The sequence below is a fragment of the Streptococcus pseudoporcinus LQ 940-04 genome (assembly GCF_000188035.1).
GTDB lineage: Bacteria > Bacillota > Bacilli > Lactobacillales > Streptococcaceae > Streptococcus > Streptococcus pseudoporcinus.
Genome location: NZ_AEUY02000005.1, coordinates 346029 through 403699, shown reverse-complemented (window position 1 = coordinate 403699; position 57671 = coordinate 346029). Strand labels below are relative to the sequence as shown.

54 protein-coding genes (2 of these 54 cut by a window edge) are annotated in these 57671 nt (G+C 38.2%); 41 read left to right on the top strand and 13 right to left on the bottom strand.

The annotated features are described in order from the left end of the window. The 6 genes from STRPS_RS03280 to STRPS_RS03255 form a co-directional block, all read left to right on the top strand. Positions 1-366, top strand: partial view of a RelA/SpoT family protein gene (locus tag STRPS_RS03280; RefSeq protein WP_007895307.1) — the end only. Its footprint begins 1854 nt before the window's first position; only the last 366 of its 2220 coding nucleotides appear in the window; the start codon falls outside the window, past its left edge; it ends in the stop codon at positions 364-366. Between the two features lie 12 nt (positions 367-378). Beyond that, the gene (gene dtd, locus STRPS_RS03275) at positions 379-822 is read left to right on the top strand and encodes a D-aminoacyl-tRNA deacylase (protein WP_007895423.1); all 444 of its coding nucleotides are present in this window, start codon (positions 379-381) and stop codon (positions 820-822) included. 21 nt (positions 823-843) lie between these two features. Then, a complete protein-coding gene (locus STRPS_RS03270) occupies positions 844-1692 on the top strand; it encodes a PucR family transcriptional regulator (RefSeq protein ID WP_007895356.1) in 849 nt (282 codons plus the stop codon). A gap of 140 nt (positions 1693-1832) precedes the next feature. Continuing rightward, positions 1833-2966, top strand: coding sequence for an ABC transporter ATP-binding protein (locus STRPS_RS03265; protein WP_007895565.1), 1134 nt, complete (start codon positions 1833-1835; stop codon positions 2964-2966). A gap of 90 nt (positions 2967-3056) precedes the next feature. Further along, complete coding sequence (locus STRPS_RS03260) at positions 3057-4664, top strand: glycoside hydrolase family 13 protein (RefSeq protein ID WP_007895341.1); 1608 nt, start codon at positions 3057-3059, stop codon at positions 4662-4664. Positions 4665-4911: 247 nt separating this feature from the next. Then, positions 4912-8802: a pullulanase gene (locus tag STRPS_RS03255; RefSeq protein ID WP_007895326.1), complete on the top strand. Its 3891-nt coding sequence runs from the start codon at positions 4912-4914 to the stop codon at positions 8800-8802. A 59-nt stretch (positions 8803-8861) separates the two neighbouring features. On the opposite strand, the gene STRPS_RS03250 is transcribed toward STRPS_RS03255, so the two are convergent. Together STRPS_RS03250 and STRPS_RS03245 are read right to left on the bottom strand one after the other, a co-directional pair. Then, positions 8862-9428 (bottom strand): sugar O-acetyltransferase, encoded by a 567-nt coding sequence (locus STRPS_RS03250; protein ID WP_007895471.1) that lies wholly within the window; start codon positions 9426-9428, stop codon positions 8862-8864. 13 nt (positions 9429-9441) lie between these two features. Beyond that, positions 9442-10440, bottom strand: a complete 999-nt coding sequence (locus tag STRPS_RS03245; protein WP_007895369.1) for a LacI family DNA-binding transcriptional regulator — start codon at positions 10438-10440, stop codon at positions 9442-9444. 151 nt (positions 10441-10591) lie between these two features. Here STRPS_RS03245 and STRPS_RS03240 point away from each other — a divergent pair, with 151 nt between their 5' ends. From STRPS_RS03240 to STRPS_RS03200, 9 genes are all read left to right on the top strand, one after another. Beyond that, the gene (locus STRPS_RS03240; protein WP_007895556.1) at positions 10592-11755 is read left to right on the top strand and encodes a galactokinase; all 1164 of its coding nucleotides are present in this window, start codon (positions 10592-10594) and stop codon (positions 11753-11755) included. A 12-nt stretch (positions 11756-11767) separates the two neighbouring features. Further along, the gene (gene galT / locus STRPS_RS03235; protein WP_007895478.1) at positions 11768-13246 is read left to right on the top strand and encodes a UDP-glucose--hexose-1-phosphate uridylyltransferase; all 1479 of its coding nucleotides are present in this window, start codon (positions 11768-11770) and stop codon (positions 13244-13246) included. After that, the gene (gene galE, locus STRPS_RS03230) at positions 13246-14244 is read left to right on the top strand and encodes a UDP-glucose 4-epimerase GalE (RefSeq protein WP_007895303.1); all 999 of its coding nucleotides are present in this window, start codon (positions 13246-13248) and stop codon (positions 14242-14244) included. Before galT ends, galE begins: the two co-directional genes overlap by 1 nt. A gap of 65 nt (positions 14245-14309) precedes the next feature. Further along, entirely contained in the window at positions 14310-14669 is a 360-nt protein-coding gene (locus STRPS_RS03225) for a thioredoxin domain-containing protein (RefSeq protein WP_007895552.1), read from the top strand. Positions 14670-14739: 70 nt separating this feature from the next. Further along, positions 14740-15123 carry a preprotein translocase subunit YajC gene (gene yajC / locus STRPS_RS03220; RefSeq protein ID WP_007895322.1) on the top strand — a complete coding sequence of 128 codons (384 nt, stop codon included), beginning with the start codon at positions 14740-14742 and terminating at the stop codon, positions 15121-15123. Positions 15124-15302: 179 nt separating this feature from the next. After that, entirely contained in the window at positions 15303-16052 is a 750-nt protein-coding gene (locus STRPS_RS03215) for an isoprenyl transferase (RefSeq protein ID WP_007895465.1), read from the top strand. Between the two features lie 13 nt (positions 16053-16065). Next, positions 16066-16860, top strand: a complete 795-nt coding sequence (locus STRPS_RS03210; protein ID WP_007895625.1) for a phosphatidate cytidylyltransferase — start codon at positions 16066-16068, stop codon at positions 16858-16860. A 36-nt stretch (positions 16861-16896) separates the two neighbouring features. Continuing rightward, a complete protein-coding gene (gene rseP, locus STRPS_RS03205) occupies positions 16897-18156 on the top strand; it encodes an RIP metalloprotease RseP (protein WP_007895428.1) in 1260 nt (419 codons plus the stop codon). A 23-nt stretch (positions 18157-18179) separates the two neighbouring features. Beyond that, entirely contained in the window at positions 18180-20033 is a 1854-nt protein-coding gene (locus tag STRPS_RS03200) for a proline--tRNA ligase (RefSeq protein WP_007895581.1), read from the top strand. A 67-nt stretch (positions 20034-20100) separates the two neighbouring features. Here the strand turns inward: STRPS_RS03200 and STRPS_RS03195 are convergent, their stop codons facing one another. Genes STRPS_RS03195 through STRPS_RS03180 form a run of 4 tightly spaced genes read right to left on the bottom strand, consistent with a single transcriptional unit; the run spans position 20101 to position 23458 of the window. Next, positions 20101-20763 (bottom strand): ABC transporter permease, encoded by a 663-nt coding sequence (locus tag STRPS_RS03195; RefSeq protein ID WP_007895470.1) that lies wholly within the window; start codon positions 20761-20763, stop codon positions 20101-20103. After that, entirely contained in the window at positions 20756-21682 is a 927-nt protein-coding gene (locus STRPS_RS03190; RefSeq protein WP_007895378.1) for an osmoprotectant ABC transporter substrate-binding protein, read from the bottom strand. The genes STRPS_RS03195 and STRPS_RS03190 overlap by 8 nt, the downstream gene beginning before the upstream one ends. Then, positions 21679-22317 carry an ABC transporter permease gene (locus STRPS_RS03185; protein WP_007895438.1) on the bottom strand — a complete coding sequence of 213 codons (639 nt, stop codon included), beginning with the start codon at positions 22315-22317 and terminating at the stop codon, positions 21679-21681. The genes STRPS_RS03190 and STRPS_RS03185 overlap by 4 nt, the downstream gene beginning before the upstream one ends. Beyond that, the gene (locus STRPS_RS03180; protein ID WP_007895355.1) at positions 22310-23458 is read right to left on the bottom strand and encodes a betaine/proline/choline family ABC transporter ATP-binding protein; all 1149 of its coding nucleotides are present in this window, start codon (positions 23456-23458) and stop codon (positions 22310-22312) included. The genes STRPS_RS03185 and STRPS_RS03180 overlap by 8 nt, the downstream gene beginning before the upstream one ends. Positions 23459-23731: 273 nt before the next feature. Between STRPS_RS03180 and STRPS_RS03175 the strand changes: the two genes are divergently transcribed. The 3 genes from STRPS_RS03175 (at position 23732) to STRPS_RS03165 (ending at position 29410) form a co-directional block, all read left to right on the top strand. Continuing rightward, the gene (locus STRPS_RS03175) at positions 23732-28132 is read left to right on the top strand and encodes a PolC-type DNA polymerase III (RefSeq protein ID WP_007895421.1); all 4401 of its coding nucleotides are present in this window, start codon (positions 23732-23734) and stop codon (positions 28130-28132) included. A 95-nt stretch (positions 28133-28227) separates the two neighbouring features. After that, positions 28228-28653, top strand: a complete 426-nt coding sequence (locus tag STRPS_RS03170; protein WP_007895407.1) for a MarR family winged helix-turn-helix transcriptional regulator — start codon at positions 28228-28230, stop codon at positions 28651-28653. 205 nt (positions 28654-28858) lie between these two features. Then, on the top strand, positions 28859-29410 hold the full coding sequence (locus STRPS_RS03165; protein ID WP_176602255.1) for an NADPH-dependent FMN reductase: 552 nt from the start codon (positions 28859-28861) through the stop codon (positions 29408-29410). 183 nt (positions 29411-29593) lie between these two features. Here STRPS_RS03165 and def read toward each other — a convergent pair whose 3' ends face one another. Next, positions 29594-30208, bottom strand: a complete 615-nt coding sequence (gene def, locus STRPS_RS03160; protein WP_007892058.1) for a peptide deformylase — start codon at positions 30206-30208, stop codon at positions 29594-29596. 64 nt (positions 30209-30272) lie between these two features. Continuing rightward, positions 30273-30929 carry a phosphatase PAP2 family protein gene (locus STRPS_RS03155; protein ID WP_007892055.1) on the bottom strand — a complete coding sequence of 219 codons (657 nt, stop codon included), beginning with the start codon at positions 30927-30929 and terminating at the stop codon, positions 30273-30275. A gap of 211 nt (positions 30930-31140) precedes the next feature. Between STRPS_RS03155 and STRPS_RS03150 the strand changes: the two genes are divergently transcribed. Further along, on the top strand, positions 31141-31473 hold the full coding sequence (locus STRPS_RS03150) for a hypothetical protein (RefSeq protein ID WP_007892062.1): 333 nt from the start codon (positions 31141-31143) through the stop codon (positions 31471-31473). Between the two features lie 255 nt (positions 31474-31728). On the opposite strand, the gene STRPS_RS03145 is transcribed toward STRPS_RS03150, so the two are convergent. Further along, positions 31729-32394 (bottom strand): Crp/Fnr family transcriptional regulator, encoded by a 666-nt coding sequence (locus STRPS_RS03145; protein ID WP_007892047.1) that lies wholly within the window; start codon positions 32392-32394, stop codon positions 31729-31731. Between the two features lie 93 nt (positions 32395-32487). Between STRPS_RS03145 and STRPS_RS03140 the strand changes: the two genes are divergently transcribed. The 22 genes from STRPS_RS03140 to STRPS_RS03030 all read left to right on the top strand — a co-directional run bounded on the left by STRPS_RS03140 (position 32488) and on the right by STRPS_RS03030 (position 53847). Beyond that, a complete protein-coding gene (locus STRPS_RS03140) occupies positions 32488-33651 on the top strand; it encodes an MFS transporter (protein WP_007892075.1) in 1164 nt (387 codons plus the stop codon). Positions 33652-33765: 114 nt separating this feature from the next. Then, the gene (gene rpsO / locus STRPS_RS03135; RefSeq protein ID WP_003083869.1) at positions 33766-34035 is read left to right on the top strand and encodes a 30S ribosomal protein S15; all 270 of its coding nucleotides are present in this window, start codon (positions 33766-33768) and stop codon (positions 34033-34035) included. A 469-nt stretch (positions 34036-34504) separates the two neighbouring features. After that, the gene (locus STRPS_RS03130) at positions 34505-36556 is read left to right on the top strand and encodes a BglG family transcription antiterminator (RefSeq protein WP_007892051.1); all 2052 of its coding nucleotides are present in this window, start codon (positions 34505-34507) and stop codon (positions 36554-36556) included. Position 36557: 1 nt separating this feature from the next. Next, positions 36558-36842: a PTS sugar transporter subunit IIB gene (locus tag STRPS_RS03125; protein WP_007892065.1), complete on the top strand. Its 285-nt coding sequence runs from the start codon at positions 36558-36560 to the stop codon at positions 36840-36842. A gap of 18 nt (positions 36843-36860) precedes the next feature. Then, on the top strand, positions 36861-38240 hold the full coding sequence (locus STRPS_RS03120) for a PTS ascorbate transporter subunit IIC (protein ID WP_007892044.1): 1380 nt from the start codon (positions 36861-36863) through the stop codon (positions 38238-38240). Between the two features lie 11 nt (positions 38241-38251). Then, positions 38252-38971 carry a transaldolase gene (locus STRPS_RS03115; RefSeq protein WP_007892071.1) on the top strand — a complete coding sequence of 240 codons (720 nt, stop codon included), beginning with the start codon at positions 38252-38254 and terminating at the stop codon, positions 38969-38971. 286 nt (positions 38972-39257) lie between these two features. Then, positions 39258-41453 carry a polyribonucleotide nucleotidyltransferase gene (gene pnp / locus STRPS_RS03110; protein WP_037598991.1) on the top strand — a complete coding sequence of 732 codons (2196 nt, stop codon included), beginning with the start codon at positions 39258-39260 and terminating at the stop codon, positions 41451-41453. Positions 41454-41465: 12 nt separating this feature from the next. Continuing rightward, positions 41466-42206, top strand: a complete 741-nt coding sequence (locus tag STRPS_RS03105) for an SseB family protein (protein WP_007892052.1) — start codon at positions 41466-41468, stop codon at positions 42204-42206. A 10-nt stretch (positions 42207-42216) separates the two neighbouring features. Further along, on the top strand, positions 42217-42801 hold the full coding sequence (gene cysE / locus STRPS_RS03100) for a serine O-acetyltransferase (RefSeq protein ID WP_007892067.1): 585 nt from the start codon (positions 42217-42219) through the stop codon (positions 42799-42801). A gap of 26 nt (positions 42802-42827) precedes the next feature. Continuing rightward, positions 42828-44171, top strand: a complete 1344-nt coding sequence (gene cysS / locus STRPS_RS03095) for a cysteine--tRNA ligase (RefSeq protein WP_007892043.1) — start codon at positions 42828-42830, stop codon at positions 44169-44171. Then, positions 44164-44559, top strand: a complete 396-nt coding sequence (locus tag STRPS_RS03090; RefSeq protein ID WP_007892066.1) for a Mini-ribonuclease 3 — start codon at positions 44164-44166, stop codon at positions 44557-44559. The genes cysS and STRPS_RS03090 overlap by 8 nt, the downstream gene beginning before the upstream one ends. A 165-nt stretch (positions 44560-44724) precedes the next feature. Beyond that, the gene (locus STRPS_RS03085; protein ID WP_007892069.1) at positions 44725-45150 is read left to right on the top strand and encodes a hypothetical protein; all 426 of its coding nucleotides are present in this window, start codon (positions 44725-44727) and stop codon (positions 45148-45150) included. Between the two features lie 109 nt (positions 45151-45259). Beyond that, a complete protein-coding gene (rlmB, locus tag STRPS_RS03080) occupies positions 45260-46006 on the top strand; it encodes a 23S rRNA (guanosine(2251)-2'-O)-methyltransferase RlmB (RefSeq protein ID WP_007892073.1) in 747 nt (248 codons plus the stop codon). An 8-nt stretch (positions 46007-46014) separates the two neighbouring features. Beyond that, positions 46015-46530 carry an NYN domain-containing protein gene (locus STRPS_RS03075; RefSeq protein ID WP_007892061.1) on the top strand — a complete coding sequence of 172 codons (516 nt, stop codon included), beginning with the start codon at positions 46015-46017 and terminating at the stop codon, positions 46528-46530. Between the two features lie 207 nt (positions 46531-46737). After that, on the top strand, positions 46738-47598 hold the full coding sequence (locus tag STRPS_RS03070) for a DegV family protein (protein ID WP_007892056.1): 861 nt from the start codon (positions 46738-46740) through the stop codon (positions 47596-47598). A gap of 224 nt (positions 47599-47822) precedes the next feature. Continuing rightward, positions 47823-48269, top strand: a complete 447-nt coding sequence (gene rplM, locus STRPS_RS03065) for a 50S ribosomal protein L13 (protein WP_007892072.1) — start codon at positions 47823-47825, stop codon at positions 48267-48269. Between the two features lie 20 nt (positions 48270-48289). Further along, on the top strand, positions 48290-48682 hold the full coding sequence (gene rpsI / locus STRPS_RS03060) for a 30S ribosomal protein S9 (RefSeq protein WP_007892074.1): 393 nt from the start codon (positions 48290-48292) through the stop codon (positions 48680-48682). A 1043-nt stretch (positions 48683-49725) separates the two neighbouring features. After that, positions 49726-50238 carry a DUF2127 domain-containing protein gene (locus STRPS_RS03050; RefSeq protein ID WP_007892049.1) on the top strand — a complete coding sequence of 171 codons (513 nt, stop codon included), beginning with the start codon at positions 49726-49728 and terminating at the stop codon, positions 50236-50238. Between the two features lie 52 nt (positions 50239-50290). After that, a complete protein-coding gene (locus STRPS_RS03045) occupies positions 50291-50707 on the top strand; it encodes a GNAT family N-acetyltransferase (RefSeq protein ID WP_007896513.1) in 417 nt (138 codons plus the stop codon). A 32-nt stretch (positions 50708-50739) separates the two neighbouring features. Then, entirely contained in the window at positions 50740-51462 is a 723-nt protein-coding gene (locus tag STRPS_RS03040) for an alpha/beta fold hydrolase (RefSeq protein WP_007892063.1), read from the top strand. 442 nt (positions 51463-51904) lie between these two features. Then, complete coding sequence (locus tag STRPS_RS03035) at positions 51905-53146, top strand: peptidoglycan bridge formation glycyltransferase FemA/FemB family protein (protein ID WP_007892064.1); 1242 nt, start codon at positions 51905-51907, stop codon at positions 53144-53146. Positions 53147-53271: 125 nt separating this feature from the next. Further along, on the top strand, positions 53272-53847 hold the full coding sequence (locus STRPS_RS03030) for a gamma-glutamyl-gamma-aminobutyrate hydrolase family protein (protein WP_007892057.1): 576 nt from the start codon (positions 53272-53274) through the stop codon (positions 53845-53847). A gap of 448 nt (positions 53848-54295) precedes the next feature. Here the strand turns inward: STRPS_RS03030 and STRPS_RS03025 are convergent, their stop codons facing one another. The 4 genes from STRPS_RS03025 to STRPS_RS03010 all read right to left on the bottom strand — a co-directional run. Continuing rightward, positions 54296-55126: an energy-coupling factor transporter transmembrane component T family protein gene (locus STRPS_RS03025; protein WP_007892060.1), complete on the bottom strand. Its 831-nt coding sequence runs from the start codon at positions 55124-55126 to the stop codon at positions 54296-54298. Beyond that, positions 55098-56795: an ABC transporter ATP-binding protein gene (locus STRPS_RS03020; protein WP_007892068.1), complete on the bottom strand. Its 1698-nt coding sequence runs from the start codon at positions 56793-56795 to the stop codon at positions 55098-55100. Before STRPS_RS03020 ends, STRPS_RS03025 begins: the two co-directional genes overlap by 29 nt. 15 nt (positions 56796-56810) lie before the next feature. Continuing rightward, the gene (locus STRPS_RS03015) at positions 56811-57356 is read right to left on the bottom strand and encodes an ECF-type riboflavin transporter substrate-binding protein (RefSeq protein ID WP_007892054.1); all 546 of its coding nucleotides are present in this window, start codon (positions 57354-57356) and stop codon (positions 56811-56813) included. 61 nt (positions 57357-57417) lie between these two features. Then, positions 57418-57671: the 3' end of an SAM hydrolase/SAM-dependent halogenase family protein gene (locus STRPS_RS03010; RefSeq protein ID WP_007892046.1), read on the bottom strand. Its footprint extends 592 nt past the window's final position; only the last 254 of its 846 coding nucleotides appear in the window; its start codon lies beyond the right edge, outside the window; its stop codon occupies positions 57418-57420.

The following is a 57671-nucleotide window of genomic DNA, read 5'->3' as shown; positions in this document are numbered from 1 at the left end:
GGATACATTACCAAGGGGCGAGGTATTGCTATTCACAGAGCGGATTGTAATAATATTAAGAGCCAAGAAGGTTATGAGCAACGCTTGATTGAAGTTGAGTGGGATATGGAGAATTTTAGCAAAGATTACCAAGCTGAAATTGATATCTATGGCTTAAATCGTAGTGGTCTCTTGAATGATGTCCTACAAATCTTGTCAAATTCAACCAAAAGTATTTCGGCTGTCAATGCCCAACCAACCAAAGATATGAAATTTGCCAATATTCATGTTAGCTTTGGCATTCCAAATCTCACCCAATTAACGACGGTGGTGGAGAAAATTAAGACTGTTCCTGATGTATACAATGTTAAACGAACAAATGGTTAAAGGGGGAATGTGATGCGTCTTATTATTCAACGAGTGAGTCAGGCTTCAGTTTCTATTGATGGGCAAATAGCTGGCGCTATTAAAGAAGGCTTACTCTTATTAGTGGGTTTTGGTCCAGATGACGACCAAGATGATTTAGACTATGCTGTGCGTAAAATTACACAAATGCGTATTTTTTCAGATAGAGAAGGTAGAATGAACTTATCCTTGCTTGATGTTAAGGGCTCTATCTTGTCTATCTCACAATTTACCTTGTTTGCCAACACCAAAAAGGGAAATCGGCCTGCATTTACTGGGGCTGCTAGCCCCGACTTAGCTAAAGATTTATATGAGCGTTTCAATCGGCTCTTGGCAGATTATTGTCCAGTAGAGAAAGGGATTTTCGGGGCAGATATGCAGGTATCCTTGAACAACAATGGCCCTGTGACCATTACCTTGGATACCAAACAGAGATAAAAGGAAAACGAGAAGGAAACAATGGAATTAAAAGAGTATTTTCCAGAGGGACAAGTGAACCATTTGCCTTTTATGGGTGAAAATTGGCTAACAATAGCTGAGGGAGATCACTATATCCATTTACCAAAGAAAAGCTTAACAGCTAGGGAATTGTTTTTGTTGGAAAAATGTGACCTCATCGATGACATAGCTCAGTCGTCCTCGTCACCCTGGCAAGATTATTTACTTCTTAAAAAAGGCCCCTCACCGGAGGCTTTGGGTCAGTTTCAGTTTATCTTTTTAGAGCATAAAGTAGCCTTGCCAGAGGATTTACTAGAGCTTTTTAAGTCACTTATTCCCTCTTTAGTTACTGTCGTGTTTATAACTAAATCACGAACAGCTTTACTGGTTGACCAGTCCCAAGACAGTGATTTTTTAAGCCTATTTACCGATATCTTACCGACCATCGAAAGTGATTTTGGTATTGCCTTATCAGTATGTATAGGCAACAACTGGCTAGATCATAATAGCCAAGGAGTGAGAGGATACTTTACTGAAGAGAACCTTTTATTAACATCTTACCAAGAACAAAAAGGCGAGAAGCAACTCTTTTCATTTTCTGAATTGCTACTATGGGGGCTGCTAACACAAGTAAAGCTTCCAATCTTAGAAAAGTATTTTTACCACCATCTAGTTCAAAATAAAGAGATATCTGACCTAGTGCTTACCCTTTGGCAATGTCAAGGCAACCTTGTACAGACAGCCCAAAAACTTTATATTCATCGAAATTCACTCCAATATAAACTGGAAAAAACCAAACGACAGACAGGGCTCAATCTCAAAAATCTTGATGATTTAACCTTTGCTTATCTTTTCATCCATAAACAATAGTATTGTGCAAAGTGCCCAAAGACATTTGGGTACTTTGTCTCTTTTTTGAAAACCTTTTCTTTGCTAGAATAGAAGTATCAAAAAGACAGTGCTTCCCCTAGTTCCTTAAAAGAAAGCTCAGTCTAAACAAGGAGTAAGATATGGTAGAATTAAACTTAAATCACATTTATAAAAAATATCCGAACACAACACATTATGCAGTTGAAGATTTTGACTTGGATATCAAAGATAAAGAATTTATCGTTTTTGTAGGCCCGTCAGGTTGTGGCAAGTCAACAACCCTTCGCATGATTGCAGGATTGGAGGATATTTCTGAAGGGGAATTGAAAATTGATGGGGAAGTGGTCAACGACAAGTCACCAAAAGATCGTGATATTGCCATGGTTTTCCAAAACTATGCCCTTTACCCACACATGACTGTTTATGATAATATGGCGTTTGGTCTTAAGTTACGTAAATATAAGAAAGCGGACATAGATCAACGGGTTAAAGAAGCTGCGCAAATCCTAGGCTTAACAGAATTCTTAGATCGTAAACCTGCTGACTTATCTGGTGGACAGCGTCAACGTGTTGCCATGGGGCGTGCTATTGTTCGTGATGCTAAGGTTTTCTTGATGGATGAACCTTTATCAAACTTAGATGCTAAATTACGTGTATCCATGCGTGCTGAAATTGCTAAAATTCATCGTCGCATTGGTTCTACAACAATCTATGTTACTCATGATCAAACAGAAGCGATGACATTGGCTGATCGGATTGTCATTATGAGTGCGACTAAAAATCCAGAAGGTAACGGGACAATTGGTAAAATTGAACAGGTCGGTTCACCGCAAGAACTCTATAACTTACCAGCAAATAAATTTGTTGCTGGCTTTATCGGTAGTCCGGCCATGAATTTCTTTGATGTCACTTTTGATGGTCAACGTATCGTCAGTCCAGATGGTCTTAATATCGCTATTACTGAAGGACAGGCAAAAATGCTCAAAGAAGCAGGCTATGAAGGCAAACAAGTGACATTTGGTATCCGTCCAGAAGACATCTCAGCTAACTTAATTGTCGAAGAAACATTCCCGAATGCTAATGTTGAAGCAGAGGTTTTAGTTTCTGAGTTATTAGGTTCTGAAACAATGCTTTACGTCAAACTTGGCAATACGGAATTTGCATCTCGCGTTGATGCGCGTGACTTCCATAACCCAGGTGAAAAGGTAAGCTTAACTTTTAATGTTTCTAAAGGGCACTTCTTTGACATTGATACTGAAAAAGCTATTCGTTAATTAAGTACCTTCTAGAATATGACAAAGTCCTCGAAATCTTTATTTTGGGGACTTTGTGTCACTAATTGAAATTATAGAAAAGAGATAAAAATGGAAAAACACTGGTGGCATAAAGCTACAATCTATCAAATTTATCCCAAATCTTTTATGGATGCTAATGGTGATGGAATAGGGGATCTTGAAGGGATTATTCAAAAACTAGACTATCTGGAAAACCTTGGTATTACAGCTATCTGGCTGTCTCCAGTTTATCAATCCCCAATGGATGACAACGGCTATGATATTTCGGATTATGAGGCTATCGCTGACATTTTTGGTGATATGGCCCAGATGGACCTTCTCTTAGAAGAAGCCAAGAAACGCGGCATTAGAATCATCATGGATTTGGTTGTCAATCATACATCTGATGAACACGCCTGGTTTATTGAAGCAAGAGAGAACCCACAAAGTCCAGAAAGAGATTTTTATATTTGGCGGGACCAGCCTAATGGTCTCATGTCAACTTTTTCTGGCTCTGCGTGGCAATTGGACCAGAAATCTGGTCAATATTATCTCCATCTCTTTAGTAAAAAACAACCAGATCTGAATTGGGAAAATGCAGACCTCCGTCAAAAGATTTATGATATGATGAATTTTTGGATTGCTAAAGGAATCGGTGGATTCCGCATGGACGTTATTGATTTAATTGGTAAAATTCCAGATGCGGAAATTACTGGTAATGGACCTAAGTTGCATGATTACTTAAAAGAAATGAATCAGGCAACATTTGGAGATCATGATTTATTAACTGTTGGTGAAACTTGGGGTGCAACTCCGGAAATTGCCAAACAGTATTCTCGTCCAGAAAATAAAGAACTCTCCATGGTTTTCCAATTTGAACATGTTGGTTTGCAACATAAACCTAATCGTCCAAAATGGGATTATGCTGAAGAATTGGATGTGCCAGCCCTAAAAGCTATTTTTGCCAAGTGGCAAACAGAATTAAAGCTGGGGGAAGGCTGGAATTCCTTGTTTTGGAATAACCATGATTTACCGCGGGTTCTTTCTATTTGGGGAAATGACCAAGAAAATCGTGAAAAATCTGGAAAAGCGTTAGCCATTTTACTTCATCTCATGCGCGGAACGCCTTATATTTACCAAGGTGAAGAAATCGGGATGACGAATTATCCGTTTGAACATCTGGAGCAGGTAGACGATATCGAATCAGTCAACTATGCTAAAGAAGCCATGGCTAATGGCGTTGCAATAGGAGAAATCTTGGCAAGTATCCGGCAGGTTGGACGTGATAATGCCAGAACACCAATGCAGTGGGATACCTCAAAACATGCAGGTTTTTCCAAGGCGGATAAGACCTGGTTGGCACTTAATCCTAATTATGAAAGGATCAATGTCCAAGCTGCTCTGGCCGATAAGAATTCACTTTTTTATACCTACAAAGACCTTGTTGCTTTACGGAAAAATGAATCGTGGTTAGTTGAGGCAGATTTCCGATTGTTAGAATCAGCTGATAAAGTCTTTGCTTATGAAAGATGCCTAGGTACAGATACTTACCTGATTGTGGTTAATTTATCAGATCAAAATCAAGCTTTTAACTTGTCATGTGAAACCTATCAAACAATCATTGCTAACACAGACCCAGGGAAAGTCATTGACCAAGGTTACTTAGAAGCTTGGGATGCCTTTTGTATTAAAAAATAGATAGTTTAGAAGTCCTCGATCAAGAGGACTTTTTTTATCTTTTAACTTTGAAGCTAATCAGTAAGCGCTTAGATTTAGAGATTTTCTTTTTTAATAGTGACAATCCCTTAACAAAAACAAGCGATTGCACTTTGTTTTTGTTGTTAATAAAACTTTTTACAAATAGAATCAGTAAATTAAAGAAAACGATTGCATAAATAAAGTTTCCTAGGTATACTAGTTATGAAAAGGAAAAAAGGAGAACCAAATGTTGCAGTCGATGAGTAAACATAATAAAGCCATCACACCAGAAAAACGGCAAAAATTTGGCATTCGTCGTTTAAAGTTAGGGGTTGCTTCGATAACAATTGCTACTGCCTTGTTTGGTACAGCTGTAACTGCTGTGCAAGCTAAGACTACTGATACCACGACAAGTGAATTGGTTGAAACAGTTGTTTCTGATTCTAGTCAAAGCACCAACGCAGTGACTAGTTCAGCAGGAGTAGAACAGAATGTAGCAACTGAGACCAAGAGTAGCAATGACAGGTCCCTACCGGCCAGTATCGAAAAATCAAATCAACTCTCTTCTCAGGAAAATGTCACAACTAGTGAGGCTTCGGTAGGTGATTCGGAAGTTGCTAGTATAGTCCCTTCTGAAACGGTATCTGATGCAGATGTAACACCTCCAAGTGCACAAGTTCCCTCACCCGTGGCAGAGGTGCCTATTGCCTCAACTGATATCAGAATGCATTTCAAAACGCTTCCGTCTACGGATCTAGCTAGTCTAGGGCTTTGGACCTGGGAAGATGTTGCTAAACCTTCTGAGCAAAATGGTGCTTGGCCGACAGGAGCCACCAGTTTTTCAATGGCCAAGCAAGATAACTATGGCTACTACATTGATATAAAGATGGCCGAGGGTCCGCGCAACTTAATAAAATGGCTCATTAATAATACTAGTGGACAAAACATTACTGGGGACCAGGAGTTTGATGTTTTGAGTCAAAACATGAATGAAGTTTGGTTTGATGAGCAATATAAAGCTAGTTATTATGCCCCTCAAGCGACAGGAACTCTTCGTATTAATTACTTGCGGGCAGATGGTAACTATAAGGACAAATCCCTGTGGTTATGGGGAAGTGTTGATTCTACTCAATTAAGTCAACAAGGAACTTGGCCAGATGGGATTAATTTTAGGCATTTTGGTAAGTATGGTGCCTACATTGATGTTAAGTTGTCAGAATTACCAAGTGATATAGGTTTCTTACTCCTTGATGAAAGTAAATCAGGCGAAGCTGTCAAAATTAATCCGTCTGACTATAGATTTAGCGATTTAAAAAATAATACTCAAATTTTTGTGAAAGACGAGGATCCAACTATTTATACAAACCCTTACTATGTCAATAATGTACGCATTCTAGGTGCTCAACAAACTAGTCCTACAACAATTGAAGTGAGTATGACTAGTTTAGAAGGTACAGATCAGTCTACAGTACTTAAAAATCTTACGGTAACCAACGCAGCTAACCAAAGCATGGCTATTGCGGGTCTTATTTTAAACACTGCTCAAAAAACACTTCTCATTAAGGGGGATTTCTCTGCAAACAAGGGGCCTTATACTGTGACTTATGCTTCTGATCATTTGCTGGCAAGAGGTAACTGGCAATATAAAGATGCTCTTTATGCTTATGATGGTTTTCTTGGCTCTCAAGTGACGGCAAATGGTCAGTCTGTTGACATGGCTATCTGGTCTCCAAGTGCTGATCAAGTTTCAGTTGTCCTTTATGATAAAGATGACCAGAACCTTGTTGTCGGTAAGGTCGGTATGGTAAAAGGCCAAAAAGGGCAGTGGACAGTTAAGCTAGATAAGACTAAAGGGCTAGAAATTAACGATTACAGAGGGTATTATTACCATTATGAGATCAAACGTGGTGATAAAACGGTTTTAGTATTGGACCCTTATGCTAAATCTCTAGCAGCATGGAATTCTGATCTGGCTAGCAAAGGTCCAGCTTACGCGGTTGCTAAGGCTGCCTTTGTTGATCCAAGTCATTATGGTCCCAAAGAATTGACCTATGCCAAAATTCCTGGCTTTAATAAGCGTGAAGATGCTATTATCTATGAGGTACATGTGCGTGATTTTACATCTGATAAAGCTATCTCAGTTGATTTACATCATCAGTTTGGTACTTTTGCAGCTTTTGCGGAACGCTTGCAATACTTAAAAGAGCTAGGCGTCACCCATATTCAGTTACTGCCAGTTATGTCTTATTATTTTATTAATGAAATGACTAAGGATAGGATGGATTATTATGCCTCAAGTGCTACTAATTATAACTGGGGCTATGATCCTCAGAGCTATTTCGCTCTGACTGGTCATTATTCTTCGGATCCCAAAGATCCTACGAAACGCATTGAAGAATTTAAAAATCTTGTTAATGAAATTCATAAATTGGGAATGGGTGTGCTGTTGGATGTGGTTTATAACCATACTGCTAAAACGGCTATTTTGGAAGATTTAGAACCTCATTACTACCACTTTATGGACGCTGACGGGACTCCACGAACGGCTTTTGGTGGTGGTAGGGTTGGAACAACCCATTATATGACCCGTCGCTTGCTCCTTGATTCTATCAAATACATGGTATCAGAGTATAAAGTTGATGGCTTTAGATTTGACATGATGGGAGAACATGACGCAGAAACAATTCAAGCTGCTTATGACGCTGCCAAAGTTCTTAATCCAAATATCTTGATGTTAGGAGAAGGGTGGATTACCTATGCAGGTGATGAGAACAAACCTGTTCAAGCTGCGGATCAAACTTGGATGAATCAAACAGATTCAGTTGCTTCCTTCTCAGATGATATCCGCAATCTTCTGAAATCAGGATACCCAAATGAAGGGCAACCAGCTTTCTTGACAAATGGTCATCGAAGCATTAATGGCATCTTCAGCAATATTAAGGGGCAACCAACCAATTTTAAAGCGGATGACCCAGGTGATGTGATTCAATACATTGAGGCTCACGATAATCTAACACTTTTTGACATTATTGCTCAGTCTATTAAAAAAGATCCAAGCATTGCTAAAAATAATAGTGAGATTCATCGTCGGCTACGTTTAGGAAATCTTATCATTATGACTTCTCAAGGAACGGCCTTTATCCATGCCGGACAAGAATATGGACGCACAAAGCAATTCCGAGATGAGGCCTACAAATATCCCGTTTCGAGTGACTTAGTACCTAATAAATCCCATTTATTGGTTAATGAGGATGGAAGTCCCTTTGACTATCCTTACTTTATCCATGATTCATATGATTCGACGGATGCTATTAACCATTTTGATTGGACCAAAGCTACAAATAGTAGCCTATACCCAGAAAATACTAAGAGTCATGATTATATGCAAGGGTTGATTGCTATTAGGAAGTCAACAGATGCTTTCAGGCTAGGTGATAAAGATTTGATTGATCAAAAGGTCTCCTTAATAACGGTTCCAGGACAAGATGGGGTTGCTGAATCAGATCTTATCATTGGTTATGTGGTCACAGCAACTAATGGGGATCGCTATGCAGTCTTAGTAAATGCTGACAGTAAGTCCCGTCATTTTACTCTCCCTGCGGAATGGCAGAGCGCCAGCGTGCTTGTGGACGCTGATTATGCTGGCTTGGCCAATATCAAGCATCCAAATGGTTTGCACTTTGACCAGAATGGTCTTTCCTTAGATCCTTTGACAGCAACTATCTTGAAATTAGTGAAGGCAGCAGAGGTTGAACCTGGTTTTGAACGAGCTAAAAAAGATGACAATCCACACACTCTGACGACACCAGGGCTGACTAATAAGATGGGTACTTCAGGAACTGTCTTGTCAGAAGTCTCGCCAGTTTTCTGGTCTGGAGTTGCATCTCCAGCTAAGTCCGTAAGAACTAGTAGTGTCAGTGGTTTTAAAAAGGAGGCAGTAAAGGCAAGTGAGAATGGAACCACCAATAAGAAGCATCAGGCAAGGACTAAGACTTCAGATGCTAGCGGTAAGACTGTAGAGAAAGCTACTGTTAAAGCTCAAAATAAGCAAGAAAAGAAGACTACTTTTGCTTTGGTTGCCGCCCTCTTCCTTATAGCTTGGGCTTATCTCATTCATAAGCATAAACGTCGCTCTTAAATACATTAATCCGATGAGTGGAAATGACGTTAAAAGTCTAGGAAAATTTTCCTAGACTTTTACTTATCCTCTTTGAAGGTTTTAACAACTCGAGCTGGACAACCTAGAGCTAAGGTATTAGCAGGGATATCTTTTGTAACTAAGCTATTAGCACCAATAACGGAATTATCACCGATACTGACACCGGGTAAAACAGTTGTATTGGCACCAATCCAACAATTTTTCCCGATCCGAACTGGCCGGTTGTATTGAAATCCTTGTTCCCGCAATGATGGTTGAAGAGGATGTGTGCCCGCAATGATGGTAACATTTGGTGCTATCATGGTATTGTCACCAATTGTGATAAAGGTGTCATCAACCAGGGTCAGGTTAAAATTGATATAGACGTTTTTTCCGATAGTGGTAAAATGCCCTCCCCAATTAGCTCGAAGTGGTGGCTCGATATAGACATCTGGTCCAACTGCCTTAAACATTTTTTTCATTAATTGTTTGCGTTTTGCAATTTCTGAAGGCCTTGTTTGATTAAAGGTATAGAGGAGCTCTTGGCAGTCTAATTGTTTTTTGATGATTTGTGGATCATTAGGAAAATAGAGTTGTCCAGAGTGCATTGAGGTCATAGTTGTCATACCTAACTCCTTTTTATAAGGTAGATTCTCGGATAGTTAATTGGGTAGCAATTTTGGTCAAAGTAAGGCCATGTGACGGTTGAACTAATTGTTTATTGAGGATATCTACAGCAATACTTCCCATCTCTTCTGTGTAGACAGTGATGCTGGATAGGCTTGGGAAAACTTGTCTTGTAATAGGTGTATCATTGAATGAGATGAGGCTAACACGAGTTGGAACCGGAATATTAGCTTCCTGTAAGGCTTTAAGCGCTCCAACTGCAAGTGTGTCATTAGCAATGAAAAAAGCCTTTGGTAGGTCTTCTTTTAAAGAGTCGATGGCTTCCTTCATCAACTGATAGCCTGATTGTGTGGAAAATTGTCCGACAAACATGTATTCGGGACGATAAATCCCAAGTTCACTAGTATAATTTTTAAAGGTTCGAAAACGTTGGTCAATTAGTAGTTGACTGTGATCACTTGTACTTTCTTCCCCAGCTATCATTCCAATATCTTGAAACCCTTTGTCAATAAAATAATCCACTGCCCTCATGACAGAATGTTCAAAATCAGTCGTTACACAATGGTGTCCGCTTGTTAAAGTGTCGGAATCGACAAAAACGAGAGGAAGCTGATGTTTTTCAAGGTCTTTAATTTGTTGGTTGCTAAATTTACCAATAGCGATGATTCCAACTGTACCTACATCTAAGATAATGTTATCTGTGTTAAAAAAGCGTATAAGGTCGTAACCTAGTAAGCGCGCCCTATTTTCGAGACCAATTCTAATGGAGTAATAGTATAAATCATCAAGCTCTTCTTGCTGGCTATACCATTGGTAAACTGCAATTTTTTGTTTTATTTTAGGAAGGTTTGTTTTAGATTTGTGCTTTGAATAGCCTAGCTGATCTGCAATTGTGAGGATACGATGTTTTGTGTCTTCGCCGACGGACAAGCTGTGATCTTCATTTAGAACTCGGGATACGGTGGCTTGTGAAACGTGAGCGAGAGTAGCTATGTCTTTTAAGGTTGCCAATTTTTTCTCCTTGGATTTCTAATATCTTTGTTATTAGTATAACGAAAGTATAAAAATTTTTCTATATTTTAGTAAAATTTTAGTAAAGCAATTGACGCTGTTTCAGAGATTTCCTAAAATAGGGTTAAAAGAACAAATAAGGAGAAACAAGATGATTAAAGCGGACTTAAAAGAGCAATTTCACAGTGTTTTTGGACTAGAAGCAGAGGCGATGTTTTTCTCGCCGGGCCGGATTAATTTGATTGGGGAACATACGGATTATAATGGAGGTCATGTTTTTCCAGCAGCTATTACTCTAGGTACTTACGGAGCAGCAAGAAAGCGGGCAGATCAGACTTGTCGATTTTACTCTGAAAACTTTTCTGAATTAGGCGTAATTGCAGTTGATTTAAATAATCTGGCTTTTGATAAGAAGGATAATTGGACAAATTATGCTAAGGGTGTCATAAAATACTTAAAAGCAGCTGGTCATCGTATCGACACGGGCTTTGATCTCTACGTCAAGGGAACAATACCGAATGGATCTGGTTTGTCATCTTCGGCTTCTTTAGAGTTGCTTGTTGGTATTGTGTGTGAAACACTCTATGAGTTAGATTTAGCGAGACTAGACTTAGTAAAAATCGGCAAAGAAACTGAAAATAATTTTATTGGTGTCAATTCTGGCATAATGGATCAGTTTGCTATTGGCATGGGAGCTGATGAGAAAGCAATCTATTTGGATACCAATACTTTGGATTATGCCTTAGTACCTCTTGAATTAGGTGATTATCAAATTGTTATTATGAACACGACTAAGCGACGTGAGTTAGCTGATTCTAAGTATAACCAAAGGCGTTCGGAATGTGAAAAAGCTTTGGAGGAATTACAAAAAGGGGTGCCAATCACTTCACTTGGCGACTTAGACGATGCCCTTTTTGATCAGTATGCTTACCTAATTAAAGACGGTATTAGAATAAAACGTGCAAGGCATGCTGTTTCGGAAAATCAAAGAACACTTAAGGCCTTAGAAGCTTTGCAAGCCGGGAAACTTGACATTTTTGGTCGTCTGATGAACGCCTCTCATATTTCCTTAGAGCATGATTATGATGTAACTGGCATTGAGCTTGATACTTTAGTGCACACAGCTTGGGAACAAGAGGGTGTTTTAGGAGCAAGAATGACAGGTGCTGGTTTTGGCGGCTGTGCTATTGCAATTGTTGATAAAAAGCAAGTCGAATCCTTTAAAAAGGCAGTTGAAGAGAGATATCAAGATGTTATTGGCTATAAACCAGAGTTTTATATTGCTGAAGTAGCCCAAGGGGCTCATTTATTATAAAGTGAGACTATTATGAAACTTATTGATCAATTTGTTAATGTTATCATTGCGCAATCAGACTTTAGGGAAGAAGATACTTATTACTTAAGAAACAGAATTCTTGCCCTCGTTGGTGAAGGAAATAATGAGACGGAAACTAAAGAGAAGGATGCTGTTTTATTGAAAGAAGAGCTTTTGGATTTAGCTCAAAAAAATGGGAAAATTGGGGGATTTGTTGAGGAGAGAGATTGCCTTGGAGCTGAATTAATGAATGTCATAACTCCGGCACCTAGTCATCTAAATCAATTGTTTTGGTCTACCTACGCCAGTTGTCCAGAAAAAGCTATTTCTGATTTTTACCACCTAAGCCAGTTGAACGATTATATTAAAGTATCAGCTATCGCAAAAAATATAGCTTTTAAAACACCATCACCCTATGGTGATTTGGAAATTACTATTAATTTGTCAAAACCAGAAAAAGATCCCAAGGCAATAGCTGCCGCAAAATTGGTGAAATCCTCAAGTTACCCTTTATGCCAGTTATGCATGGAAAATGAAGGCTATCAAGGTCGACTTGATTACCCTGCACGAGCAAATCATCGTATAATTAGGCTGACACTTGGAGAAGATCCTTGGGGCTTCCAGTATTCTCCTTATGCTTATTTTAATGAACATTGTATTTTTTTAGATCAAAAGCATGTTCCAATGGTTATTTCACAAAAGACTTTTGATCAGCTATTAGAAATTGTAGCTACTTTTCCAGGCTATTTTGCAGGATCTAATGCCGATTTGCCAATTGTGGGTGGCTCTATCTTAAGCCATAATCATTATCAGGGTGGACGTCATGATTTTCCCATGGCTCTAGCTAAGGCAGAGACCCAATTTTATTTTAGAGGTTTTTTGGAAATTGAAGCAGAGCTTCTTAAGTGGCCGATGTCTGTCATTCGGCTGAGAGGAGAAAATCGAGAAAAAATGAGTCAACTAGCAGAATTGATTCGGAAAAGCTGGAGAAATTACAGTGACCAGTCAGTTGATATTATTGCTCATACAGAAGGAGTGCCTCATCATACAGTAACACCTATAGCAAGAAAGCGTCATGGAAAATTTGAACTGGATATTGTTTTAAGAGATAACCACACGACGCCTGAATATCCAGATGGGGTTTATCATCCTCATAAAGAATTACATCATATCAAGAAAGAAAATATTGGTTTAATAGAGGTTATGGGCCTAGCTATTCTTCCACCAAGATTGAAAGATGAGCTTTTAGAAGTTGAAAAATATCTGCTGGGTGAGTATAATAACATAGCAGACTACCATAAAGTGTGGGCAGATCAGATAAAAGAGCATCGAGATGTTAAAAGCTCTACTGTTCATCGGATTGTCCAGGAAGAAGTTGGTAAGGTGTTTGTTCGTGTCCTTGAAGATGCGGGAGTTTACAAACAGAATCGTGAGGGAAAATTAGCTTTCAAACGTTTTGTTGAAAGTATAGGAATAGAAGGAGAGTTATAATGGCAATTCTTGTGCTCGGAGGGGCTGGGTATATCGGCTCTCACATGGTTGATTGGTTAGTTGAACATAGTGAAGAGAAGGTTGTTGTGGTTGATAATCTTGTAACTGGTCACCGTCAAGCTATTCATCCAAAAGCCCGTTTTTATCAAGGGGATTTAGCTGATCAACCCTTTATGCGTCAGGTTTTTCAAGAAAATACAGACATTGATGCGGTTATCCATTTTGCAGCATTCTCCTTAGTCGGAGAGTCTATGACAGACCCTTTGAAATATTTTGAGAATAATACAGTTGGTATGGTCAAACTTTTAGAAGTAATGCGTGAATGTGGTCTTAAGAAAATTATTTTCTCATCAACAGCTGCAACCTACGGAATCCCAGAAGAAACCCCAATCAAGGAAACAAGCAGTCAAGTACCTATCAATCCTTATGGTGAAAGTAAATTGATGATGGAAAAAATAATGGACTGGTGTGATAAAGCCTACGGGATTCGTTTCGTAGCTTTGCGTTATTTTAATGTTGCGGGCAATAAACCAGATGGCTCTATTGGTGAAGATCATTATCCGGAAACGCATCTAATTCCACTTGTTTTACAGGTTGCTAATGGACAACGTGAGAAAATAATGATTTTTGGCGATGACTATGCAACAGCAGATGGAACAAATATCCGAGATTATGTCCATCCTTTTGATTTAGCTCAGGCTCACTGTTTAGCAGTTGATTATTTACGTTCAGGTAATCCTTCGGCGGTATTTAATCTAGGATCATCAACTGGTTTTTCAAACTTACAAATATTAGAAGTTGCACGAAAGGTAACAGGTAAGGCTATTCCTGCCGAAATTGGAGCGCGCCGACAAGGTGATCCAGATATTTTAGTTGCAGATTCAGCAAAAGCACGGGAAATCCTCGGTTGGCAACCGGCCTATGATGATATTGAAAAAATTATTGAAACCGCTTGGGCCTGGCATTCCAGTCATCCCAATGGTTATGAAGAGAAGTAAGGAGTCTGACTGTTGAGACAGTCTCCTTTTTATTAAAAGTAGAAGAGGTAACATTAGGAGAATGTATGGATTATCAAGAAGCGATTAGTCACTTTACTGAGGTTACTATTCATCAAGTCGTAGATACTATTAATCAAAAGGAAAAAATGATTCTTTACCTTGGACGAGAGACTTGCCCCTATTGTCGTCTTTTTGCGCCTAAATTAGCAGAAGTCAGTCAAGATGGAGGATACCAGGTATCTTACTTGCCTAGCGATAGTCTAGTTGGCTTAGTTGCTATTCAAGATTTTCGGGCAAGAAATCAGATTACTACTGTTCCTGCCTTGCTAGTGGCTAGTGCCCAAAGGAGTGAAGTTGTCTGTGATTCCAGCTTAAGCCTAGATGCGATCCGATCTTTTATTGAAAAAGGTAATCGTAAAAAATGATTCATTCCTTGCTATATAGGCCTATTTTTGATATAGTTAATCATGACTTTTATATAAAGAAGGAGTAACTATGGGATTTTCAACGATAATTATGTTTGTTGTCTTTATTGGCTTGATCTTTTTCATGCAACGCCAACAAAAGAAACAAGCTCAGGAACGCCAAAATCAAATGAATGCCTTACAAAAAGGTGATGAAGTGGTGACAATTGGAGGCATGTATGCCATGGTTGATGAAGTGGATCAAGATGCTAAAAAAATCACTTTAGACGTGGACGGTATTTATTTACCGTTTGAATTATCAGCGATTAAGCGTGTTGTCACAAAATCAGATGCAGGGGTAGAAACAACTATTGCTAATGAAGAAGTTGTTACATCAGAAGCGTCAGAAAATGACCTGCCAGTTGTTGAAGAGACAGCTATCCAAAAGCAAGAAGAACCTGCTATTAAAGAATAAGATGTTATCACAGAAGTGTGATAAAGTTGTTATTTTTGATTAGTATTCTAAAAGAGCACCTAAACATAGCTATTTTTGGCTGTTAGGGCTCTTTTTTTCTGGAATTAGGCGTTAAAAGCTAAGTCAATTGCATTTATTTATGGTAGAATAAAGTAAGTACGCTTAAATAAGGAAATGACATGTTACGCTTAAAATTAAAATCAAAAGAAGTTAAACTCGAAAAAATTCCTAAGCATATTGGGATTATCATGGACGGCAATGGCCGCTGGGCGAAGAAACGCTTAAAACCACGTGTGTTTGGTCATAAAGCTGGTATGGATGCTCTCCAAGAAGTCACTCTGACGGCATCAAAATATGGAGTGAAAGTCTTAACGGTCTATGCCTTTTCGACTGAGAATTGGGCACGTCCCCAAGATGAAGTCAAATTTATTATGAATTTACCCGTTGAATTTTTTGACAAATATGTGCCAGAACTCAATAAAAACAATGTGCGCATTCAGATGATTGGGGAAACACATCGTTTACCAGCAGAAACCTTAAATGCCCTTAAGAGAGCTATCGAGACAACTCGAAAGAACTCAGGCTTGGTTCTTAATTTTGCCTTGAATTATGGAGGTCGTGCAGAAATTACAAGTGCTGTTCGAATGATTGCTCAAGATGTTCTTGATGCCAACTTAAACCCAGGTGATATCACTGAAGAATTGATTGCCAACTACCTTATGACTGACCATCTTCCTTACTTATATAGAAACCCTGACTTGATTATCAGAACAAGTGGTGAGCTGCGCTTAAGTAATTTTTTACCTTGGCAATCAGCTTATAGTGAATTTTATTTCACTTCCGTTTTATGGCCTGATTTCAAGAGAGCTGAGTTCATCAAAGCATTGGAAGAGTATAGTCGTCGTCAGCGCCGTTTTGGTAAGGTTTAGAGGAGAAGTAATTATGAGACAACGTATTATCTGGGGCGGGATTGCTGCAGCTGTTTTTTTACCATTTTTGATTGTTGGAAGACTACCTTTTCAACTGTTCGTTGCTATTTTAGCAATGATTGCAGTATCAGAATTGCTTCGTATGAAACAGTTAGAGGTTTTTTCATTTGAAGGTATCTTAGCGATGTTGGCGGCATTTGTTTTGACTGTGCCTATGGATCATTATCTAACCTTTTTACCGATTGATGCTAGTTTTGCTTGCTTTGGTCTCATCGTTTTCTTCTTTTTAGCGGGAACGGTTATCAATAGCAACCATTATTCTTTTGAAGATGCAGCTTTTCCAATTGCAACTAGCCTGTATGTTGGAATCGGATTCCAAAATTTAGTGAATGCAAGAATATCGGGGATTGATAAGGTCTTGCTAGCCTTATTTATTGTCTGGGCGACGGATATGGGCGCTTATTTTATCGGTCGTAAATTTGGCCGTCGCAAATTGTTAGCTAAAGTCTCACCAAATAAAACCATTGAAGGAAGTTTAGGCGGAGTTGCCTCAGCTGTAGCTGTTTCTGTTATCTTTATGATTATTGACCGTGCTGTATATGCACCATTTCATTTCTTAACAATGTTAGTTTTTGTCATTTTCTTTTCTATTTTTGCGCAATTTGGCGACCTTGTTGAAAGCTCTATTAAAAGACATTTTGGTGTCAAAGATTCTGGAAAATTAATTCCAGGCCATGGTGGGATTTTGGATCGTTTTGATTCAATCATCTTTGTCTTCCCAATCATGCACCTTTTTGGCCTCTTTTAGTCAAGAAGGCAATATGTTTAAAGTGAAAGGAAAACTATGCTAGGATTATTAACCTTCATTATCATTTTTGGCATAATTGTAGTTGTCCATGAATTTGGGCATTTCTATTTTGCAAAAAAATCTGGGATTCTCGTTAGAGAATTTGCCATAGGGATGGGACCTAAACTTTTTTATCATACAGATAAAGAAGGAACCCTCTACACAGTTAGATTGTTACCTCTTGGGGGCTATGTTCGCATGGCAGGTTGGGGTGATGATAAGACTGAAATTAAAACCGGAACTCCCGCTAGTTTGACATTAAATTCATCAGGTCAAGTCACTCGTATTAATCTATCGCAGAGTAAACTGGACCCGACCAGTCTACCTATGAATGTGACCGCCTATGATTTGGAAAAAGAATTAACCATTACCGGCTTAGTTATTGATGAAACCAAAACATATCCTGTTCATCACGATGCCACAATTGTTGAAGAAGATGGTACAGAAATCAGAATTGCTCCACTTGATGTCCAGTATCAAAATGCAAGTGTTTGGGGCCGACTCATTACTAACTTTGCTGGTCCTATGAATAACTTCATTTTAGGAATCTTGGTTTTTGTCTTGCTGGCATTTGTCCAAGGCGGAGCTTATGATTACAACAGTAACCACATTAGAGTAGCTAAAGATAGTGCTGCAGCGCAAGCAGGAATAAAAAATAATGACCAAATCCTCAAGGTTGGTTCTTATCAAGTCTCTAACTGGCAAGAGTTGACAACTGCCATTCATAAAACGACTGAGGGAATCAAACCGGGTCAGTCTATTGCAGTGACACTTAAGTCAAAGGGTGTTCAGAAGCTTATTAAAGTGAAACCACAAAAGGTTAAAAATACCTACGTTATTGGTGCCCAAGTAGCTTTGAAAACGAGTTTGAAAGATAAGATCCTGGGTGGTTTCCAGATGGCTCTGAGAGGAGCAACAATTATTATCATTGCTCTAAAAAATCTTATTCTAAGTTTTAGTTTAGATAAACTTGGTGGTCCAGTTGCTATGTACCAGATGTCTAATGAGGCTGCTCAGAACGGACTGGAATCAGTACTGTCCTTGATGGGTATGCTATCTATAAACTTGGGCATTTTTAACCTTATTCCGATTCCAGCGCTAGATGGTGGTAAAATTCTCATGAATATCGTTGAAGCTATTCGTCGTAAACCACTGAAACAAGAAACAGAAACCTATATTACAGTGGCAGGAGTAGCTCTTATGTTGGTATTAATGATAGCTGTAACCTGGAATGATATTATGCGCACTTTTTTCTAAGCTAAGAGGAGAAAAAAAGAACAATGAAACAATCTAAAATGTTAATTCCAACCTTGCGCGAGATGCCAAGCGATGCTCAGGTCATTAGTCATGCCTTGATGCTACGTGCTGGCTATGTTCGTCAAGTATCTGCTGGAATATATGCTTATTTACCCCTTGCTAATCGGACGATTGAGAAGTTAAAAGGGATTATGCGTCAAGAGTTTGATAAGATTGGAGCTGTAGAAATGTTGGCACCAGCCTTATTGACAGCAGATCTATGGCGTGAATCAGGTCGATATGAGACCTATGGTGAGGACCTTTATAAATTAAAAAATCGAGAATCATCCGACTTCATTCTAGGTCCAACTCACGAAGAGACGTTCACAACCTTGATTCGTGATGCCGTTAAATCTTATAAGCAACTTCCTCTTAACCTTTATCAAATTCAAGCTAAATACCGTGATGAAAAACGTCCCCGCAATGGCTTGTTAAGAACCCGTGAGTTTATCATGAAAGATGGTTATAGTTTCCACCAAAATGATGAAGATTTGGATATTACTTATGAAGATTACCGTAAAGCCTATGAAGCAATTTTCACTAGATCTGGCCTTGAATTTAAGGGTATTATTGGCGATGGTGGTGCTATGGGTGGTAAAGATTCACAAGAATTTATGGCAATCACACCTGATAGAACTGATTTAAATCGTTGGTTAATCCTGGATAAATCTATTCCTAGCCTAGAGTCTATTCCAGAAGATGTGCTGGAAGAAATAAAAGCAGAACTAAGTGCCTGGATGGTCTCTGGGGAAGATACAATAGCTTACTCTAGTGAATCAAGCTACGCGGCCAATTTGGAAATGGCTAGCAATGCTTATAATCCTAGCACAAAAGTTGAAGCTCAAGCTGATCTAGAAGAAATAGCTACCCCAGATTGTAAAACAATTGATCAAGTTGCCGCCTTTTTAAATTGTGGACCGGAAACAACTATCAAAACCTTACTCTTTATGGCAGATGGAAAACCGTTGGTTGCTTTATTAGTAGGTAATGATCATGTTAATGATGTTAAACTAAAAAATTACCTTGGCGTTGACTTTTTAGAAGCAGCCACCGAAGAAGAAGCTCAATCGGTATTTGGTGCTTCTTTTGGGTCACTGGGACCTGTTAACCTGCCGAGTGACATTCGTATAGTTGCAGATCGAAATGTTCAAGACCTAGCTAACGCAGTGACAGGAGCCAATAAGGATGGCTACCATTTACTGGGTGTTAATCCTGAACGTGATTTTCATGCTGAATATGTTGATATCCGAGAAGTTAAAGAAGGAGAGATATCGCCGGACGGCCATGGAGTCCTTCGCTTTGCCCGTGGTATTGAGATTGGTCACATCTTTAAACTTGGTACCCGTTACTCTAATAGTCTAGGAGCTACCATTCTTGATGAAAACGGCCGAGCAGTTCCAATTGTTATGGGATGCTATGGTATTGGCGTTAGTCGAATCTTATCAGCTGTTATTGAACAACATGCAAGATTATTTGTTAACAAAACACCAAAAGGCGACTATCGTTTTGCATGGGGTATTAATTTCCCAGAAGAATTAGCACCTTTTGATGTTCACCTTATTACCGTTAACACCAAAGATCAAGAGGCCCAAGACCTAACGAGCAAAGTTGAAAAAGACTTAACAGCTAAAGGCTATGAGGTTCTGACAGATGATCGTAACGAGCGGGTTGGTTCAAAATTCTCTGATAGTGATCTTATTGGCTTACCGATTCGTATCACAGTTGGTAAGAAGGCTGCTGAAGGTATCGTGGAAATTAAAATTAAGGCAAGTGGTGATAGTATTGAAGTGCATGCTGATAATATTATTGAGACGCTTGACATTTTAACTAAAAAATAGAAATGAAAAAGGCCAATCACTAGAGGATTGCCCTTTTTTATGTAGATTGGTTTATGGCGATTTATTCTCAGGAATGAGAGTTCCCTTTGGGTTCTAACATCCGTTGCAGTGCACCAAGGATAATATCAGAAAAGATTGCCATAAGAGCCGTTGGTAGTGAACCAGCAAGAATTATGGCTCCGCCGTTTGTTGCATTTGTACCTCGTACAATGATATCACCTAAACCACCTCCGCCTACAAAGGCGCCAATGGCTGTAATACCAATCGCAACGACCAAGGCATTTCGGATTCCTGCCATGATAACAGAAAGTGAGAGGGGTAACTCTACCATGAAGAGACGTTGGCTTTTAGTCATTCCCATTCCTTTTGCGACATCAACTAAGTCATTGCTGACATTTTTAATGCCGGTATAGGTATTGCTAATGATTGGCAAGAGAGAATAAAGAAAAACGGTAGCAATAACAGTCTTTGTCCCCAGGCCCAAACCAAGCATTAATATCGAAATCATAGCGAGGGAAGGAATGGTTTGTAAGACGTTAGCAATCCCCATGACAAATTGGCGTAAATGTGCTTTACGAGCAATAATAATTCCTAGAGGAACACCAAGTAGAGCTGCCAAGAAGACACCATATGCAGAAATCAAAAAATGTCTGAGAAATTGAGCCATAATGTAGGAACCATTATGGTTAAAGTAATAGACAAGTTGATCCCAGGTATTCATGTCACTCATTCATGTCACCTCCTTTGAAATAGTGATGGCTTTTTAGAAATTCTTTGGCAACAACTGCAGGTTCTAGGAGCTTATCATCTACTTTATAGTTCAATGTCTGCATGGTTTCCAAGCTAATTTGCCCATCAAGTCGATGGAGTACCTTCTTTAATTTAGGATATTTTTTTAGGAGGGAATTGCTGACTACCATTGAACATTCGTAGGGAGGGAAAAATTGTTTATCATCTTTAAGAATCTTTAAATCATAACTTTTAATCCGACCATCAGTTGAATAGCCTAAAACTGCCTGCATTTTATTGCTTGAAACAGCATCATATACCAGTCCAATTTGCATGGGATACAGATTGTCGAAGGTGAAGCCATAAGTTTTTGAAAAGTCAGGGTAACCATCCCCTTTACGGTTCATCCAAGTACTATCAATCCCGACTTTGGCGCTTGCTTTGATGTTTTGCATGTCAGAAATGGTTTCAAGGTGATTTTGCTTAGCATAATCACTGGTAACCATAAATGCATAGGTATCTGAAAAGCCATAAGTTGGGAACCATGTTTGGTTAAAGCGTTTTGTAAATTCTTTCTTGACGATTTTGGCAGCTTTCTGGGGATCTTTGACTGCCTCCATCCTCAAAGAACCTGTAATATCTGTCCCGGTATAGCGAGTTGCAGATATATCAGCATCACCCCGTAATTGTGCTTGGTGTGTGACGTTTGAAGAACCCAAATTAGGGACAATTACTGTCTGATAGCCTAGTTCATGATTAACTAATTCAGCGATGATATTAGCCATGATACTAGACTCAGTTGTACTTTGTGCAGCGATTTTAATGGTTTCACTTTGTTTTTTAAAGAAGTGATGATAGGCAAAAAAACAAGCACTAAATGTAAGAAGAATTGAAAGGCTAATATAGAGTTTCTTTTTCATGCTGTCACCTCTCTTCTTTGTTTAGGGATTAATTTCCTTTCAAGCAAGCCTAGGAGAAAATCTGCTAGTAAAGATAAAAGAATGACTGGGATTGTCCCACCGATGATTAATTCTGGTTGGAAGAGATTTAAGCCGCTAAAAATCAAATCTCCAAGGCCACCTGCTCCAATGTAAGATGCCAAGGTCGCCCAAGCAATCACATAAATGGCAGATAACCTTACGCCCGCCATTATCACAGGCATAGCTAAAGGTAATTCAACTAAGAAAATGGACTGTATGGGTAACATCCCCATCCCTTGCGCGCTATCTTTTAAATTAGGATCGACATTGTTTAGGCCAACATAGGTATTTCTGAGAATTGGTAAGAGTGAGTAGATGAAGAGTGCGACAATAGCAGGAGTTTTCCCTACACCAAAAAGTGGAATCATCATGGCTAAGAGTGCCAAACTTGGAATAGTTTGGAGCATGCTGGTTAGGGCAATAATGATTTTAGCTAATCTTGGAAAGCGTGTTAGTACAGTCCCTAGAGGCACTGCCAGAAGGATACCAAAGAGTAAGGCAAGGGCAGAAATATAGGTTTGTTCCCAAGTTTTAAACAGTAAACGCTCACCATACTGTGTTAAAAAATCAGTCATTTGCTTCCTCCTTATCCTCTCCGCCCCAGATAAAGTTATAGAGGATATCAACTAAAGATGAACGTGTAATAACGCCTTTAAGTTTGTTGTTTTTATCGACTACTGGTGCATACTTAAGGCCACGTTTAAAAATACGCTGAGCGGTATCTCGAAGAAGGGCATCCTCTTGGACAGAAAAAGTAATTTGTGTCATTAAATCAGAGACTAATAGGTCTTTTTGGTAACGATTGCTGAGAGATTCTAAGTCAATCAAGCCAATCAGACTGTCATCTTCTGTAACTAAGAGCGAGTCAACCCTTTTTTGACGCATTAATGAAATTGCTTCAGATAAGGTTTTTTCTGCCGTGATAGAAACAGGATTAGGCAACATGATGGATTTAACAGGCGTAATATTGGACTGAGCACGCATCAGCCGTTCTTCACCAATCATTTTTTCGACAAATTCGGTAGCTGGTTTTTGAAGTAAGGCAGTTGGTGATGCTTCTTGGACCATCTTGCCATTATCCATGACAACGATTTTTGTTGCTAGTTTGAGGGCTTCATCCATATCGTGAGTGACGAGAATAATGGTTTTACCCATTTTTTCTTGGAGAGTTTTAACCAGGTCTTGAATCCCTTCACGTGTAATTGGATCCAAGGCTCCAAAAGGCTCATCCATTAAAATAATATCTTGATCAGCAGCCAAGGCACGAATAACCCCAATCCGTTGTTGTTGGCCACCAGATAGTTCAGAAGGATAGCGATCTAAAAAGTCTTCTGGAAGCTCAACAATTTTAAGTAATTCTTTAGCTTTGGCCATTTTGTCTTCTTCTGACCATTTTAGAAGCTTGGGTACAAGAGTGATATTTTCGTAGATGGTCATATGTGGCATAAGTCCAATACTCTGGATAACATAGCCAATTTTACGTCGTAATTGGACTGGATTAAATTCTGAGATATCTTTCCCCTTAAAAAGAATTTTGCCATTACTAGGCTTTAGCATACGGTTAATCATCCGCATTAGGGTTGTTTTGCCAGAGCCACTAGTTCCAATAAAACAGATAAAGTCGCCGGGCATGATTTTTAAATTAATCTTATCAACGGCTATTTTATCGCCATAGATCTTATTAACATTTTGATATTCAATAATTGGTGTTTCCATTCTTATCTCCGTCTTCACATTATAAATTTATGAAATAGCATGAACAATTATATTATACTATTATTTTTGGATAAAATCAGAGTTTGAGCAATAGTAGATAGACTATCTTTGTCTATTTTTTTGAAATATAGTCCTTTTGTCTATAAATGACAGAAAATAAATTCACGGAAATAGTCCTCAAGGAGCTGGGTTCAAACTTGTTGAAAGGTAATTAAGAGTCGAAATTTTCTCTGTTTTGTGTTAGAATAGGCCTAAGAAATTCAGGAGAAAACTATGTCAGATTTATTCGTTAAATTAATGGAACAAATAGAAATGCCACTTGAAATGCGTACTTCAAGTGCTTTTTCGACTGCTGACATTATTGAAGTTAATGTTCATTCAGTTTCGAGACTTTGGGAGTTTCATTTTTCATTTGAACACATTTTACCTATTGACAGTTATCGAGAACTAGACTACCGCTTAACTAAGACCTTCAAAGAAGCTGATATTAAGGCCTTATTTGATATTAAGGTAAAGCAGATTGATTATTCAGAGCCTGTCTTACAAGCCTATTATCAGGAAGCTTTTGAATATGCACCCTGTAATGGAGCTTCCTTCAAATCTAGCTTTGCTAAGCTAAACGTTTCCTACCAAGATGGTAAGCTGATTATTCATGCTCCCCGTTTTGTTAATAATGATCATTTTAGGCAAAATCATATCCCAAACCTTGCTAAACAAATGGCAGCCTTTGGCTTTGGCCAATTGACTATTGAAATGGTTACTAACCAAGAGATGACTCAAGAGATGACTCATTCTTTTGTGTCCAATCGCCAAGCACTCTTAGAAAAGGCAGTCCAAGATAATTTAGAAGCGCAAAGGTCATTAGAAGCCATGCAGCCACCTGCTGATGAGGTTACTAGCGCTAAACCAAGTTTTGACTATAAAGAAAGAGTTGCTCAAAGGCAGGCAGGTTTTGAAAAAGCTGAAATCACACCAATGGTTGAGGTCGAAACAGAGGAAAACCGGATTGTCTTTGAAGGTATGGTTTTTGATGTGGATCGCAAAACAACCCGTACGGGGCGTCACATCATCAATTTTAAAATGACTGACTATACCTCTAGTTTTGCTATGCAAAAATGGGCGAAAGATGATGATGAGCTCCGTAAATTTGATATGATTGCTAAGGGGGCTTGGTTACGTGTTCAGGGTAATATTGAAAATAATCAATTTACCAAAAGTCTAACCATGAATGTACAACAAATAAAAGAAATTGTACATCATAGCCGGAAGGACTTAATGCCAGAAGGGCAAAAACGTGTGGAATTACATGCTCACACCAACATGTCAACCATGGATGCCTTACCGACTGTTGAAAGTCTCATTGATACAGCTGCTAAATGGGGACACAAGGCCGTTGCAATCACAGATCATGCTAATGTGCAGTCTTTTCCACATGGCTATCATCGTGCTCGAAAAGCGGGCATCAAGGCAATCTTTGGTCTAGAAGCTAATATCGTTGAAGACAAAGTTCCTATTGCCTATGATCCTGTCGATATGGATTTGCATGAAGCAACCTACGTGGTTTTTGACGTCGAGACTACTGGTTTATCAGCAATAAACAATGATTTGATTCAGATCGCGGCATCAAAGATGTATAAAGGCAATATTATTGAACAATTTGATGAATTTATTAATCCGGGTCACCCTTTATCCACCTTTACAACGGAATTAACAGGGATTACTGATAATCACTTAATCGGAGCAAAACCTATCCTAAAAGTCTTAGAAGCCTTTCAAGATTTTTGTCAGAACACCATTTTGGTTGCACATAATGCTAGTTTTGATGTCGGTTTTATGAACGCTAATTATGAACGTCATCAGCTCCCTTTAATTAACCAACCTGTTATTGACACCTTAGAATTTGCCCGTAATTTATATCCTGAGTATAAGCGACATGGTTTGGGGCCACTGACCAAGAGGTTCCAAGTTTCCTTGGATCATCACCATATGGCTAACTATGATGCGGAAGCCACTGGACGTTTATTGTTTATTTTCTTGAAAGAAGCTCGCGAAAAACATGGACTCACTAATTTATTGGATCTTAACACTAAACTTGTGGCGGAAGATTCTTATAAAAAGGCACGGGTCAAACATGCGACTATCTACGTTCAAAATCAAATAGGTTTGAAAAATATTTTCAAATTAGTTAGTCTATCAAATGTTAAGTACTTTGAAGGAGTTCCGCGGATTCCTAGGACTGTTTTAGATCAGTACCGTGAAGGACTCCTTCTAGGGACAGGTTGTTCTGAAGGAGAAGTTTTTGATGCGGTGCTCACAAAAGGGGTGGAAGCTGCTGCTGAGTTAGCAAACTATTATGATTTTATTGAAATCATGCCACCGGCCCTCTATAACCCTTTAATTGCGCGTGAATTAATTAAGGACCAAGAGGGAGTTCAGAAAATCATTTTTGATTTAATTGAGGTCGGTAAAAGGCTGAATAAACCAGTTCTTGCTACGGGTAATGTTCATTACATTGAACCTGAAGAAGCTATCTACCGTGAAATCATTGTTCGCTCACTCGGTCAAGGTGCTATGATTAATAGACCAATTGGCCGTGGAGAAGGCGCTCAACCAGCTCCACTGCCTGAGGCTCATTTCAGAACAACCAATGAAATGCTAGACGACTTTGCCTTTTTAGGAAAAGAACTAGCTTATCAAGTAGTTGTTCAAAATACCCAAGACTTTGCCGATCGTATAGAAGAAGTTGAAGTGGTTAAAGGAGATCTTTACACGCCTTTTATTGACAAAGCTGAAGAAACAGTTGCTGAGTTGACCTATCAAAAAGCTTTCGAAATTTATGGTAATCCTTTACCAGATATTATTGATTTACGAATTGAAAAAGAGTTGACTTCCATATTAGGGAATGGTTTTGCGGTGATTTACTTAGCCTCTCAAATGCTGGTAAATCGCTCGAATGAGCGGGGATACTTGGTAGGTTCACGTGGATCTGTTGGATCAAGTTTTGTTGCCACCATGATTGGTATAACGGAAGTTAACCCAATGCCGCCGCATTATGTTTGTCCTCATTGTCAGCACTCAGAATTCATCACGGACGGTTCTGTCGGATCTGGTTATGATTTGCCTAATAAGAATTGTCCAGAATGTGGAGCAAGTTATCAAAAGGATGGACAAGATATTCCCTTTGAAACCTTTCTTGGCTTTGATGGCGATAAGGTACCGGATATTGATTTGAACTTCTCTGGAGATGATCAACCCAATGCCCATTTAGATGTGCGTGATATTTTTGGAGCTGAGTATGCATTTAGAGCAGGAACTGTTGGTACAGTTGCAGAAAAAACAGCTTACGGTTTTGTCAAAGGTTATGAACGGGATTTTGGAAAAATGTACAGAGATGCTGAAGTTGATCGTCTTGCAGCTGGTGCAGCTGGTGTGAAACGAACAACTGGGCAACATCCGGGGGGGATTGTTGTTATTCCTAACTACATGGACGTCTATGATTTTACCCCAGTCCAATTTCCAGCAGAAGATGTTACAGCTTCATGGCAAACAACCCATTTTAACTTCCATGATATTGATGAGAATGTTTTAAAGCTTGATATTCTAGGTCATGATGATCCCACAATGATTCGGAAGTTGCAAGACTTGTCGGGCATTGACCCTAAATCAATCCCAGTCGACGATCCGGGTGTTATGGCGCTCTTTTCAGGGACAGAGATTTTAGGGGTTACACCGGAACAAATTGGGACACCAACGGGCATGTTGGGGATCCCTGAATTTGGTACCAATTTCGTTCGTGGCATGGTTAATGAAACACATCCAACGACTTTTGCTGAGCTCCTCCAATTATCTGGTCTGTCACATGGAACAGATGTTTGGTTGGGTAATGCACAAGATCTTATTAAAGAAGGTATTGCAACCCTAAAAACAGTTATTGGCTGTCGGGATGATATTATGGTTTACCTTATGCACGCTGGTTTAGAGCCTAAGATGGCCTTTACCATTATGGAAAGGGTTCGAAAAGGACTCTGGTTGAAAATCTCAGAAGATGAGCGCAATTCTTATATTGAAGCGATGCGTAAGAATCATGTTCCAGATTGGTATATTGAATCTTGTGGAAAGATTAAATACATGTTCCCTAAAGCGCATGCTGCTGCCTATGTCTTGATGGCTCTGCGAGTTGCTTATTTTAAAGTGCACCACCCAATCATGTATTACTGTGCTTATTTTTCCATTCGAGCAAAAGCTTTTGAATTAAAAACGATGAGCGGTGGCTTAACGGCTGTTAAGGCACGGATGGAAGATATAGCCCTTAAAAAGAAAACTAACGAGGCTTCTAATGTTGAGAATGATTTATACACAACATTGGAGATTGTCAACGAGATGCTAGAGCGTGGCTTTAAATTTGGAAAATTAGATCTTTACAAGAGTGATGCGATAGAGTTTCAAATTGAAGGTGATACTTTAATACCTCCTTTTGTAGCCTTAGAAGGCTTAGGCGAGAATGTTGCTAGACAAATCGTCCGTGCCAGAAAAGAGGGAGAATTTCTTTCAAAAATGGAGCTCAGAAAACGTGGCGGAGCTTCACAAAGCTTGGTCGAAAAAATGGACGATATGGGGATCTTAGGCAACCTTCCTGAAGATAATCAATTAAGTCTTTTTGATGACTTCTTTTAAAAGCAATGTTATTAGCTAGTTGGCCAACCTCAAACGAATTGATTGCTTTTATTACTAATTAGTTATAAAATAAACCCATAAAGAAAGGAGGCAAAATGGGAACATTTAAAAATTCAGCAGTTAAATCCATGGTCGTTATGCGTAAGGCTTTTCGAACCATCGATGCGAAAGTATCTGAAAGTTATAAGGATCATGAACTGACCCCGACTCAATTTGCTGTTCTTGATGTTTTGTATGCCAAAGGCGACTTGAAAATTGGGGAACTAATCAATAGTATGTTAGCAACTTCAGGTAATATGACAGTCGTTATTAATAATATGGAAAAAAAGGGATGGGTCCAACGCATCATGTGTCCCAATGATAAACGGTCTTTCATTGTTAGTTTGACAGATGATGGCAAAGCAGTGATTGAAAAAGCACTCCCAGAACACATTGGTAAAGTTGAAGAAATATTCTCTGTCTTGACAGAGGCAGAGCAAAAAGAATTAATTAGACTTTTGAAAAAATTTAAAAATACATGAGCCTAATGACTAAGTAACAATCCTTCTAGAGAAATCATTGGAAAGCAGTGGTTTCTTTTTTTAAATTTTTAAGCCAAGTCTCTTGACTTTACTAATTAGTAATAATATAATTACTACATAGTATTAATAAATCACTATTTAGTGAAAAGGAGACGGTATGTCTGTTATTGCTAAACTAAAAAGTATGTTTAAAGGAGAAAAGGAAATGAAAAATATTCTATTTATTGATGGCTCACTACGCAAAGGGTCATTTAACCATCAATTAGCACTTGAAGCAGAAAAAACTTTGGCTGGTAAAGCTCAGGTATCTTATTTAGATTGGGCCCAAGTTCCTGTTTTTAGTCAAGACCTTGAAGCTCATGCTCCAGAAGCAGTAGTTAAAGTTCGTGAAGCTATTCAAGCAGCAGATGCTATTTGGATTTTCTCACCTGTTTATAATTTCTCAATTCCAGGCTCAGTGAAAAATTTACTAGACTGGGCATCACGCGCACTTGACTTGTCAGATCCAGCTGGTCCATCAGCAATTGGTGGTAAAGTTATTACCGTCTCTTCAGTAGCTAATGGTGGACATGATCAATTGTTTGCTATTTATAATGATTTGATTCCATTTATTCGTACAACAGTGGCAGGCGAATTTACTAAAACAACTGTCAATCCAGAAGCATGGGGAACTGGCGTTCTTGAGATTTCAGAGGAAACAAAAGCTAGCCTTGTAAGCCAAGCAGAAGCTCTGTTAGCAGCAGTTTCTAATGATTAAACTACAAAACTGATCAAAAAAAGAGTCTGGGACAAAAAGATATTAATTTTTGAGATTCCCTGCCATTAATTTTCCAATTGATAAATGAAACCCAAAAAGCGAACAAAACTCATTTTCTGATACTCAGAATACTGTCTTGTTCGCTTTTTATATTTGAGCTTAGACTTTTGTCCCAGCCTCTTTTTATTTGATAATGAGCATGCCCTCATTGATAGCGAAAGGATCAGCCTCATTGATGCGGTCATAGAACATAATACCATTAATGTGATCAATTTCATGTTGAACAACGATAGCATTATAACCTTTCAATTTAATGCGCTGTTTCTCACCATCTTTGTTATAGTAATCAACTGTAACACGAGAATGGCGAACCACATAGCCTTCAATTAAACGATCCACTGATAGGCAACCTTCACCTTCTGCTAGAGCAGCATCTTGAACGGAATGTGCTACAATCTTAGGATTATACATCACTTCTTGAAGACTATAGGCTTCTTTTGGAGGGTTGCCTTCACTATCTTCCATATTAGGAACTAGAACAGCAATAACCCGTTTTGAAATATCTAACTGTGGGGCAGCTAAGCCAACGCCACCACGTAAATCTAACTTTTCTGCCATCACAGGATCTTGAGAATGCTTCAAAAATTGCATCATCTTTTCGCCTAGAATGATGTCTTCATCACTTAAGGGAAGCGCAACTTCTTGGGCTTTTTGTCTAAGAGTTGGGTTACCTTCACGGATGATATCAGCCATTGTAATCATGTGACTAGCTTTTATTATTTTATCTTGTGCAGACATTATTACTCCTTTATTTATTCATGGAATAACTATATCACAAAATAAGTTATTTATAAAGCTGAGCTCACGACTTCTTCTGCGATAGGACACTTTGTCCTTGATTGCTGGTAATTTCGTCGGCACTATTATCCAAAGCAAAGGTTTTAATGAAAAAATAGGAGGCCATGGCTAGGCTTATTGAGGCGAGGATATCGGTTGGGTAGTGATCTCTGAGGTAAATGCGGGAAACTAACAATAAGAAGGTCCAGATGCTAGCCATATATTTGATTAAGGTTGAGAAGATATCTTTGCGATGACTTAGGAAGCTAAATAGAATTAAAAGCAGAAGAATCATGCAAATACTATGGCCACTGGGAAAGCTCAGACCAGTATCAGAAAAGAGTTGAAAGCTTGGCCGTTGTCGGTGGATAATAAGTTTTAGTAAGAGTGCTAGGCCGCTTGTGCTAAAGTAAAAACTGAATAGGATAAGTGTTTTTCTACCTTTATGGCGATTTAAAATAAAAAGAACTACAGCAAGAGTGGTCACAATCAGAGGACTACCGATACTAGTAATGTAGATCATGATAGTAGTTAGCCAGGGACTGTATGTTAATGCCACAAGATTAAAGAGGGCATTATCTAAATAATGAATAACTGAAGCATTGGTCAAAACCCCAATAGTTAGGAATAGAAAGCTTATCACAAATAGGGCAGTAGCAAAAAATGAGTGTTTCTTGAACATACAAGTCTCCTTTAATAAGGCTAAGCATACCCTAGAAAACTTAAATAATTCAAAAACACATTAAATATGATGACTCATAAGGCTGTAAAAGAAAATCATTAGGATTAAGCTCGGGCCTTGTCTTATTGACAAGGCTTTCAAAGAAGGTTATAATGGGCTTGCTTTAGCCCTAATTGAATTGAAGTATCTTTCTTTAGAAAGTGTGAATCGTATGAAAACCATTTTAATCATCTTATTCTGGTCTTGTTTGGCCTTTGCCGTGTACTCTGCTATTGATGCTAAGTTATGGGTCACAAAGGCACTTGGCTACAACTACCTGATCCGATTTGTTGGTGTAACTAAGGGAATTGATTTGAAGGAAAGTCCTAAAGTCATGAAAAAAATTAAGATTGTTAATGCATCAAGGAATCAGATGACCTATTCTGTGCAATCTAGAATTAATGATCATGCCTTGAAGGAACTGATTATGGCTGAATTTGATTTAAGGAAAGATCAAGTTATTATCCAATCTGAGCAACTTTCAGGGGTACTAGGAGTAGCTTAGGAATTGCTTTAGAAATTTGTCCGGTTTTTAACAGACAAGTTAATAAAAGTAGCTGACCGATCTCTTTTTTTTACAAAAAGGTATTGTTTCTAGAAAAGAGATTAGCTATAATAAACTATCTCCAAACAATATCATCCTTGACTGAGAGAGAGAGGATAATAAGACAAAGGAAAAGAGCCTCTTGTGAGCTCTTTTTTGCGTTGACCAATACTACCTAGTTAATGGGTGAAAATGTCTAAAACTGATTCCATATCTTTAATCTAAATCTGCTAAATCCTCTAAGGCTTCTTTGGAGTGGATATGATAATATTTAAAGGAAACTTTTTCTATGATTTTGGCTTCTAAAAGCTGAGCAATGACACGATGTAGATGGCGGTAGCTAGTGCTAAAAGAATCAGCTAGTAGGGTCAAATCAAGCGTGAAATAACCCTCTTTTTGATTCTCTAGAATATGCTTTGCAAGTCTTTCTTTGACAGTGTAATTTAAGTTTTGGGTGCTCTTGATGTTTTGTTTGTAAAAATTTTTAGCTAATTCTTGGCTGATTTGATACAGGAACTCAGGGTTAGCTAATAACTTTTTTTTAGTAATGTGCTTTAGTTGAATCAGGTAGGTCTCTTCAAGAGCAATGACAGAAGTAACAGCTTTTTGGTTAGTCAATAATTCTATGTCACCTATCAAACAAGGTCTAGCATGGGTTTCTAAGATATGTTCCTTGCCATTAGACAAACGTCTGACAATTTTAATGTTGCCAGCAAGGGCATAACCAATAAAGGTCAAGGTCTGACCTTGTTGGCAGATAATGTCATTTTTTTGAAAAAGAACCAGTTGTAGTTCAGGCCAGAAAACCTCAGGAAAAAACTCTTCTAAGTGATATTTTTTAAGTAGTTCTTTTAATAATTTTTTATTTGTAATCGTCTTCATATTGGATTTATGACCTAGGTCCTATTTTTATTTCTTGCTATTGATTATACTGAAGATAAGATAAATTAACAAGAAAAAGGACGGTTTTCCTATTTGAAATCTTTTTTAGAAAAAATGAGCTTATTAAGTCTCTCTGTGATGATGATTTCGCCATTTTCTGTTGCGCCAGCCTTGCCTCAAATGCTTTCATTCTATGAAAAACAGGGCTATATAGAATCAAATGTGAGTATCCTATTTTCGCTTTCTTCTTTTTCAATTTTAGCTGTCTTATTAGCTAATCCCCTTTTGAGGAAGGTATTAAATGAAAAACAAACAGTTATTTTAGGGCTTTTGCTGATTGCTTTAGGTGGAGGCAGTCCAATGTTGACACAGTCTTATGCAATTGTTTTCATCTCACGTCTATTACTCGGGTTGGGAATAGGCTTAATCAATGCCAAGGCTATTAATATCATTAGTGAACGGTATACAGGTAAAGAAAAAATTAAACTATTGGGCTTTAGAAGCTCAGTAGAGGTTTTAGGAGCAGCTGTTTTCACCTTTTTAGCAGGTTTTTTAATCAGCTTTGGCTGGTCTAAGGCTTTTGCCATTTACTTCTTTGCTCTCATTATCCTAGGCTTATATCTCTTGTTTGTCCCTAAAATTCCGGAGGTTACCAAAGTAGAAAAACAGATAGCTAATCAGCGTTTAAATTCCAAACAATTATTGATGATTGTTGGAATGGCTATTTATGCTGGCTTTGTTATTGTTGTTAATACTTCTATAACCTTACGGATACCACTTGTCATTGCCCACAATAGCCTTGGCTCAGCGGGTTTAGCTAGTTTAATCCTTAGTTTGATGATGCTCATGGGTATCTTTTCAGGCCTTAGTTTCAGTGGGCTTCTTGCTCGATTCAAGGATTCCTTAATGGCAATAGTGGCCATTGCACTAGGTATTGGCATGTTGATTTTATGGGTAGCTAACAGTTTATTCCTAGTTGCCCTTGGAGCCCTGCTGACAGGATTTGTTTATAGTGTCGGTGTGACCTATGTTTTCCATCATATTTCGGAGAAGATACCTTCACATCAGCTAACAAATGCGACTACTTTAGTGTTATTAGGCTGTAATATAGGTGGTGGTGGTGCGGCTTTAATATTACAAGTGTTTTCATACTTATCTAGCTCACTTGTTTTTCCTTATTTGATCTATGCATTGCTGAGTTTAGCCTTAGGCCTTTTGTTGCTTTTAAAAAGTAGAAGAAAAATTGGACAACCTTGACCTCAAAAAATGAATCTGTTAGAATAGAGAAGTCGAAAGACAAAACCAACTTTTTCTTGGTTTTAGGAGCGCCAATCCTAAGACTCGGATTAAGCAAAAAAAGGAGAAAATATTATGGCAATCTCAAAAGAGAAAAAAAATGAAATCATCGCTCAATATGCACGTCATGAAGGCGATACTGGTTCAGTTGAAGTTCAAGTAGCAGTTCTTACTTGGGAAATCAACCACCTTAACGGACACATCAAAGAACATAAAAAAGACCACGCTACATACCGTGGTTTGATGAAAAAAATTGGACACCGTCGTAACTTATTAGCTTACTTACGTCGTACAGACGTTAACCGTTACCGCGAGCTTATCCAATCTCTTGGTTTACGTCGTTAATTTCAAGTTTAAGATCTCTCCAGACGACCTTAGTCAGCCTGAAGATCATTTTACTTGTGGAAAAACATCTCAGAAATGGGATGTTTTTTATGTTATCACTAATTTTTAGCATTTTTTGTTCCTATCGCAGCTAAAAATAAGTTGGCGGATTTCATTGTAGGAGGGAACTTCATCCCTTATTATCCTAGATAATTTAAAGGGTCAAGTTGATCTGCCAAAGAGTTGTCAGCGAGGCTCATTTTCTTGCTTACAATTTTAGCGCCTTTCTTAGCTAAGAGGAGATGATACCTGCTTCTTATCTCTAATTGAGTGGAGAGGATGCGTTGTTTTCTAAGACAATGAGCACTTTTTGGCAAGGTCTTATTAAGATGAGTACAATTGCTAGCAGATTTTCCTTATTGATTTTGGACTCAATCACGCTTGAAATTGAAAGCGCTTTAAAATATAATTCGAATGAGGAGGAGATGGCATGTTATCTCATGAGCTCGTCAGAAAATTTCAAACCTTTTTGAAATACCCCAACCGTAGTCTAGAGGATTTTGAATCTCTTTTAGGCATGCAGAAACGAAATATTCTTATTGATATAGATAAAATTAATGATAGTCTTGTCGCTAAGAAATTTCCCCCAATCACTTTTAAAGAGGGTAAGCTAAGACCTCTAACGATAAGTGAAGATGAACTTTTGCAAGCTTCCTTACCTCATCTGAAGGATTATTATTTTCAAGATGAGCGACCAGATCTCATTATACTTTATGTCCTTTTATCTTCTGATTATGTTTCCATCAGTCATTTGGAGAGTTTTCTTCACATTAGTAGAAATTCAGTTTTAAGTGATTTAAAGGAAGTTCGCGCAAGGCTTCTTTCCTTTCGTGTTGAATTGCTCTATACGCGGCAAAAAGGTTATTTTTTAGCTGGGGAGGCTTTAGCGCTAAGGCGTTTGCTAGAAAGGACGGTTAATCAGATTTTAGCTTTTGCCTCTGGTAAGTGGCTTTTAAGCTATATTTTGAAAGAATTGGCATATGATGATACGAGTCAGAAAATCACAAGTGTTCTTGAAACGTTAGCGGCTCAGTATCGCTTGTCCTTTATTTCGGAAAAAAGCCGTGAATTGTCCTATTTGTTAACATTTTTAAATACAGCTCCCTTCTCGACCTCTGAGAGGGTTCAGCAGACCTATAACGAATTGGGTGATTACTATCCCTTTGCTAGTTTATTAGAGCAATTCTATTACTATTATCCTAATCTAAAGAGGGAAAATACTTTTATCATCACACGGCTCATTGGATGTATTCAAGGGGATCTGCATCACTTTTATCAAGAAGAAGTGTATCTTATTATGGAAGACATTATCAATTCTGTCTTGGTTAATACAGGTTTAACGCTAAAGGATAGTCCAGATTTACGCGAGAATTTATATAGTCATCTTCTACCTGCCTATTATCGTATACGTTATGATGTAGAAATGGTAAATCCTCTAAAAGAACAGATTAAAGAAGATTATACCTCATTATTTTATTTGGTTAAGCGAAGTCTTCTGCCGCTGGAAAGAAGGCTGGAAAAAACAATTAGTGATGATGAAGTTGCTTATTTTACCATTCATTTTGGGAGCAAGTTAGAACGTCCGGCCAAATCAGAAAAAAACCAATTGGTAGCATTGTCGGTTTGTCCTAATGGTGTGAGTTCTTCTTTGATCTTGCAATCCGAATTAAAAGGTTTATTTCCGCAGATCCAATTTATCGAAATTCACCAATTGGGGGACTTAGCTTTTCTTGATGCTTCTACTTACGATTTGATTTTTTCAACGGTAGCTTTTCAAAGTGCAAAGCCTGTTTATATCACGCAACCATTAATGGGTGCTGTTGAAAAGATGTTGTTGAAAAAGACAGTCTGTGAGGAGTTTAATCTTCCCATTTCGAATCCAGTTACAGTTAATGAACTACTAGATATTATTAGTAAACATGCCACAATTACGGATAAAGAAGGTTTGACGCGTGACTTATCACAGTATATTATTGGTAACCATCTGAAAAAAGAATTAGGAGGAAAAGGATTATTGGACTTATTAAAAGAAGAATTTATTCAACAATGCCAAGAGGTAGCGACTTGGCAAGAGGCCATTCGTTTAGCAGCTCAGCCATTGTTAAAAGAAAACATTATTGAAGAAAGATATATTGATGGGATGATTGCTTCGGTTAATGAATTAGGAGCATATATTGTCTTAGCCCCTAAAGTTGCCGTTCCCCATGCTGCTCCTGATAAAGGAGCTAAGGCCTTAGGGATTTCTCTTTTGAAATTAGCGACCCCAGTTAGTTTTGACATTGAGAAAGAAGGAGATAAAGAAAGGGATGTGCAGCTTATTTTTGTCTTGGCTGCGATTGATTCTAGCTCCCATTTAAAAGCTTTGCAAGAATTGTCCTTGATTCTTGATGATGATGAGAATATTGAGGCTATTATTGCTGCTAAAGACAAAAAAGAAATGTTAAATATTATGGCAACTATTATTGATGAAGGAGATTTATAAGATGTTGAAAATTGTAACAGTATGTGGAAATGGTATTGGGTCAAGTCTATTGCTTCGTATGAAAGTGGAAGCTATTGCCAAAGATTTAGGAATTGCTGTTGATGCCGAGTCATGTGACTCTAATGCAGCTGTTGGTAAAGGGGCAGATCTCTTTGTAACGGTAAAAGAGTTTAAGGATATTTTTCCTGAAGGGACAAAAATCTGTATCGTTAAAAGCTACACAAATCGGAAAAAAATTGAAGAAGATTTGGTACCAGTTCTCAAAGAAATGTCTGGTCAAGATTAGGAAAAAGGGGAAAATTTAATGGAAGCAATATTAGCATTTTTTAGGGATATTTTAAAAGAACCTGCTTTTTTAATGGGGCTCATTGCCTGTGTTGGGTTACTGGCCTTAAAAACTCCCTGGCATAAGGTTGTAACAGGAACTATGGGACCTATTCTTGGTTATTTAATGTTAGCAGCTGGTGCTGGCGTTATTGTATCAAATCTAGATCCCTTGTCCCAATTGATTGAACATGGTTTTAACATTACAGGTGTTGTTCCAAACAATGAGGCTGTCACATCGGTGGCTCAAAAAATTCTCGGAGTGGAAACCATGTCTATCTTGGTAGTCGGACTCTTATTGAATTTAGCCTTCGCGCGCTTCACACGTTTCAAATATATTTTTCTGACAGGACATCACAGTTTCTTTATGGCCTGTCTATTGTCAGCTGTCTTGGGGGCAGTAGGCTTCAAAGGAGCTGTACTTATTCTTTTAGGTGGCTTTTTACTTGGAGCTTGGTCTTCAATTTCACCCGCTATTGGCCAAAAATACACCCTCAAGGTTACTGATGGTGATGAAATAGCCATGGGACATTTTGGTAGTCTGGGCTACTACTTATCTGCCTGGGTAGGGAGCAAAGTTGGAAAGGGGAGCCAAGATACCGAAGAACTTGAAATTTCTGAAAAATGGAGCTTTTTACGGAACACAACCATCTCCACAGGTTTAATAATGGTTATTTTCTATTTAATTGCAACATTGGCTTCTGTCCTGAGAGACCCAGCTCTTGCTAACAAATTAGCTGCGGGGCAAAATCCATTCATTTTTGCTATTAAGAGTGGCTTGACCTTCGCAGTAGGAGTTGCCATTGTATATGCTGGTGTACGGATGATTTTAGCAGACTTAATTCCAGCCTTCCAAGGTATCGCTGATAAGCTAATTCCAAATGCTATTCCAGCTGTGGACTGCGCTGTTTTCTTCCCTTATGCACCAACTGCCGTTATCTTAGGTTTTGCATCTAGTTTTGTAGGTGGACTTATTGGTATGTTTATTTTAGGAGCAGTCGGTGGTGTGCTCATTATTCCAGGAATGGTCCCACACTTCTTTTGTGGTGCAACTGCTGGTATTTATGGGAATTCAACTGGTGGCCGTCGAGGAGCCATTGTGGGAGCTTTTGTTAATGGGTTATTCCTAGCATTCTTACCTGCTATGCTATTGCCAGTATTAGGAAAATTAGGCTTCTCAAATACCACATTTGGTGATTTCGATTTTGGTGTCCTAGGTATTCTTCTTGGACGACTCGGCACTTCAATAGGTCAAGTTGGTATTTATATAGTGCTTGCAGTAATGGCATTAGTGTTAATTATGCCAAGCTTTATGTCAAAATCAAGCCAAGCTATTAACAATGTTACTGAAGAAAATTAAGGGAGGTTTTCATGGAAAAACAACTAAAGGTTAAGGTCTTCTCAGACGGTGCTGTTCTAGAAAATATGGTAACAGATTTAAACTCCGGCTTAGTCACAGGTTTTACAACCAATCCAAGTTTAATGAAAAAAGCCGGTATTACTTCTTATATAGGATTCGCTAAAGAAGTTTTAGACAAAATTACAGAATATCCCGTATCATTTGAAGTTTTTGGAGATGATATTGCAACAATGCGACAGGAAGCAGAAAAGATTGCCGAGCTTGGTGACAATGTTTACGTTAAAATTCCTGTGACAACTTCAAAGGGGGAGTCAACAGCTGAGTTAATAAAGGAACTTTCTGAGAAAGGCATTAAGTTAAATGTGACTGCTATTTTTACTGTGGAGCAAACCCGTTTAGTCGTTGACCATTTGACGTCTGGGGTTCCCGCAATTGTTTCTGTTTTTGCCGGCCGCATCGCTGATACAGGTCTGGACCCTGTACCAATTATGAAAGAAGCTTTGACCATTTGTCGTGAGAAAGAAGGAATAGAGTTGCTTTGGGCGAGCCCTCGTGAAACTTTTAATATTTATCAAGCAGATGCACTTGGGGTTGATATTATTACATGTACCAGTGATTTGATTGCTAAATTGCCACTTGCAGGCAAAGATTTAAATCACTATTCGCTTGAAACGGTCCAAATGTTTTTGGAAGACAGTACAAGTTTAGGGTTTAAAATTTTAGAAGACTAGCCTGGAATTATTGATTAGCTGTCTTAAGAAGCTCAGATAGTGAGCTTCTTTTTTTCAGTTTTTGTCAGTGGTAAAGGCAGAGAAACAGTGCTATTTTCAAGAATTTGTGGTAAAATTGTGTAGATACGACCGTTTGATACAAAGAGGAGTTTGACAAGTGGGAGTTGTCAGGTTGCTTTTTGTAGCAAAATCAGGAACGTATCCAAAAGATATTTTGAAAGGAAGAATTCTTGCTTGCCAGAGTAGTCAGTAAATGGCAGAGCGTAAGAATTCTGGTAGACATTTTATGGTTAAACAAACATTTACAAGGACTTTTGCAGGTAAACCACTTGTGGTTGAAGTTGGCCAAGTGGCTAAACAAGCAAATGGTGCAACAGTCGTACGTTACGGCGAATCAACCGTCCTAACAGCAGCAGTGATGTCTAAGAAAATGGCCACAGGTGATTTTTTCCCGCTTCAAGTCAATTACGAAGAAAAAATGTATGCAGCAGGAAAATTCCCAGGTGGCTTTATGAAGCGTGAAGGTCGTCCATCTACGGACGCCACATTAACTGCTCGTCTCATTGATCGTCCGATTCGTCCTATGTTCGCAGAAGGCTTTCGTAACGAGATTCAAGTCATTAACACAGTTCTTTCTTATGATGAAAACGCTAGCGCCCCAATGGTAGCTATGTTTGGCTCATCACTTGCTTTATCAATCTCTGATATCCCCTTTAATGGGCCAATTGCAGGGGTGCAAGTGGGATATATTGACGGTCAATTTGTCATCAACCCTGACAAAGCGCAAATGGAGGCTTCGCTATTAGAATTAACAGTGGCGGGTTCCAAGGAAGCAATCAACATGGTTGAATCTGGTGCCAAAGAATTGTCAGAAGATATCATGTTAGAAGCTCTTCTAAAGGGACACCAAGCTATCCAGGAATTGATTGCTTTCCAAGAAGAAATCGTTGCCGCAGTTGGTAAAGAGAAAGCTGAAGTTGAATTGCTTCAAGTTGATACTGATCTACAAGCTGAAATTGTGACAAAATATAATAGCCAACTGCAAACAGCGGTACAAGTTGAAGAAAAAAAAGCCCGCGAAGCTGCAACAGAAGAAGTCAAAGAAATTGTTAAAGCTGAATATATGGAACGCTTTGCTGAAGATGACAATTTAGCAACTATTATGCGTGACGTAGCAGAAATTCTAGAACAAATGGAACATGCTGAAGTCCGTCGTTTAATTACAGAAGACAAAATTCGTCCTGACGGTCGTCAGATTGATGAAATTCGGCCGCTAGATGCTCAAGTTGACTTCTTGCCAAAAGTTCATGGTTCAGGACTCTTCACACGTGGTCAAACACAAGCCCTTTCGGTCTTAACTTTGGCACCTATGGGAGAAACCCAAATCATTGATGGCTTAGACGAAGAATATAAAAAACGGTTTATGCATCATTATAATTTCCCCCAATATTCGGTCGGAGAAACAGGACGTTATGGAGCTGCTGGTCGTCGCGAGATAGGTCATGGTGCTTTAGGAGAACGGGCTCTAGCTCAGGTTTTACCAAGCTTAGAAGACTTCCCATATGCTATCCGTTTAGTTTCTGAAGTTTTAGAATCAAATGGTTCTTCTTCCCAAGCTTCTATTTGTGCGGGGACTTTGGCTTTAATGGCAGGAGGAGTTCCTATTAAGGCACCTGTAGCAGGTATTGCTATGGGCTTGATTTCAGATGGGAAAAATTACACTGTTTTAACAGATATTCAAGGATTAGAAGATCACTTTGGGGATATGGACTTTAAGGTTGCCGGTACACGAGAAGGTATTACGGCGCTTCAAATGGACATTAAAATCGAAGGTATTACCCCGCAAATTCTTGAAGAAGCGCTAGCTCAAGCTAAAAAGGCTCGTTTTGAAATTCTAGACGTGATTGAAGCAACTATTGCCACACCACGTCCCGAATTGGCACCGACAGCTCCAAAAATTGATACCATTAAAATTGATGTGGACAAAATCAAAGTGGTTATTGGTAAGGGCGGCGAAACTATTGATAAGATTATCGCAGAAACAGGTGTTAAAATTGATATTGATGATGAAGGTATGGTCCAAATTTTCTCTAGTGACCAAGCAGCAATCAACAGAACTAAAGAGATTATTGCGGGCTTAGTTCGCGAAGCTAAGGTTGGGGAAGTCTACCGTGCTAAAGTAGTTCGTATTGAAAAATTTGGTGCTTTTGTTAACCTCTTTGACAAGACAGATGCCTTGGTTCATATCTCAGAAATTGCATGGACACGAACAGCCAACGTTTCGGACGTTCTTGAAATTGGGGAAGAAGTTGATGTCAAGGTTATCAAGGTAGATGAAAAAGGACGTGTTGATGCGTCAATGAAAGCTTTAATTCCACGTCCTCCAAAAGCTGATAAAAAAGAGATAGATACTGCTAAAGATAAGCAAGCAAAAGACCTTGCAGCTTCCTCAAAACAAGCTGAAACAAATGTAGAGAAATAGGATTAATGGGATATGAATGAAATAGATGCACGCTTGCGGGCCTTTATTAATGCCCCGGACAACTTTTTAGATGGTGTGGGATTAGTTAATGCTTTTCATACTCTCCCTGTTTGGGCAGCTAAAGAGCCTTATGCTATTGAAATTGATGGTATTCAGGTAACGCCAGTATTCACTGATAAGGAAGATATGGCTCTCTTTAAAGAGCAACAAAAGAGCGCACAGAGCCACTATTGGCTTGAACGCTCTGCTATCGCTGTTTTGGAAGAAGTCATAAAATCTGGCGTAGCCGGATTAGTCTTCAATTTGAAGAAAAAAGGTGACTTTGGGAATTCAACTATCTTTAAAAGTAGGGATATGATTCAATTCATCAATAATTACACCAGTATCTTGAATGCCGTGATGAGTGATAGTAATCAAGAAGCCGATGTTATGGAAAAAATATATCTAGTCCCAGCTTTTGTTAACATCAAGAGTGAAGATACGTATGATCGCTTCTTTCCAACGATGTCAACACCAGAAGGCAAATCCTATATTCCAGCTTTTACGAACTTAGAAAGTTTTGCCAAGTGGTATAATCAAGAGGATTTTGGCGGAGCTTTTAGGAAAGCTCAAGGCATTATTTTGACATGGAAGATTGCGGATATTTACCAACCTAGAAATGGTGAAAATGAAATTGATGACAGTGTTGGAGTTGCTATTAATCCCTTTGATGATCAACAAATTTTAATGGACTGGACTGATCTTGATATTTAAAGGAGACGGAATGGGCTGGTGGAAAAAAAGTATTGATATTGTGAAAGAGTTAGACCCAGCCGCACGTAGTTCACTAGAAGTTATCTTAACTTATCCGGGATTGAAAGCATTAGCGGCACACCGTCTTTCACATTTCTTATGGACGCATAATTTTAAATTACTGGCTCGGATGCATAGTCAGTTTTGGCGATTTCTAACTCACATTGAAATCCATCCGGGAGCTACAATTGCAGCAGGTGTTTTTATTGACCATGGTGCTGGTTTAGTCATTGGTGAAACCGCGGAGATTGAAGAGGGCGTTATGCTTTATCATGGCGTTACTCTAGGTGGGACAGGTAAAGATTGGGGTAAGCGTCATCCAACCGTCCGCAAAGGAGCTCTGATTTCTGCTCATGCTCAGGTTATTGGTCCTATTGAAATAGGAGCGCGTGCTAAAGTTGGAGCTGCGGCTGTGGTCTTATCTAATGTCCCAGAAGATGTGACAGTAGTTGGAGTCCCGGCTAAAGTAGTTCGTGTCCATGGCCAAAAAGACATGCTTAAAATTCAGTCAATTGAGCATCAACGTGAGGAATCTTATTATTCTTCAAAATTATAAAAAGAAATAAAGCAAAGGAAAGAAGCATGATCAAAATATATGATACAATGACCCGCAGTTTACGTGATTTTGTTCCCTTGAAGGAAAACCAAATCAGTATGTATGTCTGTGGACCAACTGTTTATAATTACATTCACATTGGGAATGCACGATCTGCTGTGGCCTTTGATACCATTCGTCGCTATTTTGAATATAGTGGCTATCATGTTAACTATATTTCTAATTTTACAGATGTAGATGATAAAATTATCAAAGCTGCTGCCGAGGCGGGGATATCCCCGAAGGCTTTAGCTGACAAATTTATTGAAGCCTTTATGGCGGACACAAAAGAATTAGGCATTAAACCTGCAAGTCAACATCCAAGAGTTATGGATTATATGGGAGAAATCATTGCTTTTGTGCAAGCATTGATTCAAAAAGGCTTTGCCTATGAATCGGCTGGTGATGTTTACTTTCGCGTTACCAAATCAGAGAATTATGCTCGGCTTGCCAATAAAACGCTAGCAGATCTCGAGGTGGGAGCTAGTGGGCGAACTGATGCTGAGACGGCTTTAAAAGAAAACCCGCTTGATTTTGCGCTCTGGAAATCGGCTAAGCCGGGGGAAATTTCCTGGGACAGTCCTTGGAGTAAAGGACGTCCAGGCTGGCATATCGAGTGCTCTGTTATGGCGACTGAGATTCTTGGTGACACTATTGATATTCACGGTGGCGGTGCGGATTTAGAATTTCCTCACCATACTAACGAAATTGCCCAGTCAGAGGCTAAGACAGGGCAGACATTTGCTAATTATTGGATGCATAATGGTTTTGTTAAGGTGGATAATGAAAAGATGTCCAAGTCACTTGGCAATTTCGTAACCGTGCATGAGATGTTAGAATCAGTAGATGGTCAGATCCTTCGCTTTTTCTTAGCAACACAACAATATCGGAAGCCTATTAATTTTACTGAAAAAGCTATTCGTGACGCTGAGGTTAATCTTAAGTATTTAAAAAATACTTATTTGCTACCTCTTCAAACGGGATCTGATACTAGTCGTTTGTTTGATTTCAAGAAGTCTTTCAAAGAGGCTATGGATGATGATTTTAATGCTGCTAATGGTATTACAGTGATCTTTGATTTTGCAAAATGGATTAATTCTGGTCATTATGATCAAACCGTTAAAACTGCTTTTGGCGAAATGTTAGAGGTCTTTGGTATTGTGTTTCAAGAAGAAGTTTTGGATAGTGACGTTGAAGCTTTGATTGCGGAGCGCCAAGCAGCACGTGCAGCTCGTGATTTTACTAAGGCTGATAGCATTCGTGATCACCTGGCTTCACAAGGGATAAAACTCTTAGATACAAAAGATGGTGTGAGGTGGACACGTGACTGATATCGATGTCAATCTTATTAATGGTATTGCATTAGCATTTGAGGGGGATGCTGTTTATTCTTATTATATCCGTAAGCACTTGATTTTTACAGGTCAAACCAAACCTAATCAGTTACACCATTTAGCAACGCGTTATGTATCTGCAAAGGCACAGGCAAGTCTCATTCAGAAAATGTTAACAGCTCAACTATTAACTGAAAAGGAAGAGGATATTTATCGGCGTGGGCGCAATACCAATAGCCATACCAAGGCTAAAAATGCTGATGTGGTCACTTATCGTATGTCGACAGGCTTTGAAGCTCTTATGGGCTATTTGGATATGACAGATCAAAAGGAACGTTTGGAAACCTTGATTAGTTGGTGTATTGACGAGGTTGAAAAAAGCTAAGGGAAGAGAGAGTTAATGCCTCTCTTTTTTTGCACGTCCTGAAAGAGAGTAACTATTTAGAAAATTGGGAGAGGTGACCACATTGAAAAAAGACCATCGGGTTTTTTCTTGTAAAATGCTCTTTTTTTATATACAATGGCAGTAATAGGATAATCAGGAGGAAAAATGATGGAAAAAATGAGAGATCTAAAAATTACTTGTTGTCTTGCTCTATTTGTTTTGGGACTTGTTGCATTTCTAACAGCACCACAAGTCTCTGCTGAAGAGCTTGTTAAGCCGGTAAAAATAGAAAAGGCTTCAGAACAAACTAGTGGCCTAACGGTTAATGCTCAACTGCGCACAGATCACCCTATTGTAGATTGTAAACTAGCCATTAGCCCAGAGTTGGCTAAAGGAGGAGAAGCTACTGTTCAGTTGTTGGACAGCCAAGGCAATATTTTAGCAACCATCCCTTATCAGTTACAAGCTGGTTGGCAAAGTATGACAGCTTGGTTTGATATGACAGGCTACAAAGCTGGTGATTACAGCATTAAGGTGATTTATAATGGGCAAAGTGTGCAGACTGACTCAATACACTATCAGCTAAAATAACTTTTTTCTAGATAAAACTCCTGCCGATAGAAGGTAGGAGTTTTGAATTGAGCGAAAAAAGGTTGAGCCTAGCCCTCTCTTTGCCTGCTTTCGTGTTATAATAGGACTTATGAAAGAAAATAATATGATTGAAACAAATGATATGGTATATGGGGTCCATGCAGTAACCGAGAGTTTACGTGCCAATACTGGAAATAAACTTTACATTCAAGAAGATTTACGTGGCAAAAATGTAGATATAATCAAGGATCTAGCAAGAAACAAAAAAGTTTCTATTTCTTGGGCTCCTAAAAAAACCTTATCTGATATGACAGAAGGAGCTGTGCACCAAGGGTTTGTCCTTCGTGTATCTGCCTTTGCTTACAGCGAGTTGGAGACTCTAATTGTAAAAGCAGAAAAGGAAGAAAATCCCTTAATACTGATTTTGGATGGTTTAACAGACCCTCATAATTTCGGTTCTATTTTGAGAACGGCAGATGCTACAAAAGTATCTGGTGTGATTATTCCCAAGCATCGCGCTGTCGGAGTAACACCAGTCGTTGCTAAAACGTCAACAGGTGCGGTAGAACATGTTCCTATCGCTAGGGTTACCAATCTTAGCCAAGCTCTGGACAAACTGAAGGAAGCCGGCTTTTGGATTTTTGGGACTGATATGGATGGAACGCCAGTTCAGAAATGGAACACTTCAGGGAAGCTAGCTCTTATTATTGGAAGCGAAGGAAAAGGCATTTCAACTAATATCAAAAAACAGGTAGATGAAATGATTACGATTCCTATGGGTGGTCATGTGCAGAGCTTAAATGCAGGTGTTGCAGCGGCTGTGCTTATGTATGAAGTTTTCCGCCATAAACTCTAGGACAGTGTATGAAGAAAAAGATACTCTTGGTTGACGGCTATAATATGATTGCATTCTGGGAAGAGACGCGTCAACTTTTTAAAACTAATCAGTTAGATCAGGCCAGAACAGTCCTCTTAAGCAAGCTCAATAACTATGCGCATTTTGAAAAAATTGATATTATCTGTGTCTTTGATGCACAATTTGTACCAGGGGTACGTCAACGTTATGATCAATACATGATTTCTGTCGTTTTTACGGAGGAGGAAGAAACAGCTGACTCCTATATTGAGCGGACGGCAGCAGAGCTTAATACGGTTCTTAACCTTGTTGAAGTAGCCACTAGTGATCTTAATGAACAGTGGACAATTTTTTCAAAAGGAGCTTTACGAGTTCCGGCACGAGAACTGGAGAGACGGGTCAATACCGTCAAATCAAACTTAGACCAGATGTCTACATCCATTGAAATGAAGAGGCCAAAGCTTCGTCCTTTTGAAGAAGGTAATATGCAAGAGCTCAAGAACCTAATGGACGATTTAAAATAAGCAAGTTTCGAAAAATCAGTAGCTCTCTAATATAAAACACCCCAACTGGGGAAAGAGAGAAGAGCTGTTATGATAATGATAACTAGTAAAAAATAGATGCTAAGATTGCTAAAACCTTAAAAAGCTTGCGTCTTAGCTTAGATTCTGCTAGAATAACACAATAATACTTTGACAATCGAATAAAAACATTATCAATAAGGAGCTGCCATGTCATTTTTTTTATTAACAGATTCAACAGCTGATTTGGACCCTCAGTGGGCTGAAGAGCATCAGGTTGAGGTTTTAGGATTAAGCATTGAGTGTGAGGGAAAGAGTTATTCAACAGTAGGACCGGAGGCTTTAAGGAGCTCAGACCTATTAGCTATGATGAAAGCAGGTAGTAAGCCTACGACGAGTCAGATAAACGTGGGTACTTTTGAAAAAGTCTTCCGTGACCATGCTAAAAATCATGAGAACCTTCTTTATATTGCCTTCTCGTCGGTCCTTTCAGGAACCTATCAAAGTGCTCTTATAGCTCGTGAAATGGTCTTGGAAGATTACCCAGATGCGATTATCGAAATTGTTGATACCTTAGCAGCATCGGGTGGTGAAGGTTATTTATCTATTCTTGCAGCGGAAGCCAGAGACAAAGGGCGAAGTCTGCAAGAAACGAAAGCTATGATTGAGGATCTCTTGCCTCGACTTCGGACATACTTTTTAGTGGATGATCTTTATCACCTCATGAGAGGTGGACGTTTGTCGAAAAGCTCTGCTATTATTGGAAGTCTAGCAAGTATCAAGCCAATTCTTTGGATAGATCAAGCAGGAAACTTAGTGCCCATTGCAAAAGTCCGAGGACGTCAAAAGGCTATTAATGAAATCATGAATCAAGTAATCGGAGATATAGGCCATTCAACTGTCATTATTGGTTACTCTGAGGACCTAGAATCTGCTCAGAAATTGCAGGATACATTACTGGAAGATCCTCAAATTAGCGATGTCTTAATTATGCCAATAGGCCCTGTTATTGCAGCTCACGTGGGGCCAAATACATTAGCAGTATTCGCGATTGGTAAAGAGGCTCGCTAAGTTATTGATAAGTTAAAATGAAGAAGAGGATAATCTTTTTGTTCGATAAAACCAAAAAATAAAAATGATAAAGTACTTGCTAGTGGCAAGTATTTTTGTTATCATAGTAGGCGGTATTGTTTACCCCATTTGAAAGGCCCCGGAACCTTCCAAATACCTTTGTGTGGGACGGAACACCCACCAACCCTTGTAAACAAATATTACGAATTCGTATAGGAGAAATCATGAACAAAACAACTTTCATGGCTAAAACTGGCCAAGTTGAACGTAAATGGTACGTTGTTGACGCAACAGATGTACCTCTTGGACGTCTTTCTGCAGTAGTTGCTAGCGTACTTCGCGGAAAAAACAAACCAACCTTCACACCACACACAGATACAGGTGACTTTGTCATTGTTATCAATGCTGAAAAAGTTAAATTAACTGGTAAAAAAGCAACTGATAAAATCTACTACACTCACTCAATGTACCCAGGTGGATTAAAATCAATCTCAGCAGGTGAACTCCGTTCTAAGAATGCTGTTCGTTTGATCGAAAAATCTGTAAAAGGCATGCTTCCACATAACACTCTTGGACGTGCACAAGGTATGAAATTGAAAGTCTTCGTTGGCGGTGAACACACTCATGCAGCACAACAACCAGAAGTACTTGACATCTCAGGACTTATCTAAGAGGAAAGGAGCATTATATAATGGCACAAGCACAATATACAGGAACTGGTCGTCGTAAAAACGCTGTTGCACGCGTTCGTTTACTTCCAGGAACTGGTAAAATTACAGTTAACAACAAAGACGTTGAAGAATACATCCCGCATGCTGACCTACGTTTAGTTATCAACCAACCATTCGCAGTAACATCTACTGAAGGTTCGTACGACGTATTCGTAAACGTAAACGGTGGCGGTTACGGTGGCCAATCAGGAGCTATCCGTCATGGTATCGCTCGCGCATTGCTACAAGTTGACCCAGACTTCCGCGATTCATTAAAACGCGCTGGACTTCTTACACGTGACGCTCGTATGGTAGAACGTAAAAAACCAGGTCTTAAAAAAGCTCGTAAAGCATCACAATTCTCAAAACGTTAATATACTGGTATATCAACGTTTCAAAGCACTTTGCAAGTCTTGCAAGGTGTTTTTTGTTGTCGTTTTAGCTTTTGATACTATTTCGGAAAACTTTTGACTTGGTTTAATATGTTTATTTAGTTATTTTTTGAGATAGTGTGCAAATTATTTGATTGATTTGTCTTCGCCGACTGCAGTAGCATGACTATAGGTATAGAGTCTCACCTGACTCATAGCTTGTCTTTCCTAGCAAAGTGGTACCATTTTCTCATAATAGTGCTGTCCCATTGATAACGTGATAGATTGAATATTGTTGTGTTTCAAAAAAACAAGAATATTTCTAAATTCAGTTTTTTATTTTTCCCTACTTGATTTTCAATTGTGAATTTTATGATCATTGAAAGATTGAAATAATAATAGGAATAAATGAGCCTATTATTACAGTGAAGATTATCAAAAAAATTACTTTTCCGTACTTATGATAAGGATTAATGCTGAATCCGAGACCGTATACCTTTGGTACAAAAAGAGGAGGATTAGGAGTGTCCCTATATATCGAGTAGCAAATTTTTAAGAAGTCATATGATACAATCATTAATACCACGGCTATAATTAAAAGTAATATTGATAAGAACTTATTGAGAACTGTTGGTAAACTTAATTGGGATAAAATAATGGATAAGCTTAGTAATAATAGAGTGAGTATGCTTAAGGTAATGCTGTATTTTTTATTTGCTTCTTGAAGGTTGCCTATATTTTTATTATTTATTTTTGATTTCATAGAATAATTCTCTTATTTAATTTTTACTATAACAAATCATAACCTATTTCTGATTTTCACGTATATCATAAAACTTTTAGTATGAATAAGTCAAGAAAATTTAAAAAATGTTATCATCATTTCTCCTGTTCAGCTGTTATAAGAGAATTAAAAGAAAGTGCTGATAAATTAGGGAAAAGTAAGTTATTAAAATAATGTCTAGAAATTAGTTTTGATTAAGAAAAATGTGTTACCATATCATAAAGGTAATCACCTGTATAGGGTGAAGAGTCAAGATTTGTCAATGAAAGGAAAAGAAGAGACTGGAATGAAAACTAGAAATAATGTAGAATTAGTTGATAAGAGTTTTAAAATCATGTTATTTTTTAAGTTAGCTTTTGCTGCTGGTGAATCAATTGCAGGGGTATTGCTTTATTTTTTTAAAAATGAAACCATTCAGACGTTTATTGCTTTTTTAACGTCAGGAGAAATAGCTAAAAATCCAAATGCTTTTATTGCAAGTCATCTTGTACAACTGGGACAATTAATAACAGTCTCTGGTCAAAGATTAGCAGCTATTTATCTCCTATTACATGGGGTGTTGAAACTTTTGACTTTGTTCCTCTTGCTTCGGCGAAAGCTGTGGGCTTATCCTTTGTCTATTTTAGTTTTTGTTGGCTTTATTATTTATCAATTAAGAGAATTCATGGCCACTCATCATTATAGCATGATTGCATTGACCTTTTTCGATCTTATTTTGATTTTATTAACTTACTTAGAATATAAAAACTTAAAAGGTAATTCAAGGTTTTGCTAGATATCCCTTACCTTAGTATGTTTTGTTAGTAAAGAAAAAGTGAGGAATAAAAATGGACTATGTTATTAACAATTTGTTACCGTCACATGAAGCCCTGCAGGAACTTTATTTAAGTGTTGGTTGGCATATTTATGTTGCAAGAAATAAGAATATGCAACTTCTTTTGAAAAATGCTTACACATATGTCACAGCTTGGCATGACGAACAATTGATCGGTTTATGTCGAGTGATTAGTGATGGCTTAACTATTGCATATATCCAAGATATTTTAATAAGACCTGAATTTCAAAATAAAGGATTAGGCTCTCATCTCATCAAGGATATATCTCAGCAACTAGAAGGGATAAGGCAAATTGTATTAATAACAGATGCGACCTCGAAAACAATTGCCTTTTATGAAGCCAATCAATTGAAAGTACTTGATGAATATGGTTGTGTAGGTTTTATGAAACTTAATGATAATCTTTAAGTCGTCTAGAATGGTTTAGAAAGTGGAATAATATGTACTATAGAACACAAATGGGACATGAGCTTTATTACGAAATTCATGGGCAAGGCTACCCTCTTATTTTCTTTCATGGTAATGGTCAATCTCTTGCCTACTTTGAACCACAACTGCATTTAGCAAGTTGTTACCAGTTGATTATGATTGATACTCTTGGACATGGCAAGTCAGGAGCACTCACTCAGAAAACGAGTTTTGCCCAAATAGCAAAGGAGATTCATGAGTTGTTAAATTTTCTAAAACTAGAGAACTACATTTTAGTGGGTCACAGTGATGGAGCTAATTTAGCCATTGCATATGAAAATCTCTTCCCTGAGCGAGTAGAGGGGTTACTTCTAAATGCTGGGAATGTTAGATTTATAGGTTTACATTCTCACTATATTTTTAGTATTAGTTTCAAAGTCATGAAATTAGCTCTGGAGAGTATCTTTGACCCTAAAAAAAAGAATGCTTACTTTGTTGCTCGCCTTATGATGGCAAATCAGACCATTCAGCCGAGCCTTAAGTCTAATACGATTCCTGTCATTGTTCTGGTTGGTCAAAACGATATGATTCGCTCACGTCATTCTATGACTATCGCTGAAAATTACAGTAATAGTAGGGTTATTACTATACCAAAGTTAGGCCACAATATTAATAAAAGACCTGCTGTTCTTGACACAGTATTGACAGAGTTAGTAAGAGAAGCAGTATCAGAGTCAGGATTCCTAGATAAATAAAAAGAACTTTCTTGAGCAGATTGAAGAAAAAGTCCAATTTGGATTATGTTCTTCAATCTTTTTTTGTAGGGCTTGGTAATAAAAACCTTTATGGATGCTGCTGTTATAGTGTTTATAACAGTTATTGATTGATCTTGGAGCTTATGATATTTCCAGAAACTTAACTTTTCATAGATTTGTCTATCTTCGGATTCCTTGATGACTTTTTATTTATCTTCAGTGTAACTGTTTCTTTTAAGGTGGTATAAGTAGGCCTGTAAGGGCGGAGTTTAGGGGGAGCTGTGCTTGAAGGTTAATGATTGCGAGTATTGTTAAACTAAAAGTAGAAGATATTTCATTAAGAACTAGTTTACATTTAGATGTCAGTGTGGTAACATAAATTATATATTGTAACAAAAATGAAATATTAGTAACAAAAAAGTAATCTAACTTTGGAGGATTTATGGAAAATTGTTATGTGGTTAAAATAGGTATTAGTGCTGAAGAACATGATAGCTTCGTCAAGGCAAACAAACAGGTTAACCTCTTACAAAGTAGTTCCTGGGCTAAGGTTAAACATCATTGGCAACATGAAAGAATTGGGGTTTACTGTGATAGTCAGCTAGTAGCTTCCATGTCACTGCTGATTAAGCCCTTACCACTAGGTTTGTCCATGATCTATATCCCACGTGGACCAGTCATGGACTATAGTAACCGGAACTTAGTCATTTTTGTTGTTAACATGCTTAAAGATTATGCTAAACAAAAGAAGGCTATCATGGTTAAGTGTGATCCGGCTCTTATGTTTAAACAATATAAGTTGAGCGACTCTGTTCGGGGGATTTGTGATCATGGGCAAGAAGCTATCGATGCCATGATTAATGCAGGCTCGAAATGGTCTGGATTGACGGTAGAAATGTCAGAGACCATTCAACCACGTTTTCAGGCAAACTGTTACCTTGATAAGGATTTACTGGAAACTTTTCCTAAGCATACCAAACGTTTAATGGCTGATGCTAGGAAAAGAGGGGTGGAAGTATATCGTGCTTCTTCAAGTGATCTTACAGCTTTTGCGCAGGTAGTTTCCCTAACGGAAGAGAGAAAACAGATCAGCTTACGCGACTTAGATTATTTTAAACAATTAATGGTGATCTATGGTGATGATGCTTATCTTCATCTTGCTAAGGTTAATATCCCTGCTCAATTAACTCTGCTAAAGACAGAATTACAAACTGTAGACCACCAGTTAGCTTCTGTAGAAAGTCATCAAAAAAAGAAGCTTCGTAAATTGAGCGATCAGAAAAAAGCTTTGCTAAAAAATATTTGCGAATGTGAAAAATTTTCTGAAAAATATCCCCAGGAAGTGGTGATTGCAGGCATTCTATCGATTGCTTATGGTGAGTCGATGGAAATGTTATATGCAGGTATGAACGATGACTTTAAAAAATATTATCCCCAATATTTACTTTATCCTAAAGTTTTTGAAGACGCCTATGGCCATGGTATTAAATGGGCCAATATGGGAGGGGTTGAAGGAGATCTGAGCGATGGCTTAACGAAGTTTAAAGCAAACTTTAACCCCACCATTGAGGAATCCGTTGGAGAGTTTAATATTCCAAGTAGTCCTCTCTATTATCCCTTCAATTTATTTTATCATTGGCGCAAACGTTCCTCTTTCTTTAAGCATCGTTCTTCTAGGAAATAGGGTTAATCTTACAAGCCACTGACTCCTATTAACTTTCTTTATTAGTCTGATAATAACTCTCTAATACCGTGCCTACGGTGGTTATGCAAAAATAATCCTATTATTTCAAAAAGGGGACTATGCTAGTGAAAAACGCAATTATCGGAATAACTGGGAATGTCAGTAAAGGAAAAAGCAAAGATGCTTGGGAAAATGGCATCAGCCGGACTGATAGTTCAACGTTTTTTTCAGATATTATCCTTGAAATAGGGGTGCCTATCATTTTACCAATTGGTTTTGAACAGGTGGTTAAGGATTATGTGACAATGATTGATAAATTGATTCTAACTGGTGGTCAACATATCTCCCCTCGCTTCTATGGTGAAAAGCGGAGCATTAAGAGCGATGATTACAATGAAGATAGAGACATTTTTGAAAGTCGGTTACTCATGGAGATGCTCAAACAGAATAAGCCGGTACTGGCTATTTGTCGCGGAGCTCAGCTTGTCAATGTTGTCTCAGGTAGAACTTTAAACCAGTTAATATCTAACCATTGGCAAGAAGAAATACCGAGCCAAGCCCATCAGTCTATTCGCTTATCTAAAAATAGTGTCTTATTTCCTATCTATGGTGACAGTAGCCAGATTAATTCACTGCATATACAGTCTACTAAAGAATTAGCGCCTGAATTGGAAGCAATTACTTGGGATCATAAAGATTAGACTATTGAAGCTATATATAGTCGCAAACACCGTTTACTAGGTTTACAATGGCACTCAGAGATGCTCTTGTCAACCAAACCGGAGAATTGGGTAACTTTTGATTTTTTGTTAATCAATTGTAAATTTAAAGATAGAATGTAGATTTTTTAATGAGATGATAAGAACTTGGTTCTATAAAATACCATCTCAGACAGATTTTCTATTATGATCCAGTGAAATGATGAGAGTTTAAAAAGAGGCTTCATTTAATAAAAAAAGCATCTAGTACCCAATGAATCGCACCATGATCGTTAGATTTTTTGTCTAACTTTTCGGAGTGCAGTTCACAAGTGACTAGATGCTCTTCTTATTGTTAAAAAATTAGCCAGTTCCGCCAATATAAAAGCGACCTAGAATCAATCGTTTATGAAGATTAATGGCTTCACTTAAGCTCTTTTTTGATTACTCTTTATAAAAAGGGATTATAAAACCGTCCGTGGTTACTGAAAAATAAAAGGAGGGTTATTAAGGCGATAATCAGCGCAAGTCCAATAACGAGATAATCTGCTTTAGTAAAGGGTTTAGCACTGAACCAAGTTCGCTTTTTTTCTTTACCGAAACGACGCAATTCCATGGCTGTGGAGACAGTGTCAATGCGTTCTAAAGAACTGAAGATAAGTGGGGTAATAATTTGTAGATTACCTTTAATACGATCTGTCAATTTAGCTTTTGGAGATAACTCAAGACCACGAGCTTCCTGTGAGGTTCGAATCGTGTGAAATTCTTCTTGAATGTCTGGGATATAACGCAAGGTCAAACTGAGGGCGTATGCCACTTTGTATGGTAAACCAATTTGATTTAAACTAGAAGCAAATTGACTAGGGTGAGTGGTAATTAGAAATAAGATAGCTAAGGGGACTGTTGAAAAGTATTTTAAAGCGAGATTGAGCAGGTAAAACAGCTCTTGGCTAGTTAGGTTGTAACTTCCCCAGCCTTTCAGTAAGACTGTTTGTGATTGATAAATTTCTTGTCCATAGGTTGGTGCGAAGAGGTAAACCATAAGAATATTCATGACAGCAAAGAAAGTTACAAATGAAATGACAAATGATATATTTTTCCAAGGAATTCTAGCTACTCGTAGTAAGTAAAGTGATAATAGCCCAATAAAAAGAATAAGACGGGTATCGTAAGTTGTCATGCAGGCAACAGAGACCACTATAAAAAAGATCAGTTTACTGGCGCCGGATAACTGTTGAAGAAATGTACCAGTGTTATGGTAACCGATCAATCTCTGAGACATGTCGACCCCTTTCTTTTGTAATGTAGTATCTTGTCATATCGATGGGATTACAAGCTGTTTTTTCTGCTAATTGGAATAAACTAGTCTTTTTTAAATAGGCTTTGTTAAGAATGGCTTCATCTGAAAGGATATTCTCAGGTTTATCGTCTGCGATGATTTGACCATGACTAAGGACAATAGCTCGATCGGTGTATTCCATCATCAATTGCATGTCATGGGTAATCATAACAATGGTATGACCTTTTTGATGAAGTTGATCCAAAAAATTCATTATTTCTGTGTAATTTTTCTTATCTTGCCCAGCTGTTGGTTCATCTAAAATAATAATCTCTGCTCCTAAAACGAGAATAGAAGCAATCGTTACTCTTTTTTTCTGCCCAAAAGAAAGTGCAGAAATAGGCCAATTGCGATAGGGATATAAGCCACAGGTCTCTAATGTTTCATTGACTTTTTTTCTTATCTCCTCTTCTGCAAAGTTGCGCAAACGTAAGCCTTCAGCTACTTCGTCAAATACGGCAGATTTGCTAATCATCTGATTGGGGTTTTGCAGAACATAACCTATTCTATCCGCCCGTTCCTTAATAGAATCCCTAGAAATATCTTTTCCACCATAGGTCATAGCAAAGTTACCTTCAAGGAATTGGCACATGATTTTGGCTAAAGTTGATTTACCGGCACCGTTTTGTCCAACAATAGCCACTCTTTCTCCTTTATTTAGAGTTAGGTTGATGTTGTCAAGGATAGGGCGTTTTTTGTCATAGCTAAAGTTTAGGTTTTGGATAGTTAAGAGAGGTTTTTTGGGTATTTGAACTTTTTCTACTTTTGTACCAGTTAGTGAGATGGGTGGTAGGTCTAAAGTTTCAAGTTGGTCTAGCTGGCCTAAGGCCCTAAGATCAAAGCCAAGGTTACGTAAACAAGTTAGGTATAGTGGTTCTCTGATGCCATTTTGCTCAAGACTATTACTAACTAGTAGTTGATCAGGGGTTCCATCAAAGAGAATAATACCATCATTAATGAGGACGATTTTATCAACATGACGATGAAGCACATCTTCCAAGCGATGTTCAATGATGATAGTAGTTGCTTGGGTGCTCTTATGGATGCGATCAATTAGATCAATGGTAGCCAGTCCGGTTCTGGGATCTAAATTAGCTAGTGGTTCATCAAATAAGAGGATGGGGCTCTCGTCGACCAGAACGCCAGCCAAACTGACCCTTTGTTTTTGCCCTCCAGAGAGATCCTGAGGTCTTTTAGCTAGATGGTCGCTTAAATCAAGTATTTTGCTCCAATAATTGATGTGCTTAGTCATTTCTGATTGCTGTATGCAATCATTCTCTAAAGCAAATGCGATATCTTCCGCCACCGAAAGTCCAATAAATTGTCCGTCGGGATCTTGTAGAACGGTTGATACCAATTTTGATTTTTCATAAATGGATAAATCAAATACTTCTTTATCATTGATAAGCAAGGAGCCGCTGCGCTCCCCTTTAAAATGGTTGGGGATAATCCCATTTAAACAGCTACCAATTGTTGACTTACCACTGCCAGAAGGGCCGATAATGAGCACTTTTTGGCCTTTCTCTATAGTCAGATTAAGGTTGGAAAGTGTTGGTAGGGATTGAGCATCATATTTAAAACTGAAATTTTTGAATTGGATAGCATTAGTCATTAGTTTTTTTGAAATTTAATCCTTTGTTAAGCTCCCTGATTTGGTACGAGTATTGGTGTAGGCAACTAAAAGTAAGGTTCCACAGATACCGATTGTAACAATATTAGCTAGACTGGCAAAAAGTCCTTGGGTAAAAACTTTATTAGCTGGTTCATGATAAATTAGTATATCACCAAGAGGTGCAACGAGTGCCCAAGAAATAATATTGACAACAATTTGAGTAATATTGAATAGAAAAATATCTTTTTTGGTAAAAATACCTTGTGTTACTTTTAATTTTTTATGTAAGAAACCAATACCTAAGCCAACAAGTGCGCTAGGGATAACCCAGGACCACCAAACTGACCCATAAGAAATCATGTCTTTAAGCATGTGACCAAAGAAACCGATGAAAAAACCGGCTATTGGGCCAAAAACAATAGCAAATAAAGCTTGCACTGCATATTGTAAAGAGATTGTTGTATTGGTAAAAACAGTAATAGGTACAAAAATACCAATGATAATAAACAAAGCAGCACCGATACCGATAGCAACAACGGTTTTAATGGATAAGTTAGTCATATATAGTCCCTTTTCTTCTATAAAATAGTAATTGTTGACTTAGGTATGAAAGTTCTTGATATTAGCGTATTTTTTTGATATCAAGATGCCAATTCTGTCCTACACCAATATTATAAGCTTTGGCAAAAGATCCCTGATTGATAGCCAATCCGACACGATAGAGTGAATTAATATAAAGAATTGGTTGACCAATACGCACATCAGCAAATGATTTCCCGTAGGTTACTTGATTTTGATAAACTAGCATATCGTTATTAAATATAGTAACTTCAAAACGATCACCAAATTCAGGAGTAAGGTGTTGGAATTCTTCCC

Bases quoted from the DNA above. Each gene is read 5' to 3' on its own strand.
- dtd (WP_007895423.1), top strand. From the start codon at position 379: ATGCGTCTTATTATTCAACGAGTGAGTCAGGCTTCAGTTTCTATTGAT.
- STRPS_RS03020 (WP_007892068.1), bottom strand. From the start codon at position 56,795: ATGACTAATGCTATCCAATTCAAAAATTTCAGTTTTAAATATGATGCT.
- STRPS_RS03255 (WP_007895326.1), top strand. From the start codon at position 4,912: ATGTTGCAGTCGATGAGTAAACATAATAAAGCCATCACACCAGAAAAA.
- rlmB (WP_007892073.1), top strand. From the start codon at position 45,260: ATGAAAGAAAATAATATGATTGAAACAAATGATATGGTATATGGGGTC.
- pnp (WP_037598991.1), top strand. From the start codon at position 39,258: ATGGTTAAACAAACATTTACAAGGACTTTTGCAGGTAAACCACTTGTG.
- STRPS_RS03125 (WP_007892065.1), top strand. From the start codon at position 36,558: ATGTTGAAAATTGTAACAGTATGTGGAAATGGTATTGGGTCAAGTCTA.
- STRPS_RS03075 (WP_007892061.1), top strand. From the start codon at position 46,015: ATGAAGAAAAAGATACTCTTGGTTGACGGCTATAATATGATTGCATTC.
- STRPS_RS03085 (WP_007892069.1), top strand. From the start codon at position 44,725: ATGATGGAAAAAATGAGAGATCTAAAAATTACTTGTTGTCTTGCTCTA.
- STRPS_RS03240 (WP_007895556.1), top strand. From the start codon at position 10,592: ATGATTAAAGCGGACTTAAAAGAGCAATTTCACAGTGTTTTTGGACTA.
- rplM (WP_007892072.1), top strand. From the start codon at position 47,823: ATGAACAAAACAACTTTCATGGCTAAAACTGGCCAAGTTGAACGTAAA.
- galE (WP_007895303.1), top strand. From the start codon at position 13,246: ATGGCAATTCTTGTGCTCGGAGGGGCTGGGTATATCGGCTCTCACATG.
- rseP (WP_007895428.1), top strand. From the start codon at position 16,897: ATGCTAGGATTATTAACCTTCATTATCATTTTTGGCATAATTGTAGTT.
- galT (WP_007895478.1), top strand. From the start codon at position 11,768: ATGAAACTTATTGATCAATTTGTTAATGTTATCATTGCGCAATCAGAC.
- rpsI (WP_007892074.1), top strand. From the start codon at position 48,290: ATGGCACAAGCACAATATACAGGAACTGGTCGTCGTAAAAACGCTGTT.
- STRPS_RS03270 (WP_007895356.1), top strand. From the start codon at position 844: ATGGAATTAAAAGAGTATTTTCCAGAGGGACAAGTGAACCATTTGCCT.
- STRPS_RS03045 (WP_007896513.1), top strand. From the start codon at position 50,291: ATGGACTATGTTATTAACAATTTGTTACCGTCACATGAAGCCCTGCAG.
- STRPS_RS03190 (WP_007895378.1), bottom strand. From the start codon at position 21,682: ATGAAAAAGAAACTCTATATTAGCCTTTCAATTCTTCTTACATTTAGT.
- STRPS_RS03015 (WP_007892054.1), bottom strand. From the start codon at position 57,356: ATGACTAACTTATCCATTAAAACCGTTGTTGCTATCGGTATCGGTGCT.
- STRPS_RS03170 (WP_007895407.1), top strand. From the start codon at position 28,228: ATGGGAACATTTAAAAATTCAGCAGTTAAATCCATGGTCGTTATGCGT.
- STRPS_RS03265 (WP_007895565.1), top strand. From the start codon at position 1,833: ATGGTAGAATTAAACTTAAATCACATTTATAAAAAATATCCGAACACA.
- rpsO (WP_003083869.1), top strand. From the start codon at position 33,766: ATGGCAATCTCAAAAGAGAAAAAAAATGAAATCATCGCTCAATATGCA.
- STRPS_RS03165 (WP_176602255.1), top strand. From the start codon at position 28,859: ATGAAAAATATTCTATTTATTGATGGCTCACTACGCAAAGGGTCATTT.
- STRPS_RS03070 (WP_007892056.1), top strand. From the start codon at position 46,738: ATGTCATTTTTTTTATTAACAGATTCAACAGCTGATTTGGACCCTCAG.
- STRPS_RS03105 (WP_007892052.1), top strand. From the start codon at position 41,466: ATGAATGAAATAGATGCACGCTTGCGGGCCTTTATTAATGCCCCGGAC.
- cysE (WP_007892067.1), top strand. From the start codon at position 42,217: ATGGGCTGGTGGAAAAAAAGTATTGATATTGTGAAAGAGTTAGACCCA.
- STRPS_RS03175 (WP_007895421.1), top strand. From the start codon at position 23,732: ATGTCAGATTTATTCGTTAAATTAATGGAACAAATAGAAATGCCACTT.
- STRPS_RS03225 (WP_007895552.1), top strand. From the start codon at position 14,310: ATGGATTATCAAGAAGCGATTAGTCACTTTACTGAGGTTACTATTCAT.
- STRPS_RS03180 (WP_007895355.1), bottom strand. From the start codon at position 23,458: ATGGAAACACCAATTATTGAATATCAAAATGTTAATAAGATCTATGGC.
- STRPS_RS03150 (WP_007892062.1), top strand. From the start codon at position 31,141: ATGAAAACCATTTTAATCATCTTATTCTGGTCTTGTTTGGCCTTTGCC.
- STRPS_RS03115 (WP_007892071.1), top strand. From the start codon at position 38,252: ATGGAAAAACAACTAAAGGTTAAGGTCTTCTCAGACGGTGCTGTTCTA.
- def (WP_007892058.1), bottom strand. From the start codon at position 30,208: ATGTCTGCACAAGATAAAATAATAAAAGCTAGTCACATGATTACAATG.
- cysS (WP_007892043.1), top strand. From the start codon at position 42,828: ATGATCAAAATATATGATACAATGACCCGCAGTTTACGTGATTTTGTT.
- STRPS_RS03130 (WP_007892051.1), top strand. From the start codon at position 34,505: ATGTTATCTCATGAGCTCGTCAGAAAATTTCAAACCTTTTTGAAATAC.
- yajC (WP_007895322.1), top strand. From the start codon at position 14,740: ATGGGATTTTCAACGATAATTATGTTTGTTGTCTTTATTGGCTTGATC.
- STRPS_RS03250 (WP_007895471.1), bottom strand. From the start codon at position 9,428: ATGACAACTATGACCTCAATGCACTCTGGACAACTCTATTTTCCTAAT.
- STRPS_RS03260 (WP_007895341.1), top strand. From the start codon at position 3,057: ATGGAAAAACACTGGTGGCATAAAGCTACAATCTATCAAATTTATCCC.
- STRPS_RS03120 (WP_007892044.1), top strand. From the start codon at position 36,861: ATGGAAGCAATATTAGCATTTTTTAGGGATATTTTAAAAGAACCTGCT.
- STRPS_RS03155 (WP_007892055.1), bottom strand. From the start codon at position 30,929: ATGTTCAAGAAACACTCATTTTTTGCTACTGCCCTATTTGTGATAAGC.
- STRPS_RS03210 (WP_007895625.1), top strand. From the start codon at position 16,066: ATGAGACAACGTATTATCTGGGGCGGGATTGCTGCAGCTGTTTTTTTA.
- STRPS_RS03025 (WP_007892060.1), bottom strand. From the start codon at position 55,126: ATGTCTCAGAGATTGATCGGTTACCATAACACTGGTACATTTCTTCAA.
- STRPS_RS03035 (WP_007892064.1), top strand. From the start codon at position 51,905: ATGGAAAATTGTTATGTGGTTAAAATAGGTATTAGTGCTGAAGAACAT.
- STRPS_RS03185 (WP_007895438.1), bottom strand. From the start codon at position 22,317: ATGACTGATTTTTTAACACAGTATGGTGAGCGTTTACTGTTTAAAACT.
- STRPS_RS03195 (WP_007895470.1), bottom strand. From the start codon at position 20,763: ATGAGTGACATGAATACCTGGGATCAACTTGTCTATTACTTTAACCAT.
- STRPS_RS03215 (WP_007895465.1), top strand. From the start codon at position 15,303: ATGTTACGCTTAAAATTAAAATCAAAAGAAGTTAAACTCGAAAAAATT.
- STRPS_RS03050 (WP_007892049.1), top strand. From the start codon at position 49,726: ATGAAAGGAAAAGAAGAGACTGGAATGAAAACTAGAAATAATGTAGAA.
- STRPS_RS03200 (WP_007895581.1), top strand. From the start codon at position 18,180: ATGAAACAATCTAAAATGTTAATTCCAACCTTGCGCGAGATGCCAAGC.
- STRPS_RS03040 (WP_007892063.1), top strand. From the start codon at position 50,740: ATGTACTATAGAACACAAATGGGACATGAGCTTTATTACGAAATTCAT.
- STRPS_RS03145 (WP_007892047.1), bottom strand. From the start codon at position 32,394: ATGAAGACGATTACAAATAAAAAATTATTAAAAGAACTACTTAAAAAA.